52 protein-coding genes, 5 tRNA genes and 1 pseudogene (2 of these 58 only partly in view) are annotated in these 55,292 nt (G+C 72.6%); 37 read left to right on the forward strand and 21 right to left on the reverse strand.

Annotated elements, in window-relative coordinates; all coding sequences use genetic code 11:
- From ACH4VO_RS15685 to ACH4VO_RS15710, 6 genes are all read left to right on the forward strand, one after another.
- Positions 1-207, forward strand: partial view of a TetR/AcrR family transcriptional regulator gene (locus ACH4VO_RS15685; RefSeq protein WP_360986718.1) — the final stretch only. Its footprint begins 474 nt before the window's first position; the window shows 207 of its 681 coding nt (coding positions 475-681); the start codon falls outside the window, past its left edge; the stop codon is at positions 205-207.
- A gap of 121 nt (positions 208-328) precedes the next feature.
- A complete protein-coding gene (locus ACH4VO_RS15690) occupies positions 329-1,483 on the forward strand; it encodes an ATP-binding protein (RefSeq protein ID WP_360986171.1) in 1,155 nt (384 codons plus the stop codon).
- A 167-nt stretch (positions 1,484-1,650) separates the two neighbouring features.
- Positions 1,651-2,778, forward strand: a complete 1,128-nt coding sequence (gene pheS, locus ACH4VO_RS15695; RefSeq protein ID WP_360986169.1) for a phenylalanine--tRNA ligase subunit alpha — start codon at positions 1,651-1,653, stop codon at positions 2,776-2,778.
- Positions 2,778-5,291, forward strand: a complete 2,514-nt coding sequence (gene pheT, locus ACH4VO_RS15700; protein WP_360986166.1) for a phenylalanine--tRNA ligase subunit beta — start codon at positions 2,778-2,780, stop codon at positions 5,289-5,291. The genes pheS and pheT overlap by 1 nt, the downstream gene beginning before the upstream one ends.
- Before the next feature lie 361 nt (positions 5,292-5,652).
- Positions 5,653-6,993, forward strand: a complete 1,341-nt coding sequence (locus ACH4VO_RS15705; protein WP_360986163.1) for a transcriptional regulator — start codon at positions 5,653-5,655, stop codon at positions 6,991-6,993.
- Positions 6,994-7,081: 88 nt separating this feature from the next.
- On the forward strand, positions 7,082-7,612 hold the full coding sequence (locus ACH4VO_RS15710) for an NUDIX domain-containing protein (RefSeq protein ID WP_360986160.1): 531 nt from the start codon (positions 7,082-7,084) through the stop codon (positions 7,610-7,612).
- Positions 7,613-7,671: 59 nt separating this feature from the next.
- Here the strand turns inward: ACH4VO_RS15710 and ACH4VO_RS15715 are convergent, their stop codons facing one another.
- Positions 7,672-8,532 (reverse strand): 3-hydroxybutyryl-CoA dehydrogenase, encoded by an 861-nt coding sequence (locus ACH4VO_RS15715; RefSeq protein ID WP_360986157.1) that lies wholly within the window; start codon positions 8,530-8,532, stop codon positions 7,672-7,674.
- Positions 8,533-8,743: 211 nt separating this feature from the next.
- On the opposite strand from ACH4VO_RS15715, the gene ACH4VO_RS15720 reads away from it, so the two are divergent.
- The gene (locus tag ACH4VO_RS15720) at positions 8,744-10,021 is read left to right on the forward strand and encodes a family 10 glycosylhydrolase (RefSeq protein ID WP_360986154.1); all 1,278 of its coding nucleotides are present in this window, start codon (positions 8,744-8,746) and stop codon (positions 10,019-10,021) included.
- Positions 10,022-10,067: 46 nt separating this feature from the next.
- Here ACH4VO_RS15720 and ACH4VO_RS15725 read toward each other — a convergent pair whose 3' ends face one another.
- Positions 10,068-10,271 carry a DUF1918 domain-containing protein gene (locus ACH4VO_RS15725; protein ID WP_360986151.1) on the reverse strand — a complete coding sequence of 68 codons (204 nt, stop codon included), beginning with the start codon at positions 10,269-10,271 and terminating at the stop codon, positions 10,068-10,070.
- A gap of 44 nt (positions 10,272-10,315) precedes the next feature.
- Entirely contained in the window at positions 10,316-11,284 is a 969-nt protein-coding gene (locus tag ACH4VO_RS15730; protein ID WP_360986148.1) for a DMT family transporter, read from the reverse strand.
- Here ACH4VO_RS15730 and ACH4VO_RS15735 point away from each other — a divergent pair.
- On the forward strand, positions 11,211-12,731 hold the full coding sequence (locus ACH4VO_RS15735; protein WP_398440951.1) for a PLP-dependent aminotransferase family protein: 1,521 nt from the start codon (positions 11,211-11,213) through the stop codon (positions 12,729-12,731). The two genes, ACH4VO_RS15730 and ACH4VO_RS15735, sit on opposite strands and share 74 nt — an antisense overlap.
- Positions 12,732-12,741: 10 nt before the next feature.
- Positions 12,742-13,179: a GNAT family N-acetyltransferase gene (locus tag ACH4VO_RS15740; protein WP_360986142.1), complete on the forward strand. Its 438-nt coding sequence runs from the start codon at positions 12,742-12,744 to the stop codon at positions 13,177-13,179.
- Between the two features lie 126 nt (positions 13,180-13,305).
- Here the strand turns inward: ACH4VO_RS15740 and ACH4VO_RS15745 are convergent, their stop codons facing one another.
- Entirely contained in the window at positions 13,306-14,076 is a 771-nt protein-coding gene (locus ACH4VO_RS15745) for a LysR family substrate-binding domain-containing protein (protein WP_360986139.1), read from the reverse strand.
- Between the two features lie 58 nt (positions 14,077-14,134).
- On the opposite strand from ACH4VO_RS15745, the gene ACH4VO_RS15750 reads away from it, so the two are divergent.
- A complete protein-coding gene (locus tag ACH4VO_RS15750) occupies positions 14,135-14,536 on the forward strand; it encodes a DUF5997 family protein (protein WP_360986136.1) in 402 nt (133 codons plus the stop codon).
- Positions 14,537-14,777: 241 nt separating this feature from the next.
- On the opposite strand, the gene ACH4VO_RS15755 is transcribed toward ACH4VO_RS15750, so the two are convergent.
- From ACH4VO_RS15755 to ACH4VO_RS15765, 3 genes are all read right to left on the reverse strand, one after another.
- Positions 14,778-15,836: a hypothetical protein gene (locus ACH4VO_RS15755; protein WP_360986133.1), complete on the reverse strand. Its 1,059-nt coding sequence runs from the start codon at positions 15,834-15,836 to the stop codon at positions 14,778-14,780.
- Between the two features lie 292 nt (positions 15,837-16,128).
- Positions 16,129-16,311: a hypothetical protein gene (locus ACH4VO_RS15760; protein ID WP_360986130.1), complete on the reverse strand. Its 183-nt coding sequence runs from the start codon at positions 16,309-16,311 to the stop codon at positions 16,129-16,131.
- Complete coding sequence (locus tag ACH4VO_RS15765; protein ID WP_360986127.1) at positions 16,308-17,003, reverse strand: TetR/AcrR family transcriptional regulator; 696 nt, start codon at positions 17,001-17,003, stop codon at positions 16,308-16,310. The genes ACH4VO_RS15760 and ACH4VO_RS15765 overlap by 4 nt, the downstream gene beginning before the upstream one ends.
- Before the next feature lie 60 nt (positions 17,004-17,063).
- Here ACH4VO_RS15765 and ACH4VO_RS15770 point away from each other — a divergent pair, with 60 nt between their 5' ends.
- Positions 17,064-18,038, forward strand: a complete 975-nt coding sequence (locus tag ACH4VO_RS15770) for a hypothetical protein (protein WP_360986124.1) — start codon at positions 17,064-17,066, stop codon at positions 18,036-18,038.
- Positions 18,039-18,212: 174 nt separating this feature from the next.
- Here ACH4VO_RS15770 and ACH4VO_RS15775 read toward each other — a convergent pair whose 3' ends face one another.
- A complete protein-coding gene (locus tag ACH4VO_RS15775) occupies positions 18,213-18,845 on the reverse strand; it encodes an SRPBCC family protein (protein WP_360986121.1) in 633 nt (210 codons plus the stop codon).
- A gap of 233 nt (positions 18,846-19,078) precedes the next feature.
- On the reverse strand, positions 19,079-19,639 hold the full coding sequence (locus ACH4VO_RS15780; protein WP_360986118.1) for a cysteine hydrolase family protein: 561 nt from the start codon (positions 19,637-19,639) through the stop codon (positions 19,079-19,081).
- A 279-nt stretch (positions 19,640-19,918) separates the two neighbouring features.
- Here ACH4VO_RS15780 and argC point away from each other — a divergent pair, with 279 nt between their 5' ends.
- The 5 genes from argC to ACH4VO_RS15805 are packed head-to-tail and all read left to right on the forward strand — an operon-like array spanning position 19,919 to position 24,761.
- Positions 19,919-20,947, forward strand: coding sequence for an N-acetyl-gamma-glutamyl-phosphate reductase (gene argC / locus ACH4VO_RS15785; protein WP_360986115.1), 1,029 nt, complete (start codon positions 19,919-19,921; stop codon positions 20,945-20,947).
- Entirely contained in the window at positions 20,944-22,098 is a 1,155-nt protein-coding gene (argJ, locus tag ACH4VO_RS15790; protein ID WP_360986112.1) for a bifunctional glutamate N-acetyltransferase/amino-acid acetyltransferase ArgJ, read from the forward strand. The genes argC and argJ overlap by 4 nt, the downstream gene beginning before the upstream one ends.
- A complete protein-coding gene (gene argB, locus ACH4VO_RS15795; protein WP_360986109.1) occupies positions 22,095-23,021 on the forward strand; it encodes an acetylglutamate kinase in 927 nt (308 codons plus the stop codon). The genes argJ and argB overlap by 4 nt, the downstream gene beginning before the upstream one ends.
- Entirely contained in the window at positions 23,018-24,214 is a 1,197-nt protein-coding gene (locus tag ACH4VO_RS15800; protein ID WP_360986106.1) for an acetylornithine transaminase, read from the forward strand. Before argB ends, ACH4VO_RS15800 begins: the two co-directional genes overlap by 4 nt.
- Before the next feature lie 10 nt (positions 24,215-24,224).
- Positions 24,225-24,761 (forward strand): arginine repressor, encoded by a 537-nt coding sequence (locus tag ACH4VO_RS15805; RefSeq protein WP_360986103.1) that lies wholly within the window; start codon positions 24,225-24,227, stop codon positions 24,759-24,761.
- A 179-nt stretch (positions 24,762-24,940) separates the two neighbouring features.
- On the opposite strand, the gene ACH4VO_RS15810 is transcribed toward ACH4VO_RS15805, so the two are convergent.
- Positions 24,941-25,642 (reverse strand): L,D-transpeptidase family protein, encoded by a 702-nt coding sequence (locus ACH4VO_RS15810; RefSeq protein WP_360986100.1) that lies wholly within the window; start codon positions 25,640-25,642, stop codon positions 24,941-24,943.
- 64 nt (positions 25,643-25,706) lie between these two features.
- Positions 25,707-26,309, reverse strand: a complete 603-nt coding sequence (locus tag ACH4VO_RS15815; RefSeq protein ID WP_360986097.1) for a pyridoxamine 5'-phosphate oxidase family protein — start codon at positions 26,307-26,309, stop codon at positions 25,707-25,709.
- A 246-nt stretch (positions 26,310-26,555) separates the two neighbouring features.
- Here ACH4VO_RS15815 and argH point away from each other — a divergent pair, with 246 nt between their 5' ends.
- Both argH and ACH4VO_RS15825 read left to right on the forward strand, forming a co-directional pair.
- Positions 26,556-27,989, forward strand: a complete 1,434-nt coding sequence (gene argH / locus ACH4VO_RS15820) for an argininosuccinate lyase (RefSeq protein ID WP_360986094.1) — start codon at positions 26,556-26,558, stop codon at positions 27,987-27,989.
- A 63-nt stretch (positions 27,990-28,052) separates the two neighbouring features.
- A complete protein-coding gene (locus ACH4VO_RS15825) occupies positions 28,053-29,024 on the forward strand; it encodes an aldo/keto reductase (RefSeq protein ID WP_360986091.1) in 972 nt (323 codons plus the stop codon).
- Positions 29,025-29,030: 6 nt separating this feature from the next.
- Here the strand turns inward: ACH4VO_RS15825 and ACH4VO_RS15830 are convergent, their stop codons facing one another.
- A complete protein-coding gene (locus ACH4VO_RS15830) occupies positions 29,031-29,531 on the reverse strand; it encodes a hypothetical protein (RefSeq protein WP_360986088.1) in 501 nt (166 codons plus the stop codon).
- Between the two features lie 83 nt (positions 29,532-29,614).
- Here ACH4VO_RS15830 and ACH4VO_RS15835 point away from each other — a divergent pair, with 83 nt between their 5' ends.
- Both ACH4VO_RS15835 and ACH4VO_RS15840 read left to right on the forward strand, forming a co-directional pair.
- The gene (locus ACH4VO_RS15835; RefSeq protein WP_360986085.1) at positions 29,615-30,166 is read left to right on the forward strand and encodes a helix-turn-helix domain-containing protein; all 552 of its coding nucleotides are present in this window, start codon (positions 29,615-29,617) and stop codon (positions 30,164-30,166) included.
- Positions 30,163-31,710: an MFS transporter gene (locus ACH4VO_RS15840; RefSeq protein WP_360986082.1), complete on the forward strand. Its 1,548-nt coding sequence runs from the start codon at positions 30,163-30,165 to the stop codon at positions 31,708-31,710. The genes ACH4VO_RS15835 and ACH4VO_RS15840 overlap by 4 nt, the downstream gene beginning before the upstream one ends.
- Positions 31,711-31,801: 91 nt before the next feature.
- Here ACH4VO_RS15840 and ACH4VO_RS15845 read toward each other — a convergent pair whose 3' ends face one another.
- On the reverse strand, positions 31,802-32,473 hold the full coding sequence (locus ACH4VO_RS15845; RefSeq protein WP_307127972.1) for a 1-acyl-sn-glycerol-3-phosphate acyltransferase: 672 nt from the start codon (positions 32,471-32,473) through the stop codon (positions 31,802-31,804).
- Between the two features lie 234 nt (positions 32,474-32,707).
- Here ACH4VO_RS15845 and ACH4VO_RS15850 point away from each other — a divergent pair, with 234 nt between their 5' ends.
- The 3 genes from ACH4VO_RS15850 to ACH4VO_RS15860 all read left to right on the forward strand — a co-directional run bounded on the left by ACH4VO_RS15850 (position 32,708) and on the right by ACH4VO_RS15860 (position 35,233).
- Complete coding sequence (locus tag ACH4VO_RS15850; RefSeq protein WP_360986078.1) at positions 32,708-33,868, forward strand: glycerophosphodiester phosphodiesterase; 1,161 nt, start codon at positions 32,708-32,710, stop codon at positions 33,866-33,868.
- Positions 33,869-34,134: 266 nt separating this feature from the next.
- A complete protein-coding gene (locus ACH4VO_RS15855; protein WP_360986075.1) occupies positions 34,135-34,692 on the forward strand; it encodes a sigma-70 family RNA polymerase sigma factor in 558 nt (185 codons plus the stop codon).
- A gap of 37 nt (positions 34,693-34,729) precedes the next feature.
- Positions 34,730-35,233, forward strand: coding sequence for a GNAT family N-acetyltransferase (locus ACH4VO_RS15860; protein ID WP_360986072.1), 504 nt, complete (start codon positions 34,730-34,732; stop codon positions 35,231-35,233).
- A gap of 64 nt (positions 35,234-35,297) precedes the next feature.
- On the opposite strand, the gene ACH4VO_RS15865 is transcribed toward ACH4VO_RS15860, so the two are convergent.
- Together ACH4VO_RS15865 and ACH4VO_RS15870 are read right to left on the reverse strand one after the other, a co-directional pair.
- A complete protein-coding gene (locus tag ACH4VO_RS15865; protein WP_360986069.1) occupies positions 35,298-35,744 on the reverse strand; it encodes a hypothetical protein in 447 nt (148 codons plus the stop codon).
- A 2-nt stretch (positions 35,745-35,746) separates the two neighbouring features.
- Positions 35,747-36,106 carry a hypothetical protein gene (locus tag ACH4VO_RS15870; protein WP_360986066.1) on the reverse strand — a complete coding sequence of 120 codons (360 nt, stop codon included), beginning with the start codon at positions 36,104-36,106 and terminating at the stop codon, positions 35,747-35,749.
- Between the two features lie 562 nt (positions 36,107-36,668).
- Here ACH4VO_RS15870 and ACH4VO_RS15875 point away from each other — a divergent pair.
- The 8 genes and pseudogenes from ACH4VO_RS15875 (at position 36,669) to ACH4VO_RS15910 (ending at position 47,791) form a co-directional block, all read left to right on the forward strand.
- Complete coding sequence (locus ACH4VO_RS15875; RefSeq protein ID WP_360986063.1) at positions 36,669-37,739, forward strand: ATP-binding cassette domain-containing protein; 1,071 nt, start codon at positions 36,669-36,671, stop codon at positions 37,737-37,739.
- Positions 37,736-38,407, forward strand: a complete 672-nt coding sequence (locus tag ACH4VO_RS15880; protein WP_360986060.1) for a methionine ABC transporter permease — start codon at positions 37,736-37,738, stop codon at positions 38,405-38,407. The genes ACH4VO_RS15875 and ACH4VO_RS15880 overlap by 4 nt, the downstream gene beginning before the upstream one ends.
- A gap of 70 nt (positions 38,408-38,477) precedes the next feature.
- Positions 38,478-39,344 (forward strand): MetQ/NlpA family ABC transporter substrate-binding protein, encoded by an 867-nt coding sequence (locus ACH4VO_RS15885; RefSeq protein ID WP_360986057.1) that lies wholly within the window; start codon positions 38,478-38,480, stop codon positions 39,342-39,344.
- A 101-nt stretch (positions 39,345-39,445) separates the two neighbouring features.
- A pseudogene (locus ACH4VO_RS15890) lies at positions 39,446-40,130 on the forward strand (GNAT family N-acetyltransferase).
- Positions 40,131-40,251: 121 nt separating this feature from the next.
- Entirely contained in the window at positions 40,252-41,490 is a 1,239-nt protein-coding gene (cbiE, locus tag ACH4VO_RS15895; RefSeq protein ID WP_360986051.1) for a precorrin-6y C5,15-methyltransferase (decarboxylating) subunit CbiE, read from the forward strand.
- 331 nt (positions 41,491-41,821) lie between these two features.
- Positions 41,822-45,397 carry a nicotinate-nucleotide--dimethylbenzimidazole phosphoribosyltransferase gene (cobT, locus tag ACH4VO_RS15900; RefSeq protein ID WP_360986048.1) on the forward strand — a complete coding sequence of 1,192 codons (3,576 nt, stop codon included), beginning with the start codon at positions 41,822-41,824 and terminating at the stop codon, positions 45,395-45,397.
- Between the two features lie 238 nt (positions 45,398-45,635).
- Positions 45,636-46,889, forward strand: a complete 1,254-nt coding sequence (gene cobA / locus ACH4VO_RS15905) for a uroporphyrinogen-III C-methyltransferase (protein WP_360986045.1) — start codon at positions 45,636-45,638, stop codon at positions 46,887-46,889.
- 83 nt (positions 46,890-46,972) lie between these two features.
- On the forward strand, positions 46,973-47,791 hold the full coding sequence (locus tag ACH4VO_RS15910; protein WP_360986043.1) for an RNA methyltransferase: 819 nt from the start codon (positions 46,973-46,975) through the stop codon (positions 47,789-47,791).
- 83 nt (positions 47,792-47,874) lie between these two features.
- Here the strand turns inward: ACH4VO_RS15910 and ACH4VO_RS15915 are convergent, their stop codons facing one another.
- Positions 47,875-49,191, reverse strand: coding sequence for a serine/threonine-protein kinase (locus ACH4VO_RS15915; RefSeq protein ID WP_360986040.1), 1,317 nt, complete (start codon positions 49,189-49,191; stop codon positions 47,875-47,877).
- Positions 49,192-49,404: 213 nt separating this feature from the next.
- Between ACH4VO_RS15915 and ACH4VO_RS15920 the strand changes: the two genes are divergently transcribed.
- The 4 genes from ACH4VO_RS15920 (at position 49,405) to ACH4VO_RS15935 (ending at position 52,076) form a co-directional block, all read left to right on the forward strand.
- Positions 49,405-49,641 carry a hypothetical protein gene (locus ACH4VO_RS15920; protein WP_360986037.1) on the forward strand — a complete coding sequence of 79 codons (237 nt, stop codon included), beginning with the start codon at positions 49,405-49,407 and terminating at the stop codon, positions 49,639-49,641.
- A gap of 646 nt (positions 49,642-50,287) precedes the next feature.
- Positions 50,288-50,494 carry a hypothetical protein gene (locus ACH4VO_RS15925; protein ID WP_360986034.1) on the forward strand — a complete coding sequence of 69 codons (207 nt, stop codon included), beginning with the start codon at positions 50,288-50,290 and terminating at the stop codon, positions 50,492-50,494.
- 209 nt (positions 50,495-50,703) lie between these two features.
- Positions 50,704-51,726 carry a phosphotransferase gene (locus ACH4VO_RS15930; RefSeq protein WP_360986031.1) on the forward strand — a complete coding sequence of 341 codons (1,023 nt, stop codon included), beginning with the start codon at positions 50,704-50,706 and terminating at the stop codon, positions 51,724-51,726.
- A gap of 65 nt (positions 51,727-51,791) precedes the next feature.
- On the forward strand, positions 51,792-52,076 hold the full coding sequence (locus tag ACH4VO_RS15935; protein ID WP_014157293.1) for a zf-TFIIB domain-containing protein: 285 nt from the start codon (positions 51,792-51,794) through the stop codon (positions 52,074-52,076).
- Positions 52,077-52,845: 769 nt separating this feature from the next.
- Here the strand turns inward: ACH4VO_RS15935 and ACH4VO_RS15940 are convergent.
- From ACH4VO_RS15940 to ACH4VO_RS15960, 5 genes are all read right to left on the reverse strand, one after another.
- Positions 52,846-52,917: transfer RNA gene (locus ACH4VO_RS15940), tRNA-Val, on the reverse strand.
- Between the two features lie 23 nt (positions 52,918-52,940).
- A tRNA-Val gene (locus ACH4VO_RS15945) sits at positions 52,941-53,012 on the reverse strand.
- 19 nt (positions 53,013-53,031) lie between these two features.
- Positions 53,032-53,103 (reverse strand) — tRNA-Val (locus tag ACH4VO_RS15950).
- A gap of 1 nt (position 53,104) precedes the next feature.
- Positions 53,105-53,178, reverse strand: a tRNA-Cys gene (locus ACH4VO_RS15955).
- Between the two features lie 37 nt (positions 53,179-53,215).
- Positions 53,216-53,288 (reverse strand) — tRNA-Gly (locus tag ACH4VO_RS15960).
- Between the two features lie 145 nt (positions 53,289-53,433).
- Here ACH4VO_RS15960 and ACH4VO_RS15965 point away from each other — a divergent pair.
- Together ACH4VO_RS15965 and ACH4VO_RS15970 are read left to right on the forward strand one after the other, a co-directional pair.
- Complete coding sequence (locus tag ACH4VO_RS15965; protein WP_360986028.1) at positions 53,434-54,486, forward strand: chorismate-binding protein; 1,053 nt, start codon at positions 53,434-53,436, stop codon at positions 54,484-54,486.
- Positions 54,483-55,292, forward strand: partial view of an aminodeoxychorismate lyase gene (locus ACH4VO_RS15970; RefSeq protein WP_360986025.1) — the 5' portion only. It continues 12 nt past the right edge of the window; 810 of the gene's 822 nt are visible here — the first part of the coding sequence; its start codon is at positions 54,483-54,485; the stop codon falls past the right edge of the window. The genes ACH4VO_RS15965 and ACH4VO_RS15970 overlap by 4 nt, the downstream gene beginning before the upstream one ends.

Consider the following 55,292-nt stretch of genomic DNA (forward strand, 5'->3'; position numbering starts at 1 on the left):
CTCGCCGTGGTCCTGTTGGCACACTGCGGTCTGGTGACCGCCCTACCCGATGATGGTGCAGCGTCCCGGCGCCTGGTGGCCTATCTGCTCCAGTCGTTCCGCACCGACCCGGCCAACAAAGCGCTACCCCCGCCGGCTGCGCTGACACTGCGCAGCCTCCCGATTGCAACTGACAGTCCCCAGGGGCAGCGGCCCTCCAGGGCCTGACCTGAAACGGTACCTGCCGCAGGGCACGTCCAGTCCGACAACTCCACTTTCGCAACAGGCCCTAGTAGGGTGACGAACTCGGGGGCCCACTGCGCCGGTTCGAGAGGTGGGGTACGGGAACATGGCTGTCAGCACGAGCACGCCGGGTCACACACACACGGCGGCCGTGCGTGCCATCACCGACGGGGACGGCGAGGAACAGGACGCCGGCGACACGGCGACGGGCATCGGCCCGGACGACCTGCCCGACGGGCTCGTCGTCGCGGACGAGAACGGCCGGGTCGTCTGCTTCAACGCCGCCGCCGCCAGGATCACCGCCACGCCCCGCGCCGCGGCCCTCGGCCGCTCCCTGGAACAGGCACTGCCCCTGGAGGACCTCAAGGGCAGGCGCTGGTGGGCCGTGACCGACCCGTACGGCGGACTCGCCACCCGCGTCGGCCAGCCCGAGCGCAATCTGCTGCTCCCCGGCGGCCGCGAGGTCCTCGTCTCCGCACGGTACGTACGCGACACCCCGACCGGGCCGGTCCGCCGGCTCGTCGTCTCCCTGCGGGGCACCGAGGCCCGCCGCCGTACCGAACGCAGCCATGCCGAGCTGATCGCCACCGTCGCCCACGAGCTGCGCTCCCCGCTGACCTCCGTCAAGGGGTTCACCGCGACGCTGCTGGCCAAGTGGGAGAGGTTCACCGACGACCAGAAGCGGCTCATGCTGGAGACCGTCGACGCCGACGCCAACCGGGTCAACCGGCTGATCGCCGAACTGCTCGACATCTCCCGCATCGACTCCGGGCGGCTGGAGCTGCGGCGCCAGCCCGTGGACGTCTCCGCCGCGGTCGAGCGCCACATCCAGGCACTGACCGCCGTCGGCCAGGCCCCCGACCGCTTCCTCGTCCGCACCCGGCAGCCCCTGCCCGAGCTCTGGGCCGACCCGGACAAGGTCGACCAGGTCCTGGGCAACCTGCTGGAAAACGCGGTGCGCCACGGCGAGGGAACCGTCACGATCGAGATCGCCCCCGCGCCCGCACCGGGCACGAGCGACGAGAGTGGAACGGCGGTCACCGTGAGCGACGAAGGTCCCGGCATCCCGGAGGAGTCGATGGGCCGCGTCTTCACCCGCTTCTGGCGGGGGAGCAAGCGTGGCGGGACCGGCCTGGGTCTGTACATCGTCAAGGGCATCGTCGAGGCGCACGGTGGCACGATCACCGTGGACAGGGGGCCCGGCGGCGGCGCCGAATTCCGGTTCGTCCTGCCCGTGAGCCTGCCTGCCTACATGAAATAAGGGGTTTCGCGCAGCGAATCGGACGGGGCGGCGGCGGGCGACGGGAGGGCCTGAGCCGCCCACGGGCTTCTTCGCCTCCCGGCGGCCGTAGACTCGACTTTTGGCACCTTTGCGTCCTCAGTCGTCGAACCAGGGTCGCCACCAGCCAACCGGAAGCACGGGAAGAGATGTCGGCACCGAACAAGTCGTACGACCCAGTCGAGGTCGAGGCACTGAAACCGGAAGAGATCGAGCGCATGCGGGACGAGGCGTTCGCCGCCTTCGCCGCCGCCGGCGACCTCGACGCGCTCGCCCAGGCGAAGACCGCGCACACCGGTGGTACCTCGCCCCTGTCGCTCGCCAACCGGGAGATCGGCGCCCTGCCGCCGCAGGCCAAGGCCGAGGCGGGCAAGCGCGTGGGCCAGGCCCGCGGCGCCGTCTCCAAGGCACTGGCGGCCCGCCAGGCCGAGCTGGAGGCCGAGCGTGACGCCCGGGTGCTGGTCGAGGAGGCGGTGGACGTCACCCTGCCCTACGACCGCACCCCGGCCGGGGCGCGCCACCCCCTGACGACCATCATGGAGCGCGTCGCCGACGTCTTCGTCGCCATGGGCTACGAGATCGCGGAAGGCCCCGAGGCCGAGGCGGAGTGGTTCAACTTCGACGCCCTGAACTTCGTGCCCGACCACCCGGCGCGGCAGATGCAGGACACCTTCTTCGTCCAGGGTGCCGACGGCGCCAAGGGCGACGAGTCCGGTGTCGTGCTGCGCACGCACACCTCGCCGGTCCAGGCCCGCTCGCTGCTCGGCCGCAAGCCCCCCGTCTACGTGGTCTGCCCCGGCCGGGTCTACCGCACCGACGAGCTGGACGCGACGCACACCCCGGTCTTCCACCAGATCGAGCTGCTCGCCGTCGACGAGGGCCTTACCATGGCGGACCTGAAGGGCACCCTCGACCACATGGTCCAGGCGCTCTTCGGCCCGGACATGAAGACCCGGCTGCGGCCGAACTTCTTCCCCTTCACCGAGCCGTCCGCCGAGATGGACATGGTCTGCTATGTCTGCCGCGGCGCGTCCGTCGGCAACCCCGACCGGCCCTGCCGCACCTGCGGCAGCGAGGGCTGGATCGAGCTCGGTGGCTGCGGCATGGTCAACCCCAAGGTGCTCGTCGCCTGCGGTGTGGACCCCGAGAAGTACAGCGGATTCGCCTTCGGGTTCGGCATCGAGCGGATGCTGATGTTCCGCCACAACGTCGAGGACATGCGAGACATGGTCGAGGGTGACGTCCGGTTCACCCGGCCGTTCGGGATGGAGATCTGATGCGCGTCCCGCTTTCCTGGCTGCGGGAATACGTCGACCTGCCGGCGACGGAGACCGGCCGTGACGTACAGGCCAAGCTCGTCTCCGTCGGCCTGGAGGTCGAGACCGTCGAGCAGACCGGCGCCGGCCTCAAGGGCCCGCTGGTCGTCGGACAGGTGCTGACCATCGAGGAGCTGGAGGGCTTCAAGAAGCCCATCCGCTTCTGCACCGTCGACGTCGGCACGGCCAACGGCACCGGCGCGCCGCAGGAGATCGTCTGCGGCGCCCGCAACTTCTCCGTGGGCGACAAGGTCGTCGTGGTCCTCCCGGGCGCCGTGCTGCCCGGCGACTTCGCGATCGCCGCGCGCAAGACGTACGGCAAGACCTCGCACGGCATGATCTGCTCCACCGACGAACTCGGCATGGGCGACGACGGTACGCACGGCATCATCGTGCTGCCGCCCGAGTACGAGCCCGGCACCGACGCGATCGAGCTCCTCGAGCTCGTCGACGAGGTCCTCGACATCGCCGTCACGCCGGACCGCGGCTACTGCCTCTCGATGCGCGGCGTCGCCCGCGAGGCCGCCATCGCCTACGGGCTGCCGCTGCGCGACCCGGCACTCCTGGACGTACCCGCGCCGAACGCGTTCGGCTACCCGGTGCAGGTGTCCGACCCGATCGGATGCAGCCGGTTCACGGCGCGTACCGTCACCGGACTGCACCCCGAGGCCCGCTCCCCGATCTGGATGCAGCGCCGCCTGCAGAAGGCCGGGATGCGCCCGATCTCGCTCGCGGTGGACATCACCAACTACGTGATGCTGGAGCTCGGCCAGCCGCTGCACGCCTACGACCGCGCCCGGGTCGAGGGGCCGATCGGCGTACGCCGTGCCCAGCAGGGCGAGAAGCTCACCACGCTCGACGGTGTCGTACGCGTCCTGGACGCCGCGGACCTCGTCATCACCGACGACCGCGGGCCGATCGGTCTCGCGGGCGTCATGGGCGGGGCCAACACGGAGATCGCCGACGTGCAGGCCGAGGAGTCCGGCACCACCGACGTCGTCGTCGAGGCGGCGCACTTCGACGCGATCTCGATCGCCCGGACCGCACGCCGTCACAAGCTGTCCTCCGAGGCGTCCAAGCGCTTCGAGCGCGGCGTCGACCCGCAGGCCGCCGCCGCTGCCGCGCAGCGCACCGTCGACCTGCTGGTGCTCCTCGCGGGCGGCACCGCGGAGGCCGGCGTCACCGAGATCAGCGCCCCCTCCGCACCGCGCACCATCGCGATGCCCGCGGCCCACCCCGACCGGGTGGCCGGCGTCGAGTACGGCCGCGAGACCGTCGTACGCCGCCTCCAGGAGGTCGGCTGCGACGTCTACGGGCAGGACGAGCTGATCGTCACCGTGCCGTCCTGGCGCCCCGACCTGGCCGAGCCGAACGACCTGGCCGAAGAGGTCATCAGGCTGGAGGGGTACGAGAACCTCCCGTCCACCCTGCCGACGCCGCCCTCCGGCCGCGGGCTCACCGACCGGCAGCGGCTGCACCGCCGCATCGGCCGCGCCCTCGCCGGAGCCGGTTACGTCGAGGCGCTCAGCTACCCCTTCATCGGGGAGGCCGTCCTCGACCAGCTCGGCCTGGAGGCGGGCGACGCCCGCCGCCGTACGGTCACCCTCGTCAACCCGCTCTCCGACGAGGAGCCCTCACTGCGCACCACGCTGCTGCCGGGCCTGCTCGGCACGCTGCGGCGCAACGACGGCCGGGGCAGCCACGACCTCGCGCTCTTCGAGACCGGGCTGGTCTTCCGGCCGACCGGCCACGAGACGAAGGCCGTACGGCTGCCCGTCGACCGGCGTCCCACCGACGAGGAGATCGCCGGTCTGGACGCGGCACTGCCGCGCCAGCCGCGCCGGGCCGCAGTCGTTCTCGCGGGCGCCCGCGAGCAGGCCGGCTGGTGGGGCAAGGGCCGCCCCGCCGACTGGGCCGACTCCGTCGAGGCGGCGCGCACGATCGCCCGTGAGGCGGGCGTCGAGCTGACCGTCCGCGCCGACCGGCACGCCCCCTGGCACCCGGGCCGCTGCGCGGCGCTCTACGTCACGGTCGACGGCGAGGAGACCCTCTTCGGGCACGCGGGAGAACTACACCCGCGCGTCATCAAGGAGCTCCACCTGCCCGACCGGACCTGCGCCATGGAGGTCGAGCTCGACGTCCTGGAGCAGGCCGTCGACGGAGCCCTCCAGGCGCCGCGGATCTCCACCTTCCCGGTGGCGACCCAGGACGTCGCCCTCGTCGTGGGCTCGGAGGTACCCGCCGAAGCGGTGGAGAAGGCGCTGCGCGAAGGCGCCGGAGACCTGCTCGAATCGCTGCGGCTGTTCGACGTCTTCACCGGTGACCAGATCGGCGAGGACAAGAAGTCCCTGGCGTACGCGCTGCGGTTCCGCGCGGCCGACCGCACGCTGACCGTCGAGGAGGCCACCGCCGCCCGCGACGCCGCGGTCGCGCTGGCCGCCGAGCGCACCGGCGCCGCACTGCGCGGCGCGTAGCCCGACGGCGGGAGCCGATGAGGAGGGGCGTATCCGGTCACCGGATACGCCCCTTCCGTCTCGCCGGACGACCCCGGGGACCGCACGCGCGCCCTCCTGTCCTCGGCAGTGGGTCGTGCGATCCGGCGCCGTCCGTCCTGCCACGGAGTGTCGGGCAGGTCGGCAGGACGGACGGCGCGGGAGCGGGTCGTCGGCTGTACGAGGGGGAGCCGACGACCCGGCCGCCTCTTGCGAGGCACTTATTCAAGCCACCGGCGCCCCGCCGCGGCAGAGCGCACAGCGGTACGGATCGGGCATTGCGTTCACACCCCGTGTGAATCGTGCTCCACTAGGCTCATCGCGACACGCACATGGGGGGGCGATGGAGCCCAACGTCCTGCTCGAATCCCTGATCGACGAGGCGGGTGTGTCCCGTGCGGGGCTCGCCGGCCACGTCAACCAGGCAGGCCGTGCCCGCGGTCTGCGCCTGCGGTACGAACACACCGCGGTCTCCCGCTGGCTCAAGGGCCAGCGCCCGCGCGGACAGGTGCCGGACCTGATCTGCGAGGTCCTCGGCGGCAGACTGCGCAGGGCCGTCACGCTCGACGACATCGGCATGGGGACCTCCGGGACACGCACGACCGCGCACGGCTCCACGCTCTCCGGTTTCGTCGAGCACGCCACCGCGATGTGGCGCTCCGACGAACAGCGGCGCCCGCACCTGACCACCGCCGCCGCGGTCATGGGCACGCCCGCGGTGATGCCCGTGTGGGAGTGGGAGAACCCTCCCGAGGACGCCGACGTGTCGCGCCCCGGCCCGTCCCGGGTGAGTCCGGCGGACATCGTGATGCTCCGTGCGGCCCGGTCCCACTACGAACAGATGTACCGGAAGGCGGGGGGCATGGCGGCCAGATCCCGCATCGTCGGCTTCCTCAACGCGGAGACGGCGCCGCTGCTGCGCGGCGGGTACAGCGACGCGACGGGCCGCCGGCTGCACCGCGCGGCCGGCGGCCTGGTGGCCGTCGCCGGAATCTGCGCCTACGACTCCGACGCGCACGGACTCGCCCAGCGCTACTTCCACCAGGCGTTGCGCCTCGCCAAGGCCTGCGGCGACCGCGGTTTCGGCGCCTACGTCATCGCCCTGCTGGTCAACCAGTCGCTGTTCCTGGCCGACTACCGCAGGTCCGTGGCCTTCGCCGAGGCGGCGCTGCGGGCGGCGGGCCCGCACCTCACCCCCGCCCTGGCCGCCGACCTGTACGCCATGCAGGCCAAGGCCTACGCACAGCTCGGCGATCACCGCGGCGCCATGGAGCGCATCCGCCGGGCCGAGACCGAGGCCGGGCGGATCCGCCCAGGCCGTGAACCGGACGAGACCGGGTACGTCCAGCCGGGCCTCGTCGACGTGCAGGTCGCCGAGGCCCTGCTCGGCCTGGGGGACCTCGCCGGGGCCCGGGAGCACGCCGCGGCGGCCGTACGCTCCCCGGCGCACGACCGGGGCAGGGTGCACCGGCTGGCCATCCTCAGCCGTCTGGAACTGCTGCAAGGGGAAGCGGACAGGGCGGCCCGCACGGCCTCCGAAATGGCCGAACGCGCCCGCGGTATGGAGTCCCGGCGGCTCCGGGACCGGCTGCGTTCGGTGCGCGAACTCCTGGCCGCGAGCGGCTGCGCCGACGCGGAAGCGGCGGCGGGCGTCATCGACGGGGCGCTGCGCGTGCCTCTGTGAGCCTTCTCCGCACCGCCTCCGCGGCGTTCCCCCGCGGGGCGGCCCCTGCTCCGATATTGCCATCGACCAGTCGGAAGGTGGCAGAACTGTGCAGTGGGCGAACGTGAACGAACAGGCTGTGTACGAGAATCGCTGGTTCCGGGTCAATCTGGCGGATGTCGTCCTCCCCGACGGCCGTCATCTCGACCACTTCGTCATCCGGCTCCGTCCGGTGGCGGCGGCCACGGTCGTCAACGAGGCCGACGAGGTGCTGCTGCTGTGGCGGCACCGGTTCATCACGGACAGCTGGGGATGGGAACTGGCGGCGGGCGTGGTCGAGGACGGTGAGGACATCGCCGCCGCGGCCGCCCGGGAGATGGAGGAGGAGACCGGCTGGCGCCCCGGCGTGCTGAGTCCCCTGATGACCGCCGAGCCGGCCAACGGCCTCACCGACGCCCGCCACCACCTCTTCTGGGCACGGGAGGCGACATACACCGGCCCTCCGGTGGATGACTTCGAGTCCTCGCGCCGCGCTTGGGTACCGCTCAAGCTGGTGCCCGACATGATCGCGCGGGGGAAGATACCTGCGGCCGCCATGGCCGCGGGCCTGCTGATGCTCCATCACCTGCGCTTGGGCTGAGCGACGTACGGACGACGGGGGCCGGCCGGGAGCTCCCCGGCCGGCCCCCGTCACGGGATTCAGGCGTACGGGTAGAACCCCGACCCCGTCTTCCGCCCGAGCCGGCCCGCGTCCACCATCCGCTGGAGGAGCGGGGGAGCGGCGTACAAGGGCTCCTTGTACTCCGCGTACATCGAGTCGGCGACCGAGGCCACGGTGTCCAGGCCGATCAGGTCGGCGAGCTTCAGCGGGCCCATCGGGTGGGCGCAGCCCATCTCCATACCATTGTCGATGTCCTCGCGGCTCGCGATGCCCGACTCGAACATCCGGATCGCGGAGAGCAGGTACGGGATCAGCAGGGCGTTGACCACGAAGCCGGAGCGGTCCTGGGCCCGGATCGCGTGCTTGCCGAGCACGTCCTCCACCACGGCCTCGGCGCGCTTGATCGTCGTGTCCGACGTGGTCAGCGCGGGGATCAGCTCGACGAGCTTCTGCACCGGCGCCGGGTTGAAGAAGTGGATACCGATGACCTGGTCGGGCCGGGAGGTCGCCACCGCCAGCTTCACCAGCGGGATGGAGGAGGTGTTCGAGGCGAGGATGGCGTCCGGCCGGGTCACCACCTGGTCGAGCACCTGGAAGATCTCGGTCTTCACCTGCTCGTTCTCCACGACGGCCTCGATGACGAGGTCGCGGTCGGCGAACTCGCCGAGGTCGGTCGTGAAGCTGAGGCGGGCGAGCGTCTCGTCGCGCTCCTCCTCGGTGATCTTGCCGCGTTCGGCGGCCTTCGAGAGGGAGTTGTGCAGGCGGGTACGCCCTATCTCCAGCGCCTCGCCGGTGGTCTCGGCCACCATGACCTCGAGGCCGCTGCGGGCGCACACCTCCGCGATGCCTGCGCCCATTTGGCCACAGCCCACCACTCCGACGCGTGCAATGTCGGCCATAGAGTCCGTCACCTCGTGCCTTTCGCTGATCTCCGTGCGGCAGTATCCGTCTGATTCCGGGGCCCGCCTCGACCCCACGACGTTACTCCGCGATCCGGCCCCCGTGATCCGCGGGTCGCGGGGCGGTGGTGGGCATGATCTGCGTCACGCGGAACGGCTGGAACGGTCGGAACGGCCGGATGCGGACACAGAGAGACGAAAGGCGCGATCGATGCGGCGTTGTGGCCGAAGGTCTTTTGTGATGAGCGCGGCGGGGCTGCTGGCCGCGATGGTGACGGCGGGCGACGCCGTCGCCGTCCCCCGGCCGGGCGCCGCCCTGCCCCTCCCGGGTCCGGGAGCGGTGCCGGGGCGGCGGGCGGCGCGGGCCGAGCTACGGGGCGTATGGATCTCCACCGTGGCCAACGTGGACTGGCCCTCGCGGACCGGCCTGACGGCCGCTGCCCAGCAGGCGGAACTGACCGCCCACCTGGACCGTGCGGTCGACCTGCGGCTGAACGCCGTCGTCCTCCAGGTCCGGCCGACCGCGGACGCGCTCTGGCCCTCGCCGTACGAACCCTGGTCGCAGTACCTCACGGGCGTCCAGGGCAAGGACCCGGGCTGGGACCCGCTGGGCACGGCGGTGCGCGAGGCGCACGCCCGCGGGCTGGAGCTGCACGCCTGGTTCAACCCGTACCGGGTGGCGAACCACACCGATCCCTCGCGGCTGGTCGCCTCGCACCCCGCCCGGCTGCACCCGGAGTGGGCGGTGCCCTACGGCGGGAAGCTCTACTACAACCCGGGGCTCCCCGAGGTCAGGGCGTTCGTCCAGGACGCGATGCTCGACGCGGTGAGCCGCTACCCGGTGGACGCGGTCCACTGGGACGACTACTTCTACCCCTACCCGGTCGCCGGCCAGGACTTCGACGACGACGACACTTACGCACTCCACGGTGCCGGCTTCGCGGACAAGGCGTCCTGGCGCCGCGACAACATCGACCGCCTGGTGCGTGAGACGGCCGAACGGATCAAGAACACCAGGAGCGGTGTCCGCTTCGGCATCAGCCCCTCCGGCGTATGGCGCAACAAGGCGACCGACGCGCTGGGCTCCGACACCAGCGCGGGGGTGCAGACCTACGACGACGTGTACGCCGACACCCGCAGGTGGGTCAAGGAGGGGTGGATCGACTACATCTGTCCCCAGCTCTACTGGCACATCGGCCTCGCGTCGGCGGATTACGCCAAGCTCGTGCCGTGGTGGGCCGAGACCGTCCGCGGCACCGGTGTCGACCTGTACATCGGTGAGGCGCTCTACAAGGCCGGCGACCCCGCCCAGCCGGCCGCCTGGCAGGACCCGGGCGAACTCTCCCGCCATCTCGGCCTGGACGCGGACCACCCGGAGGTGGGCGGCCATGTCTTCTTCTCGGCGAAGCAGGCGAAGAGCGACCCCATCGGCGCCATGGCCCGCGTGGTGGCCGACCATTACCAGGCGCGGGTCCGCACCACGCGGTGAGCGGACGGGTGCGCCGCGGACCCCGGGCCCATGGCGCACCCGCGTGCTACGTGTCCCGCTTCTCGGGGGTGGGGTGCTGGACGACGCTGTCGGGGCCGGGGAACCTGATCGACTCGTGCCCGTCCTCGTAGCGCAGACGGTACGGCGGGGTGCCCCCGTCGCCCAGCACTTCGATGATTTCTGCGACCTGGTCGTGCTGACCCACGGTCCTGCCGTGCATCAGCAACCTGTCGCCCGTGTGTGCCTCCATCGGGAGTGACCTCCTCACGGGTGGCGGTCCGTATATCGACAAGTCTATGGCCGCGGGGCGTCGCCGCCTCCCGGGCGGCCCGCCCCGCGGCTCCCCGCCCGCTGGGTGGCGGCGATGCAGAGCAGGACGGCCACGGCCGCCACCGGGGCTGCCGCGGACACCTCCTCACCGAGCGCGAGGAAGGACCAGACCAAGGTGAGCAGCGGCTGTGCCAGCTGCAGCTGGCTGGCGCGCGGGACGCCGATCTCCGCCATGCCCCGGTACCAGACGAACAGGCCCAGGAAGGTCGATCCGGCAGCCACCCAGACCAGTCCGGCGACTCCGCGCGGGGTGATGTGCACCGGTTCGAAGGGCAGGGCCACCGCGGCCCCGGCCACCGCGAGTGGCAGGCAGAGGACGAGGGCCCAGCCGATCACCTGCCAGCCCGGCATCACCCGGGCCAGCCTGCCGCCCTCGGTGTAGCCGGCCGCGCAGACCAGCAGCGCACCGAACAGGTACAGGTCGCCGCCGGTGAGCGCCCCGCCGCTCTGCTGGACCGTGAACGCGATGACCACGGCGGCCCCGGCCAGGGCCGCCACCCAGAACGCGCGCGGCGGGCGGGAGCCGGTGCGCAGGGCCGCCAGGAGCGCGGTCGTCAGCGGCAGCAGGCCCACCACCACGGCGGCGTGCGAACTGGTCGAGGTCCGCAGCGCCAGCGTGGTCAGCAGCGGGAACCCCACCACCACACCGCCCGCCACCACGGCGAGGCCGCCCCAGTGGCGGCGGGCGGGCAGCGGCACCCGGCCCGCCAGCAGGGCGCAGCCCGCGATCAGGGCGGCGAGCAGGCTGCGCAGGGCGACCAGGGACCAGGGGCCGAAGCTCTCCAGGCCCCACACGGTGGACGGGAAGGTCAAGGAGAAGGCGACGACGCCGAGCCCGGCGAGCAGTACGCCGCCACCGGTGCGCCCCGGTGTCTGCGAGTCGTCCTCGACCGCTATCGCCGTGTGTGCAGTAGCGCTATCCTGTGCTGTCATGCATGAGCGTAGCAGCGCCTCCGAACTGGTTGCTTCCCTCAAGAGTGAGCTGAACCGCTACTCACCCGGTGGAAAGCTGCCGTCCAGCCGCGCCCTCGTCCAGCGCTTCGGCGTCAGCCCCGTGACCGTCTCCCGGGCCATCGCGCAGCTCGCCGCCGAAGGGCTGGTCGTCACCCGGCCCGGCGCCGGGGCCTTCCGGGCCGAGGCGCGCACCACCCTCCCCGACCCCGGGGACACCTCCTGGCAGGAGGTGTCCCTCAGCAGCGACGCCGGCCCCGAGGCCGTGCCGCGCACCGTCGACGCCTCGGGGGTCCTCGTCACGCTGGCCGCACCCCCGTCGGGCGTCATCGAGTTCAACGGCGGCTATCTCCACCCCGGCCTCCAGCCCGAGCGGGCCCTGGCCTCCGCCCTCGCCCGGGCGGGCCGCCGGCCGGGCGCGTGGGGCAGGCCGCCCACCTGCGGTCTGGCCGAGCTGCGGGCCTGGTTCGCCCGGGAGATCGGCGGCTCCCTCACCGGCTCCGACGTCCTGGTCACGGCGGGCGGGCAGAGCGCCCTGGCCACGGCACTGCGCGCGCTCGCGCCGCCCGGCGCCCCCGTCCTCGTCGAATCACCCACCTACCCGGGCATGCTGGCCGCCGCCCGCGCCACCGGCCTGCGACCCGTACCCGTACCGATGGACGCGGACGGGGTCCGCCCCGACCTGCTGGAAGCCGCCTTCCGCGCCACCGGGGCCAAGGTCTTCGTCTGTCAGCCGCTCTTCCAGAACCCGACAGGTGTGATCCTCGCCGACGAGCGGCGCGCACGCGTCGTGCGGGCCGCCCGGCAGGCAGGCGCCTTCGTCGTCGAGGACGACTTCGCCCGCCACCTCGTCCACGACGACGCCGGACCCCTGCCCGAGCCGCTGGCCGCACACGACCCGGACGGCGTCGTGATCCATGTGCGCTCCCTCACCAAGATCACCTCACCCAGTCTCCGTGTCGGCGCGCTGGCCGCCCGCGGGCCCGTCCGCGAACGACTGCGCGCCATCCAGGTCGTGGACAGCTTCTTCGTGCCGCGGCCGCTCCAGGAGGCCGCACTCGAACTCGTCGGCTCCCCGGCCTGGGAGCGCCATCTGCGGGCCGTGGCCGCCGAACTCGGCACGCGGCGCACTGCGATGACCGCCGCCGTACGCACCCGGCTGCCCGAACTCACCCTGGCGCACGTGCCGTCCGGCGGCGGCAGCGTCTGGCTCCGGCTCCCCGGGCCGGGGGCCGAGGAGCCGGCCCTGGTCTCCGCCGCTCTGCGGGCCGGCGTCGCCGTCGCACCCGGCAGCCCGTACCACTGTGCCGAACCCCCCGCAGGACACGTGCGGTTGAGCTTCGCGGCCGTCTCGGGGCCCGCCGAGATCGCCGAGGGCGTACGCAGGCTGCGGGCCGCCTGGGACGAGCTGCCGGCGGCCGGACGGTAGCCTCCCGCCCATGACCGACACCCGCACTCCGGAACAGCGTCACGAGATCTCCCTCGACCCGGCCCGCCTGGACGCGGCCCGTATCCACCACTGGCTCTCCACGGACTCCTACTGGGCGTCCGGCCGCACCCGCGAGCACCAGGACCGGGCGATCGCCGGTTCCCTCAACTTCGGCGCGTACGACCTCACGACGGGCGAACAGACCGCCTACGCCCGGGTGGTGACCGATCACGCGACCTTCGCCTGGCTCTGCGACGTGTACGTCGACCGCGCCGCCCGTGGCCACGGCCTGGGCACCCGGCTCGTCATCGCCGTACGCGACCACCTGGAGGCCCTGGGCGTGCGCAGGCTCCTGCTCGCGACCAAGGACGCCCACGGGGTCTACGCGGGCATAGGGTTCGCCCCGCTCGCCGAACCGGACCTGTGGATGGCCCTCGAGGCCCGCTGAGGCCGGGGCAGTCGTACACGCCGCCCGGCCGCCCTCTCGACCGGGGCGGCATCCGGCTCCACGGTCGCGCCCCGGCTCCCGGAGGCGTACCCGGCTGCCCGCGTCCGGCCCCGTGCGCCCCGTCCGCTACGGCCGGCGGCGGGGCTTGCCGCGCTGCGCGGCGCCCTTGGGGTTCTTCGCACCGGCCGAGCCGCCCCGGGTGGCCTTGCCCGCCGCCGGTTTGCGCGGGGCCCCGCTCTTCCTGTCGGCGGCCTTGGCCTTGCCCTTGGGCTGCGGGGGCGTCGGCGGACGGCCCCGGGTGCTGTTGACGGTGCGGCCGCGGACGATCCCGATGAACTCCTCCACCAGATCGGTCGTCCGCTCCTCCGGCCACGACAGCGCGATCCTCGACTCGGGGACGCCGGTCAGGGGCCGGTAGGTGAGGTCCTTGCGGTGGTGCAGCCGGGCCAGCGACTGCGGTACGACGAGCAGTCCCACCCCCGCCGCGACCAGCTCGACGGCGTCCGCCGTCGTGGCGGGCCGTTCGAAGGCGGGCAGGCCGGGCGGGTGCTCCCAGTCGAGGGTGTCGTCGAGGGGGTGCAGCACGACCTCCTCGGCGAGGTCCTCGGCCGACATCTCCTCGACGGCCGTCGCGACGTGGTCCTTGGGGATCACGACCACGGTCGTCTCGGTGTAGAGCGGGATGGCGCTGAGATCCGTCCGGTCGACGGGCAGCCGCACGAAACCGGCGTCGGCGGCGCCGTCGCGCAGCAGGCCGGCCGCCTCCGCGGCGGGCACGCCGACGAGGGTCAGAGGGGTTCCGGGCAGTCGCTCGTGCCAGATCCGCACCCACTTGGTCGGGGTCACGCCCGGGACGTAGGCGAGCCGGAACGAAGGGGGTACTTCCGAGCCTGTCACCCCGCCAGGTTACCGGCCGTGGTCGGAGGCGTCGTACTTGGTCGATACCCTGGACTTCATGACGTCGCACCAGACCACCCAGACGATGAAGCCCGCCACCGCGGCGAAGAAGCTGGGTGTGTACCTCGAAGCCACCCCCGCCGAGTTCCAGGAAGGCGTCGTCTCGCGCGCCGAGCTGAACGCGCTGCAGTCCGACCCGCCCGAGTGGCTGCAGGAACTGCGCCGCAACGGCCCCCACCCCCGGCCCGTCGTCGCCTCGAAGCTGGGCGTCTCCATTGCCGGGCTCGCACGCGGCGGGGTCACGGAGCCGCTCACGACCGAGCAGATCGACGAACTGAAGAAGGAAAGCCCGGAGTGGCTCCAGAAGGAGCGCGCCACCCAGGCCGAGGTCCGCAAGGAGGCCGTGCGGATCAAGGAGCGCGACGCGGCCCGTGCCCAGGAGTCCGAGGACCGCTCCTGACCGGCTCCCCAGGGGGCGGTGAGCGATTCCGGGCGTCCCGTACGGGCACGTGCGGGACGGCCCTTCTCCCGGAGGTGTACGCCCTGAGCGGGACGCACCGGGCGGTGGCCGCGGCTGACCGAACAGGAGCCTACGACCTCTGCCGAGAGGCTCCCTCTCGGCAGGGGCCAGGTCTCCCGTGCGACCCCTCACTGTGAGCGCGGCGCCCGTCCGCTCCGGCTCGTCGGCACCAGCGAGGGCGCTAACTTTTCTCCACGCCCGCATCCGGCGTCTTCCCCTGCTGACCCTGTTCGGCGCGCCGGACGCACATCCGGGTGAGAGCGAAGACCTCGTCGGCGTGAGCGGCGGGGTCGGCGGTGTCGGTCACCGCCAATTGGCACGTGATGGTCCCGATCCGGGCCGCAGCGACCATCCCCGCCACGTGGCCTGAGGGGGTGCGGTCGATGAAGGCCATGCGGTCGTCACCGATCTTCGGCATGGTCAGGGACTCACTGTGCTGATCGATCTCCCATCCCGCGAGGATGTCGTAGCGGTTGAACTTCTTCGAGGCCGAGGCCGTGCTCTCGAAGAAGTCCATCGCCAAGGTGACGCCGAAGCCGGGCCCTATGAGCTCTGTTCCGGCGTAGAGCGGCGGGTCGCCCGGCTGAAGAGGCTCGCCTTCCACGGAGATGTCGGGTTCGCCGGCCGTCGACCAGCCGGCAGGCAGGGCGGACCGGTCGGGCATGACCGCCTGGGCGACATCCCTGCTCGTGACCGGCTGCGGTTCGGGCCCCTTCCCTGCGTCCTGGCCGGTGGTCGGATGGGTGGGGCGCGTGGCCGGTGAGTCGTCGGTGGTGATCACCTGGACTGTGCCGTACGTACCCAGGACGAGTAACACGGCCAGCACGATGACGGCGAAGACAAGAGCGAGGTACGCGCCAGGTGACTTCGAGATCGTCAGCGGACCGATGTTGATGGTCCCCTTCACGGTGCTGCCGCTGACGCTGACCGTCTGCACGGTCATATCCCTGCCCGCGTGGAGCGTGCGCTGCGTCGCAGCGGCTTCCAGCCGCGCCGCATAGACCGGATCGTCGGCGAGAGCCCTCGTCAGGACCGTCCGCACCTGGTCCTCCGCTTCGGGCGATCCCTGCTCCTGATCGAGCTGCGCCAGAGCCGCGCGTCCTTCTCGAGATCCGCCGAGCCGGTCCCTGACCAGCCGGGACACCTCCTCACCGGCTGCCGCTCCCGCACCGGTGCCTGCGCCGGTTGCCAGACCGCTGATCATCTGCATGACCATCGATGCCAGGTCAGCCGCTTCCATGCGTCCCCTCCGCCCCTATGCCAGCCGTGGTCGGTACGGGTCATACCCTCCCTCTGCGGCTTGACCACCACCGAGCACTGTTTCCCGTCACGTGGCAGCTCACGGGGACGATGTGCGGCGGATGCAGGATGCCGGACGCCCGGCAAGCCCCGCCCGTCGCGGTAGTCGGCCGAACAGGTCCTTCAAGGGCCCGGGCGGTGTGGGCGCTCGACCGGCGGCCGGAACCGATGCCCAGTCGCCCGAGGGCGCACGCAGACGGGTGCTGTGTGGGCGGAGCCACGGCTGGGCGGGTTCACCGGCCGCGTGTTCGGCCGGTGGGTCCTCGGATGCTGTCGATGACAGAAATGCAGTTGGCGCTGCCGTGTCCGTCCTTCATCGCCTGCCGGTAGGGGGCCGGCACGGCCGACGGGAGCGCGAGGCCGAGGACGACTGCCGTACTGGTCTCGACGATGTGGCGGGACATCGCACCCGTCATGGTGACCGTACCGAGGCCGCCGGAGTGTTGGCCGGTGTCGAGCGCGGCGCCGGGCCGTCGTCGGTGTGGAGTCCGCAGCAGAGCAGGTTGAATGCCTGGGCCGCCGCTGCCACGACGCTGTCGCGGGTGTCCGCGGGTGGTTCGCCGGACAGGATGCGTCGTCGCAGTTCGCGCAGGGCGGCCCGGTGGGTGCCGGCGATGGCGCCTGCGAGGAGCGCGGGCATCGGGTGGTCGGCCTGGCTCGGACCGGTGGCGGTGTTCGGCGGGTGGTCGGCCAGGGCGGTCCCCAGTGCCGCCTCGGCGCGTTCACTGATCTCGCGTTCGCGTGCGCGCAGTGCGGAACTGTCGTGGATGACCTCCCAGAACCGGGGCGCATCGGAGTGGAGCCCCAGTGCCGGGTCGTCGTGCCGCAGGGCGTGCAGCAGGTCGTCGCGGATGGCCTCCACCGGACAGGTGCCGGGAGCGCGGTCGCTCACCAGGGTGGCGAGATGGCCCTCCACTTCTGCCTGGCGATCGAAGAAGAGGTCTTCCTTGGTGGAGAAGTAGTTGAAGACGGTGTTGGTGGAGACGCCTGCGTGCCGCGCCACCTCGGCGACCGTGACCTGGTCGAAGCCGCGCTCCAGGAAGAGGGGCAGAGCGGCGTCGGCGATCGCCGTGCGGGTCTGATGCTTCTTGATCTCACGAAGGCCCATGCTCGGATGATAGTGTCACCATAAATTTGTAGTGACACCAAGTTTTCGGACGGGGCACGTATGGCTTTGCACTTCGGTATCTATCCCGGCGGGATCCTGGGCGACGACCAGGGAATCGTCCACCCGGTCCGCCCTGACCTGCCGGACCGCATCACCGAGGCCCTCGACGCTCTCCAGGGCGACACGGCCACCCTGTGGGTGCGCGCCTACCGGTCGTTCGCCGCCACCGGCACACCGCCGGAACCGCCCACGCCCACCGATCCCGCGACGTATCTCCAGCGGGGCCGCAAGCTGGACCTCGTACTGCAGTTCCGTGAGCCGTCCGGCGAGTTGGAGGGGTGGCTGGAGTTCGTCCGCGAGGCCGTCCGCACCGGTGGGCCGCATCTGGAATCCGTCCAGATCTGCGAAGAGCCCAACGCCGACTTGCCCGTGGTCGACGGCAGCACTCCCAACGTTCTGAACGCGCTCGTCGAGGGGGTCGTCGCGGCCAAGCAGGAGGCCCGGGCCGTGGGGCGCAGTCTGGCGGTCGGGTTCAACGCCGTGCCGACCTTCAACCCGGCCGACACCTTCTGGTCCGAGCTCGGTGCCCTGGCAGACGACCGCTTCCGGCAGAGCCTGGACTACGTCGGCCTGGACTTCTTCCCGGACGTGTTCCGACCCATCGCCACCGACCGGTTGGCGGAAGCGGTCACCGCGGTCCTCACCGCGTTCCGGCGCACCGACCTGCGAAAGGCCGGTATTTCCAGCAGCACCGCGATCCGTGTCTGCGAGAACGGCTGGCCCACCGGTCCCGGCCGCAGCGAGCGACAGCAGGCCGCGGTCCTCGAAACCGTTGTGCGGACCGTGGCCGCCCTCGCCGACGACCTGAACATCGACGCATACTCGTTCTTTGCCCTCCGGGACGCCGACAGCGCCGCCGAGGGGCTCTTCCACCACTTCGGGCTTCTGTGCGACGACTACACCCCCAAGCCGGCCTTCGACACATACCGGCGCCTCATCGACGAACTGGGCGGTTCGCCGGCCGTGCCGCACTGACAACAGGAGATCATGTACGGCGCCTCCTCGCCGGTGCGATCGGGTAGGGCCTGCCGAACGAGCGGTACGACACACACGTCGCGGCGACGCGCACCGTCGTACCCAGCGTCCCTCCTGCCGGCGGCACGACGGTGTGCGACGCGGTCACGGACCCGGGGACGGGGGCGGGGGAGTCTACGTCTGCGTGTAGAAGCCGATCGTCGCCGCTGTGGTGGCCGCCACGACCTCCGCGTCCGCACCCGCCGCCGCGTACGCGGCACCCCACGCCTCGCCCGAGAGCGTCACGAAGTCCTTGGCCTCGGGGGAGGCCGGCCAGTCCGCCCCCGCCTCCACGTCGCTTCCGGCGCCGGAGAGGTGCCTGCTGAGCCCCAGGAGCATCAGGTCCCAGCCGACTCCGGCCGCCCCAGGGCCGAACCGCCGCCAGAACTCCTCCGGCACCTCGGCGGCATGTTCGAGTTCGAGGACCGTGCGGCCCGCGCCGTCCGGTGCGAGCCGCAGTTCCACCTCGCTGAACCGCGGGTCCGGTCCGGCCAGCCAGCTGACCCGCAGCCGTTCCGGCGCCACGCAGGCAAGGATCTCGCCCTCGGCGCTGCCCTCGATCCGATACCGCCCACCGGCCCGGAGATCGCCGTCCACCGGGAGGAACCACGTGCGCAGCCGCCCGGGAGAGGTCACCGCGTCCCAGACCTCGGCGACCTCAGCGTCGAAGACGCGCCGCGACAGCACGGTGCGGACCGGCCCGGCGGCCCCACGCCGCTCGCCGGTCTCCCGGTGGACGCGGTAGATCTCGTCCGCGATGTCACTCATCGCCGCTCACCCCTTTTGGGGCCTGTGCTCGCGTCCGCCCCGCGCGAGCTCCGTGCCGCATGGGGCCGGGTGCTGGGCCGCGCTGTGCCCGGTACGGTCCTGAGATCCGAGTCGTCACGACACCCACTGTGCCACCGGTGACGCGTACGGGTGCGGCACCGAACCGCCGGACCGAGCGGCCGGGCCGGCCCGGGCACGTGTCGTGGCCGGGCCGCGGGGCGCGACTCACGACGTCAGGACGTGCCGCCGAAGACGACGTCCGCGCTCGCGACCGCCCCAGCCGTCCGTCCCGGCGCCGTCTGGTACGTCCAGTACAGGTTCGTGTGCGCGACGACCTGGTCCGGCGGCGGCGCGCCCCATGCCGTTTTGTCGCCCGTCGTGTGGGCGTCGCTGACCAGGGTCGCGTCGTACCCCCTCGCGAACGCGCCGTGCAGGGTCGAGCGGATGCACGCGTCGGTCTCCGCGCCGACGACGACGAGCCGTCCGACGCCGAGTCCCGACAGCACGCTCTCCAGAGTGGTGTCCTCGAAGGAGTCGCCGTAGCTCTTCTCGACGAGCGGCTCGGCCTCCCCGGGAGTGAGCTCCGGGACGATCCGCCAGGCGTCGCTCCCTCGCGTGAGCTCCTCGTCGGAGTGCTGGACCCAGACGACCGGTACTCCTTCTTGCCGCGCCCGCCCGACGAGGCCGGCGATGTTCGAGACGACCGCCTCGCGCCGGTGGCCCTCTTCGACGACGCCCTTCTGCACGTCGACGACCAGGAGGGCGGTGTTCGGCCGGTTGTCCAATGTGGTCATGATCATCTCCTGCTCGTGCCGGGCCGTTCCCACGCACGGTAGCCCCGCCCACCGACAGTGGGCCGGACGCCGGACGGCGCCGCCGTCCGGGTCGCGCGGGGTCCGCGCGGGTGTGCAGGGCGGCCTCCGCCCGGCGGGCAGGTCGCGGCACTCGTCCGAGCCCGTCGAGCGCTCGCGGGCCGACCTGGCCCGCAGTCGCACCCGGATGCCCGGGCACTCCAAGTCTTTGCATAAAAGTGCGTCGCTGCGTATAGTCATGCCATCAATGAGGAGGTTTCGATGGTGGTACGAGCGGCCGTGGCCGGAGCGAGCGGATACGCGGGCGGGGAGCTGCTGCGTCTGCTGCTGACCCACCCCCTCGTCGAGATCGGCGCGCTCACCGCCCACTCCCACGCGGGCCAGACACTCGGCGCGGTTCAGCCGCACCTGAGGCCGCTCGCGGACCGGGTGCTGCTGCCGACCACGGCCGAGGTGCTCGCCGGGCACGACGTCGTCTTCCTCGCCCTGCCGCACGGCCGGTCCGCCGCCGTCGCCGCGCAGCTCGGCGACGAGGTGCTCGTCGTCGACATGGGCGCCGACTTCCGGCTGGCGGACGCCGCCGGCTGGGAGAAGTTCTACGGTTCGCCGCACGCCGGCACCTGGCCCTACGGCCTGCCCGAACTGCCCGGGGCCCGCGCGGCCCTGGAGGGCTCCAAGCGCATCGCCGTGCCCGGCTGCTACCCGACCGCCGTCTCCCTCGCGCTGTTCCCGGCGTACGCCGCCGGCCTCGCCGAACCCGACGCCGTCGTCGTCGCCGCCTCCGGTACGTCCGGCGCCGGCAAGGCGGCCAAGCCGCACCTGCTCGGCTCCGAGGTGATGGGCAACATGTCCCCGTACGGCGTCGGGGGAGTGCACCGGCACACCCCCGAGATGGTCCAGAACCTCAGCGCCGCGGCCGGTGAGCCCGTCACCGTCTCCTTCACACCGACCCTGGCGCCCATGCCCCGCGGCATCCTCGCCACCTGCAACGTGAAGGCGAGGCCCGGAGTGGACGCCGGGGCGCTGCGCGCGGTCTACGAGAAGGCGTTCGCGGACGAGCCGTTCGTCGACCTGCTGCCCGAGGGGCAGTGGCCCGCGACCGCGGCCGTGTACGGGTCCAACGCCGTCCAGGTCCAGGTCGCGTACGACGAGGCGGCCGGCCGGATCGTCGTCATCAGCGCCATCGACAACCTCGCCAAGGGCACCGCCGGAGGCGCCCTGCAGAGCATGAACATCGCCCTCGGGTTTCCCGAGGACACAGGTCTTTCCACGATCGGAGTCGCACCGTGAGTGTCACGGCAGCCAAGGGATTCACGGCGGCGGGCATCGCCGCAGGAATCAAGGAGAGCGGTAACCCGGACCTGGCCCTCGTGGTCAACGACGGGCCCCGCCGCGCCGCCGCGGGCGTCTTCACCTCCAACCGCGTCAAGGCCGCACCCGTCCTGTGGACGGAGCAGGTGCTCAAGGGCGGCGAGGTCACCGCCGTGGTCCTCAACTCCGGTGGCGCCAACGCCTGTACGGGCCCCCAGGGCTTCCAGGACACCCACGCCACGGCCGAGAAGGCCGCCGAGGTCCTCACCGGCCACAGCGCCGGCGAGATCGCGGTCGCCTCCACCGGGCTGATCGGCGTGCTCCTGCCCATGGACAAGCTGCTGCCCGGCATCGAGAAGGCCGCCGCGGCCCTGAGCGAGCACGGCGGCGAGAAGGCCGCCCTCGCGATCAAGACCACCGACACGGTTCACAAGACGGCCGTGGTTGACGGTGGGGGATGGACCGTCGGCGGCATGGCCAAGGGCGCCGGCATGCTCGCCCCCGGCCTCGCCACGATGCTGGTCGTCCTCACCACCGACGCCGACGTGGACGCGCCCGCCCTCGACACCGCGCTGCGCGCCGCCACCCGCACCACCTTCGACCGGGTCGACTCCGACGGCTGCATGTCGACCAACGACACCGTGCTGCTGCTCGCCTCCGGGGCCAGCGGGATCACCCCCGGCGAGGCCGAGTTCGGCCGGGCCGTGCAGAGCGTCTGCGCCGACCTGGCCCGGCAGCTGATCGGTGACGCCGAGGGGGCCTCCAAGGACATCCGGATCGAGGTCGTCAACGCCGCGACCGAGGACGACGCCGTCGAGGTCGGCCGGAGCATCGCGCGCAACAACCTCCTCAAGTGCGCCATCCACGGCGAGGACCCCAACTGGGGGCGCGTGCTCTCCGCGATCGGCACCACGAAGGCCGCCTTCGAACCGGACCGGCTCAACGTCGCCATCAACGACGTCTGGGTGTGCAGGAACGGCAGCGTCGGCGAGGACCGCGACCTGGTCGACATGCGCTACCGCGAGGTCAGGATCACCGCCGACCTCGCCGCGGGGACGGAGTCGGCCGTCATCTGGGCCAACGACCTCACCGCCGAGTACGTCCACGAGAACAGCGCGTACAGCTCATGAGCGCCGCGAGGAAGCACACTGCGCTGCCCAAGGCCCAGATCCTCATCGAGGCGCTGCCCTGGCTGACCCGGCACAACGGCAGGACCGTCGTCATCAAGTTCGGCGGCAACGCCATGATCGACGAGGAGCTGAAGGCCGCCTTCGCCCAGGACGTCGTCTTCCTGCGGCACGCCGGCCTCAAGCCGGTCGTGGTGCACGGCGGAGGCCCGCAGATCAGCGCCCAGCTCGACAAGCAGGGCCTCGTCAGCGAGTTCAAGGCGGGGCTGCGCGTCACCACGCCGGAGGCGATGGACGTCGTCCGCATGGTGCTGGCGGGCCAGGTGCAGCGGGAACTCGTCGGCCTGCTCAACCAGCACGGCCCGCTCGCCGTCGGTATGACCGGCGAGGACGCCCACACCATCACCGCGACCCAGCACCGCCCGGTGATCGACGGCGAGTCCGTCGACATCGGGCGGGTCGGGGAGATCACCTCCATCGACACCGGAGCCATCCAGGCGCTGCTGGACGACGGCCGGATCCCGGTCGTCTCCTCCATCGCCCGCTCCGCGGAGGACAACCACGTCTACAACGTGAACGCCGACACCGCGGCCGCCGCCCTCGCCGCCGCGCTGAACGCCGAGACGCTGATGGTCCTCACCGATGTCGAGGGCCTCTACGAGGACTGGCCGAACAGCGACGACGTGATCAGCCGCCTCACCGCCACCGAGCTGGAGAAGCTGCTGCCCGACCTCTCCAGCGGCATGGTGCCCAAGATGCAGGGATGCCTCCACGCCGTACGCAACGGGGTCGAGACCGCCCGCGTCATCGACGGCCGGGTCCAGCACTCGATCCTGCTGGAGATCTTCACCGACGAGGGGATCGGCACCATGGTGGTGCCCGACCCGGCACCCGCCGCAGAGGACGACGCCGAGGGGGAGTCATGAGCAACGAGGAGCTCACCCGGCGCTGGCAGGGCGCGCTGATGGACAACTACGGCACCCCGCAGCTGCCCCTGGTGCGCGGCGCGGGCGCCCGCGTGTGGGACGCGGAGGGCACCGAGTACCTCGACTTCGTCGGCGGTATCGCGGTCAACGCGCTCGGCCACGCCCACCCCGCCGTGGTCGAGGCCGTCGCCACGCAGATCGCCTCCCTCGGCCATGTCTCCAACCTCTTCACCGCCGAGCCGCCCGTCGCGCTCGCCGAACGGCTCCTCCAGCTCTTCGGCCGGAAGGGCAGGGTCTACTTCTGCAACTCCGGCGCCGAGGCCAACGAAGCCGCGTTCAAGATCGGCCGGCTGACCGGGCGTATGCACATGGTCGCCACGGACGGCGGTTTCCACGGCCGCACCATGGGAGCCCTCGCCCTGACGGGCCAGCCCGCGAAGCGGGAGCCGTTCCTGCCGCTGCCCGGCGACGTCACGCACGTGCCGTACGGCGACGCCGAGGCCCTGCGGGCCGCGGTCACGACCGACACCGCCCTCCTGGTCATCGAGCCCGTGCAGGGCGAGAACGGCGTCGTCGTCCCGCCGAAGGGCTACCTGGAGGCAGCCCGGGAGATCACCCGGGCCACCGGCACCCTCCTCGTCCTGGACGAGGTCCAGACCGGGATCGGGCGCTGCGGCCACTGGTTCGAGCACCAGGCCCACCAAGGGGTCGAGCCGGACGTCGTCACGCTGGCCAAGGGCCTCGGCGGCGGACTGCCCATCGGCGCCACCGTCGCGTTCGGCGCGGCGGCCGACCTGCTGAAGCCGGGGCGGCACGGTACGACGTTCGGCGGCAACCCCGTCGCCTGCGCCGCCGGGCTCGCCGTCCTGGACACCCTCGCCGCCGACGGCGCCCTGGACCGGGTGAAGCGGCTCGGCGAGAAGATCAGGAACGGCGTCGAGGGCCTCGGGCACCCGCTGGTCTCCCACGTCCGCGGCTCCGGACTGCTGCTGGGTATCGTGCTCACCGGGCCCCTCGCACCACAGGTGCAGCAGGCGGCTCAGGGAGCCGGACTCCTGGTGAACGCGCCCGCCCCCGATGTCGTACGGCTCATGCCGCCGCTGATCATCGGTGACTCGGAGGCGGACGCGTTCCTGCGGATTCTTCCGGGAGCCCTCGACGCGGCTTACGGGGACGGACGAACCGGAGAATGAGGCCACGACGATGACCGAGGCGCACGAGACCGACCACGGCGGGCCGTCGGTGCCGCAGACCCGCACGGCGCGCCACCGCAGGATCGTGGACATCCTGAACCGGCAGCCGGTGCGGTCGCAGAGCCAGCTCGCCAGGCTCCTCGCCGACGACGGGCTGAGCGTCACCCAGGCGACCCTCTCCCGCGACCTGGACGAACTGGGCGCGGTGAAGATCCGCAACACCGGCGGCGAGCTGATCTACGCGGTGCCCAGCGAGGGCGGCTTCCGCACCCCGCAGGCGCCGCTCGGCGGCTCGGCCAAGGAGGAGCGGATGCGCCGGCTCTCCGCGGAGCTGCTGATCTCCGCGGAGGCCTCGGCCAACCTCGTGGTGCTGCGCACCCCGCCGGGCGCCGCGCAGTTCCTCGCCTCGGCCATCGACCAGGCCGAACTCCAGGCGATCCTCGGCACGATCGCGGGCGACGACACGCTGATGCTCATCAGCCGCGACCCGGCCGGCGGGCAGGCGCTGGCCGACCATCTGCTGCGGCTGGCGCAGAACGACGCCTGAGAGCCTGTCGGGTGACCTCTGCTCGAGCGGCCACGCCCCGGCACGCACGCTTCCCGCGTTGCCGAAACGCCCACGTAGCTCCGCTACGAGGGAATTCCGGCGCCTTGAACCGCACGCACCGGACCGCGTCCGCTATTCGACTCAGGTCGCCCGACAGGCTCTGAGCCGCCCGGCGCCGGTCAGTACCGGGTGATCGCGGTCGGGCCCGACCGGGTCCCGACCGCGATGTGCGGCCGGCGGGCCGGGTCGGCCCAGGCCAGGATCCGCTCCATGGCGGCCCCGGGCACCGACACGCAGCCGGCCGTCGCCCCCCGGCCGTCGACGTGGAGGAAGATCCCGGCGCCCCGGCCGCGTACCGGCCGCCGGTAGTTGAAGCCGATCACGAGGGCGCGGGCGTACTGCGTCCCGTACGAGGCGAGGTGTTCGGACTCCTCGGCCCGGCAGTCGTCCGGCCGCGGTTCCACCCAGCGGTTGTACGCGCGCGAGGCGTTGTCCTGGCACCACCACGACAGGTCTCCGACCCGGCGGTACGGATAGCGGGTACCCGGCCGGGCGGGCTCGGTGCCGAAGGCGAACGGCAGGTCGTACAGGCCGGTGGGGGTGGTGTTCGTGCCCTGCGTGCGGGTGTCCCCCTCGGCCAGGCCGTTCGCGCCGAAGCGTGCGGGGGCCGAACCGGCCGCCACCCACCCGCCCCGACGGCGGTCCCACCAGGTGAGCGTGCCGGTGGTGGAGCCCGTGGCGGGTGCCTCGGCGGTGATCAGCTGCGTTCCGCCGCCCGTGTCGGCCAGCCGGGCGGGCAGGGGTGGCGGGCCGGCGGGCCGCGCCGCCAGGGAACCGGCCAGCGCCAGCAGGACGACCGCGGTCACCAGGTGTCTGCGCATGCTCCGGACCGTACGGCGGGCGGCGGCGGAAGACCCCCGCGTCTGCTCCGGACGGCCCAGTGCTTCATCCGGCGGCCGGTGGGGCGGGCATCGCGGGCAGCGGCAGGGGCAGACCCGGCAGCCCGTCGATGCTGGTCGCGATGTGGTCCTTCTTCCGGAAGTAGGCGCCCAGGCTGTCGTCGTCCTCGCGCCGGAAGCGGTCCGCGTGCAGGGTGCGCTCCTCGTCGTAGGTCATGAACGGCACCGCGTACCCACAGGTGTCCCGGACCAGTTCGGCCGTCACCAGGATCACCGCACGAAGCCCGTGCGCGGCCGGGTCGGCCGTCGGGAAGTGGGCGAGCAGCCCGGGGAACCGGGGGTCGTCACGGAAGACGGGCTCACCGCGCCCGTGCACCCGGACGATGTTCGGCGGGCCCTGGAAGGCGCACCACATCAGCGTGATGCGCCCGTTCTCGCGGAGGTGCGCGACGGTCTCGGCGTTACTGCCGGCGAAGTCGAGGTAGGCCACGGTCCGTTCGTCGAGGACGGCGAACGAACCCCTGATCCCCTTCGGGGAGAGATTGACGGTGCCGTCGCCGTCCAGGGGCGCCGTCGCGGTGAAGAACAGGGGCTGCTCCTCGATGAAGGCCCTGAGCCGTCCGTCGATGCGTTCGTATGTCTTTCCCATGGGCGCATTGTCCCCTGGCCGGCCGGTCGCGGCCGGGCGTTCGGCACTCCTGGACCGGTTCTCGCGCGTGGGCGCGCTGGGGGTGTGCGCCGGGCGCCGCTCGCACGAGCCTCCTGTTTCCGGCCGACCTCTGCGCGGCCCCGGCCGGCAGCTTTGACAAAACATACGGTGCGCCGCATAGTTATGCTATTCGTGATCGCGCCGTGAGGCGGACGCACATCCCTTGCACCCCCGAGGAGCACCGCAGTGAGCAACGGCACCGGTAAGAGCGACGTACGCCTCTGGGGTGGCCGCTTCGCCGACGGCCCGGCCGAGGCCCTGGCCAAGCTGTCCGCCTCCGTCCACTTCGACTGGCGGCTCGCCCCCTACGACATCGCGGGCTCCCGTGCCCACGCCCGTGCGCTGCGCGCGGCGGGTCTGCTCACCGGGGACGAGCTGACCCGCATGATCGCCGGACTGGACGCGCTCGAGGCCGATGTCGCCGACGGCTCGTTCACCGGCACCGTCGAGGACGAGGACGTCCACACCGCCCTGGAGCGCGGCCTGCTGGACCGCCTCGGCCCGGACCTCGGCGGCAAACTGCGGGCCGGCCGCTCCCGCAACGACCAGATCGCCACGCTCTTCCGGATGTACCTGCGCGACCACGCCCGGACCATCGGCGGGCTGATCGCCGAACTCCAGGACGCGCTGGTCGGCCTCGCCGAGGCGCACCCGGACGTGGCCATGCCCGGCCGCACCCACCTCCAGCACGCCCAGCCCGTCCTCTTCGCCCACCACGTCCTGGCGCACGCCCAGGCACTGGGCCGGGACGCCGAGCGGCTGCGCCAGTGGGACGAGCGGACGGCGGTCTCCCCGTACGGCTCCGGCGCGCTGGCCGGATCGTCCCTCGGGCTCGACCCCGAGGCGGTCGCGGCCGAGCTCGGCTTCGAGAACGGCTCCGCCGCCAACTCCATCGACGGCACCGCCTCCCGCGACTTCGCCGCCGAGTTCGCGTTCGTCACCGCGATGATCGGCGTCAACCTCTCGCGGATCGCCGAGGAGGTCATCATCTGGAACACGAAGGAGTTCTCCTTCGTCACCCTCCACGACGCCTTCTCCACCGGGTCGTCGATCATGCCGCAGAAGAAGAACCCGGACATCGCCGAGCTGGCGCGCGGCAAGTCCGGCCGCCTCATCGGCAACCTGACCGGCCTGATGGCGACGCTGAAGGCACTTCCGCTCGCGTACAACCGTGACCTGCAGGAGGACAAGGAGCCGGTCTTCGACTCCTGCGACCAGCTCGAGGTCCTGCTGCCCGCCTTCACCGGAATGATGGCCACGCTCACCGTCAACCGGGAGCGCATGGAGGAGCTGGCCCCGGCGGGCTTCTCGCTCGCCACGGACATCGCCGAGTGGCTGGTCAAGCAGGGCGTCCCGTTCCGTGTCGCGCACGAGGTCGCCGGCGAGTGCGTACAGGTGTGCGAGCAGCAGGGGATCGAGCTCGACGAACTGACGGACGAGCAGTTCACGAAGATCTCCGAGCACCTCACCCCGGAGGTCCGTACGGTCCTCGACGTGCGGGGCGCCCTCGCCTCGCGTGACGGCCGCGGCGGCACGGCTCCCTCGGCCGTCGCCGTCCAGCTCGCCGAGGTGAAGGCCGGCCTGGCGGCACAGCACGCCTGGGCTACCGCGCGCGGGTGACCGGGAGGCATCGCGGGCCGCCTTTTCGGGAAGGCGTCGGAAACCGACCCAGAGGAGCCCGCGATGCCCTTCGCCCGCCTGAACCGAGCGACCACCCCGACCGCCCACATCGGGCTGGGCCTGGCAGCCGTCGGCAGGCCCGGCTACATCAACCTTCACCGTGACCGGGACCTGCCCGCCGACCGCAGCGTGGACGTGCTGCGGGCCCGCACCCACGAACTGCTGGAAGCGGCCTACGCGCAGGGGGTGCGCTACTTCGACGCGGCCCGCTCCTACGGCCGTTCGGAGGAATTCCTCGCCGACTGGCTGACCGCCCGGCCGGACGTGACGGACGTCGTGATCGGCAGCAAGTGGGGATACGCCTACACGGCCGACTGGCGTGTCGACGCCGAGGCGCACGAGGTGAAGGACCACAGCCTCGCCATGTTCGAGCGCCAGCGCGCCGAGACCGCCGCGCTGCTCGGCGACCGGCTCGACCTCTACCAGATCCACTCGGTGACGGCCGACAGTCCCGCGCTGGGCGACAAGGAGCTGCACGCCCGGCTGGCCGCGCTGGCCGCCGAGGGCACCACCGTCGGCGTCTCCACGAGCGGCCCCGGCCAGGCGGACGCCATCCGGGCCGCCCTCGCCGTGACGGTGGACGGTGAGCCCCTCTTCCGTACCGTGCAGGCCACCTACAACGTCCTGGAGACCTCCGCCGGACCGGCCCTCGCCGAGGCGCACCAGGCGGGGGTCACCGTCATCGTCAAGGAGGCCATGGCCAACGGCCGGCTCGCCGGCGCGGAGGCCCCGGCCGTCGTACGGGAGATCGGCGCCGAGGCCGGACTGGACGCGGACGCCGTCGCCCTGGCGTTCGTGCTCCACCAGCCCTGGGCGGGCGTCGTCCTGTCAGGAGCGGCCACGGTCACCCAGCTCGCCGGTAATCTGCACGCCCCCGTCCTCGACCTCGACGAGGGCCGGCTGGACCGTCTGGACGCCCTGGTCGAGGAGCCGGAGGCGTACTGGCGCCACCGTTCCTCGCTGCCCTGGAGCTGATCCGCCTCACACCCAGCCGGCGAGCACGTCGAAGTCCGGCCGCACCAGCCCCACCCGGGGATCGATCCGCCGCAGCAGGGCACGCCCCGGGTGGTGCGCGGCGACCCACGCCCTGTCCGGGCCGGTGATCTCGTCGTCGACCCAGGCGAACGGCCGCCCGGCCGCGTACGCGACGACGTGCCGCGTCTTCCATGACGTTCCGTCCGCGCTGACGGCGGCTATCTCGGGCCAGTCGATGTACGGCAGCGGTGGCAGACCGAGGTGCGGGCCGATCCACTTGTTCGCCTCGGCCTTCCAGGTGGTCGCCCAGACGAGTTCGTACCGGTCGGTCAGCGTCAGCAGTTCGTCGCCGTGCTCCGGATTCAGCAGGACCGGCAGCGGCGGCCCCGCCGTCCACCCCGTCGGCCGCACGAGGTGCCGCCGGTACCCCTGGGGTGTCCTGCGGCAGGGCAGCGCCGCGTACGGGTTGAGCGGGCCGTCGACGTCGAGCAGCAGCAGCGGCTTCATGGCGTCATGGTGCCCCGGGGCGGCACGTGAGGCGACGCCATGGCGATGAGACACGCATGTCTCATCTGGGTTAATCTCGTCTCATGACTCTCGACCGCGAGCAGGTGCTGCGCAGCGCAGCCGCCCTGCTGTCCCGCAGATCCACCGCGACCATGGACGAGGTCGCCAAGGCCGCGGGCATCGGCCGCGCCACCCTGCACCGGCACTTCGCCGGCCGGGACGCCCTGGTCAGGGCGTTGGAGGACCTCGGTATCCGGGAGTTCGAAGCCGCGCTGGACGCCGCCGCCCTCGACGAGGGCAGCGCCGAGGAGGGGCTGCGGCGGCTCGTCGCCGCCGTCGAGCCCGGCGCCGGACTGCTGGCCTTCCTCGTCACCGAGAACCAGCTCTTCGAGGGCGACCAGGTCAACGAGGGGTGGAACCGGCTCGACGCCCGCGTCTCCGCCTTCTTCCGGCGCGGCCAGGAACGCGGCGAGTTCCGCATCGACCTCACCCCCGCCTGGCTGACCGAGGCGCTGTACGGCCTGATCGGGACGGGGGCGTGGGCCGTCCAGGCCGGGCGGGTCGCCGCGCAGGACTTCCCGTACATGATCGTCGAGTTGCTGCTCGGCGGAGCACGCCGGAGCGTGGAGAAGTGACGAGCACCCCCCAGCACCCGAAGACACCGGACGGCCTCCACCATCCCGGGCGGTGGATCGCCCTGGCGGTCCTCGTCCTCGCCGTGCTCCTGGTGGCCGTCGACGCCACCGTCCTCGGTCTGGCGACCCCCTTCCTCAGCGAGGACCTCGAGCCGACCGGCACCCAGCTGCTCTGGATCGGCGACGTCTACTCCTTCGTGATCGCCGGACTCCTCGTCTCGATGGGCAGCCTCGGTGACCGCATCGGCCGAAAGAAGCTGCTGCTGACCGGGGCGACCGCCTTCGGCGCGGTCTCGGTGCTCAACGCGTACGCGAGCACGCCGGAGATGATGATCCTGGCCCGCGCGCTGCTCGGCGTGGCGGGCGCCACCCTGATGCCGTCCACGCTCGCCCTGATCCGCAACCTCTTCCACGACCCCCGCGAGCGCAGCCTCGCCGTCGGCATCTGGGGCGCGATGGCCGCGGCGGGCGCCGCCGTCGGGCCGGTCGTCGGCGGCCTGCTGCTGGAGCACTTCTGGTGGGGCTCGGTCTTCCTGATCAACCTGCCGGTGATGGCGGTGCTCGTCGCCGTCGGCATCAAGATGATCCCCGAATCGAAGAACCCGGCACCCGGCCCCTGGGACCTGCCCAGCGTGGGGCTCTCCCTCGTCGGCATGTTCGGCATCGTCTACGCCGTCAAGGAGGCCGCCGCACACGGCATCGGCTGGGAGGTCGCCGTCTCGGCCGTCTGCGGTGCGGCGGCCCTCGTCTGGTTCGTACGCCGTCAGCTCAAGCTGCCCGCCCCGCTCCTGGACATGCGGCTCTTCCACCACCGGGGCTTCTCCGGCGCCGTGCTCGCCGATCTGCTGACCATCCTGGGGCTGTCCGGGCTCGTCTTCTTCCTCTCCCAGTTCCTCCAGCTGGTCCAGGGACGCGGACCGCTGGAGGCCGGTCTCGCCGAGCTCCCGGCGGCCGTCGGCGCGGTGACCGCGGGCCTCTCGGCGGGGACGGTCGCGCGCCGCTACTCGGTGCGCTCGGTCGTCTCCGGCGGTCTCGCGGCGATCGGTGCGGCGCTCGCCGTGGTCACCGTGATCCACAAGGAGACCGGCTACCCGCTGATCGGGACGCTGCTCCTCGTCGTGGGGGTCGGCGCGGGATTCGCCTTCACCGTCACCTCGGACGTGATCCTCTCCAGCGTCCCCAAGGAACAGGCCGGGTCCGCCTCCGCCGTCTCCGAGACGGCGTACGAACTCGGGGCCGCCCTCGGGATCGCCCTGCTCGGCTCCATCGTCACGGGCGTCTACCGGGGCTTCGGCACCCCCGAGGGCGTCTCGGCGGCCGTCGAGAAGGCGGCCCACGAATCGCTCGGCGGCGCCGTCGAGGCGGCCCAGCGCCTCCCCGCTCCCCAGGGCGGCGAACTGGTCCTCGCGGCCCAGGAGGCGTTCGTCAACGGACTTCGGGTGTCGGCGGCCGTCGGCGCCGTGGTGCTCCTGGCCACCGCCACGGCCGCGTGGCACCTGCTGCGGGGGCAGAAGCTGGAGGAGGGCATCATCCCCGACGAGTGACAGGGCGTCCCCCGCCCCGTGCCCGGGCCGCGGTACGAGGAAGGGCCCGTACCCGCCTCGCACGGCGGATACGGGCCCCTCCTCGCACCGTTCAGGCGGCCTTGGCCTTCGTGGCGTAGATGTCGACGTACTCCTGGCCGGACAGCCGCATCACCTCGGCCATCACCGAGTCCGTCACCGCCCGCAGTACGTAGCGGTCGCGGTCCATGCCCTCGTAGCGCGAGAACTCCATCGGCTCACCGAAGCGGACCGTGACCTTGCCGGGGCGGGGCAGCCCCGCGCCGCCCGGCTGCAGCTTGTCCGTGCCGATCATCGCGAACGGCACGACCGGTGCGCCCGTCATCAGCGTCAGCCGCGCGATGCCCGTACGGCCCCGGTAGAGCCGGCCGTCGGGGGAGCGGGTGCCCTCCGGGTAGATCGCGAAGGCGTTGCCCTCGTCCAGCACCCGGCGGCCCGTCATCAGCGCCGCGACACCGCCGCGGCCGCCGTCCCGGTCCACCGGGATCATTCCGCAGCCCGTGAAGAACCACGCCATCAGACGGCCCTTGAGTCCCTTGCCGGTGACGTACTCGTCCTTGCCGATGTAGAACACCGGACGGTCGCAGCAGATCGGCATGATCATCGAGTCGATGAAGGTCAGATGGTTGCCCGCGAGAATCACCGGCCCCGTCCCCGGGATGTTCTCGGCGCCTTCCACCTGCGGGCGGAACATCAGACGCAGGATCGGTCCGAGCACTGCCTTGATGACCGTGAGTCGGGACAACGCATCCTCCGGTGTCGTGGCCGGGCCGGCCGGGTCGGGTTTCGTAAGGGTATGTGCAGGTGAGGACGATACTCGCGGGTACTGCCCGATCGCACATCGGGTTCACGGAGCGGATACCCGGTGTTGACGCGCGTTTCCGCCATGTTCGCCCAGGGGCTGCCCCACCGACGGCACGGCTGCCTACGATCGGGCCTCGCTCGACACGATGCCAGACATCCCACCCGAGGAGCATTCATGACAGAGCGCGCGCGGACGAGTCCCGGCCGACGGAGCCTTCTGGGGGCCGCAGTCCTCGGCACGGCGGCCCTCGGACTGCCCGCCACGGCCGGCGCCGCCGAGCGGGGCGCGGACGGACGGTCCGGCGGTCACGGTTCGTACCGGGACCTGCCCGTGCCGACCGTCATCGGCCACCGGGGAGCCAGCGGCTACCGCCCCGAACACACCCTCGGCTCGTACCGGCTGGCCCTGGACATGGGCGCGCACATCGTCGAGCAGGACCTGGTGCCGACCAAGGACGGCCACCTCGTCTGCCGCCACGAGAACGACATCACCGGTACCACGGACGTCGCGGCGCACCCCGAGTTCGCGAGCCGCAGGACCACGAAGAAGATCGACGGTGTGTCGCTCACCGGCTGGTTCACCGAGGACTTCACCCTCGCCGAACTGAAGACGCTCCGGGCGAAGGAACGCATCCCCGGCACCCGCCAGGAGAACACGCTCTACGACGGACGCTGGGAGATCCCCACCTTCGAGGAGGTCCTGCGCTGGGCCGACGAGGAGGGCCGCAGGCGCGGCAGGCCCGTCTGGCTGTACGTCGAGACCAAGCACCCCTCCTACTTCCGCGGCATCGGGCTCGCACTGGAGGAGCCGCTCGCCCGGCTGCTGCGCCGCCACAACCGGCACCGGGCGCACTCCCCGCTGATCCTTCAGTCCTTCGAACCCAGCTCGATACAGCGCCTGGCCGGGCTCGTCGCCACCCCGCGTGTCGTCCTGCTGTCCGGAGCGGGGGAGCGGCCCTGGGACTTCGTCGAGGCCGGTGACCCGCGCACCGTCGCCGACCTGGTGACGCCCGCCGGGCTGACGTGGATCGCGTCCTTCGCCCAGGGCATCGGCCCGACGCTCGACCTGGTCATCCCCCGGGACGGGTCCGGCCGGCTGACCACGCCCACCACCCTGGTGCACGACGCGCACGCGCGGGGCCTGATCCTGCACCCGTACACCATGCGCAACGAGAACACCTTCCTGCCGGTGGACTTCCGGCGCGGTACGGACCCCACCGCGTACGGCGACGCGTTCGGCGCCCTGCGCACCTACTTCGGGACGGGCATCGACGGCATCTTCGCCGACAACCCGGACACCGCCCTGCTCGCGGCGTCGGACTTCGCCGAGGGCTGAGCCTGTCTGACCGTGCGCGTCGTCGCCCGGAGGGCGGCCTCGCGGCGTCAGGTGCGTGCTCCCGGCGTGCCGGGCGTCGAGCCTCGTACTGGATGTACTCGGCTCGGCGCCCGGTGCGGCGAGAGTGCGTGCACGGTGTCGCGAGGCAGACGGGAATTGTCGGACAGGCGCCAGGCCCACGCGTCAGCCGCCCGGCCCCCGTGCCCCGGTCGGGTGGAGCTCCCCGCGCACGGCAACCGGCCCCGTACGGGGAGCGTTGACCGGGCATGACGCTTCCCGAACGTGCTTCCCAGCCCCCGGACACCTCCCGCCGGGCCACCGTCCACGCCCTGCGCCCCCTGGTGCGCGCGGAGGCGGAGGCCGAGGCCGCGGCCGCCGGGATCGAGGCCGCCGACCTCGAACAGACCGTCTGGGTGCGCTTCCTGGAGCGCCCGGCCGGCCGGGGGACGCCCCAGGACCCCGCCCGCTGGGTCCGCGCCGCCGTCCGGGCGGCGGCGCGTGAGGCCCGCCGCAGCTCCCGTCACGAGCACGCCTACCCCGCCGGTGACGCCCCGGGCGACTGGAGCGGCTGCCCCGAGCGGATCACCCTGGGCGCCGACGAACGCCGGGCGCTGCGCGCCGCGGTGGGACGGCTGCCCGGCAGATGCCCCCGGCTGTTGGAGGCGATGCTCGCCCCCCACGACCCGACCTACCGGCAAATCGCAGGGGAGTTGGGTATGTCACAGGGGAGTTTGGGACCGATGCGTTCCCGATGCCTTGGATGTCTGCGCAGAATGCTCGCGGCGGAGGTTGTAGCTCCTGACCCGAGGGGAATGGAGCGGTAGACAACCGGCGGAGCGGGTGAGCGGGAGGCATGCACACATGGGCATGAGCGTGACCATCTCGGCGGCGACAGCGCAGGACGCCGAGCAGATCTTCAGGCTCCAGTACCTCTGTTTCCAGAGCGAGGCGGAGCTCTACGGCAACTACCGGATCGACCCGCTCGTCCAGAGCTTCGACTCGGTCCGCGACGAAGTCGCCACCGATCTGGTCTATGTGGCCCGGCTCGGCGACGAAGTCGTCGGCTCGGTACGCGGCTTCACCGACAAGGACGGCACCGGCAGGATCGGCAAGCTCTGCGTCCATCCCCGCCTCCGGGGCCACGGACTCGGTACCCGTCTGCTGCGCGCCGCGGAGTCCGGTCTGACGGACGGCCGTTCGGCCACCCGCTTCCGGCTGCACACGGGGGAGCGCAGCGAGGGCAATCTGCGGCTCTACCGCAAGGCCGGATACGCCCGGGTGGGCAACACCACCGGCGAGGACGGCGTCCGGCTGGTCCTGCTCGAGAAGGACGCCACCGCACCGGCGTACATCGCCAGCGCCTGAACGCCCGCCGGGTGGCCCGCCGCCGGAGGGTGGCCTCCCGACGGCGGGCGAAGGGCCGGGGGACTCAGGCGGTCCGCGCGCGGCGGAGCCACATCATCCCGGTGACCGGCAGGATCACCGGGATGAACAGGTAGCCCATGCCGAAGTCCGACCAGACGGTGGCGTCCTGGAACGCGGACGGCTCCGCCAGCGTCCACGTCCCGACGACCAGCACCCCCGCGAGCTCGGCGGCGCAGCACACCAGTGCCGCCCTGCGCGCCTTCTCGCCGCCCCGCACCAGCGAGTACGTGATGAAGCCGTACACGACGGCGGCGACGGCCGAGAGCACGTACGCCAGGGGCGCGCGGCCGAAGTCCAGGATCATCTGGACGACCGCGCGGGAGGCGGCCGCCACGGTGAACACCCCGTAGAACCAGACCAGTACGCGCCCCGGCCCCGTGCCGAGTTCGAACTGCTGCTTCGGCCGGGTCCGAGGGCCCGCGGCCGTCCCGGTGCGGTCGGTGTCGGTCACGGTCAGCTTCCCCAGATGTCGTAGAGCCGCACTTCGAGGACGGCCAGCACCACCGCGCCCGCCGCCACGGTCACCGACCCCCAGCGGGTCCGCTCCGTCAGTGACAGGAAGCCCGCCGCGGGCACGGCCGCGAAGGAGCCGATCAGATAGGCGATGAAGATCGTCATGCCCTGGTCCGGCCGCTCGCCCCGGGCGAGTTGCACGATCCCCACCACGAGCTGGGCCAGTGCCAGCACGGAGACGACCGCCATCCCGATGAAGTGCCAGTCCTTGGTGGGCTGGTCCCGGTAGGCGGCCAGTCCGCACCAGGCGGCGAGGGCGAGCGCGGTCACGGCGACCGCGACCGTCAGGGCGTCAAGCATGACCCGAGGGTATTACGTACCGCGGGTACCGCCGCGTGCGCCCCTGGCGGAGGGCCGGACGGCGGGCGCACGGGGGATCGTGGCCTTGGCCACAGCCGCCCTGAGCGGGGCACCGGGGAGCACCGGGCGGGCGGAGCGCTCCGTTTCGTATCACCGCAGGTCACACGGGTGAGGTGGCTGCCCGTGGCGCGGCGGCCCGGAAGTCCACGGCTGTCCGCTATACGGACAGCGGGGCGTGGCGGAACGTTACGTCTGTTTTACTTGGCCCATGACCACGACGAGCTACCGCAGCCCTGCGACCGAGGCGATCACCGCGCCCGGTGCTCGTTGTATGTGTCGAATGCGCGCCCTCTGAGGGCCCCCGCCGATCCTCGCGCCCCGAAGCGAGATTGAGCCACGTGCCGTCCGCACACCGGCGGAACGAGCGCGCCCCGGCATGCCGCGCCCGGCCGCCCGGCCGTGCCGAGCCTCCCACCGGCCGACCCCTGAGAACAGTCTCAGCAGACGAATGCCCCGTGCCCGGCGGACACCGCGCCGCGCACTCGACAGTGACGGAAACCCTGTGATCACCACTTCGGGCCTCACGAAGGTCTACCAGTCACGCGGCCGCGAGGTCACCGCCCTGGACGGCGTGGACCTGCACGTCCGCGAGGGAGAGGTCTTCGGCGTCATCGGACAGAGCGGCGCCGGCAAGTCCTCCCTCATCCGCTGCGTCAACCTGCTGGAACGCCCCACCTCCGGCACCGTGACGGTGGCCGGCCAGGACCTCACCGCCCTCGCCGGCCGCGGCCGGCGCGCCGGCAGGGAGCTCCGGCAGGCGCGCAGCCGCATCGGCATGGTCTTCCAGCACTTCAACCTGCTCGACTCGCGGACCGTCCGCGGCAACGTCGAACTGCCCCTGGAGATCCTCGGCGTCTCCGGACAGGCCCGCACCCGCAAGGCCCTCGAACTGCTGGACCTCGTGGGCCTGGCCGACAAGGCGAAGGCCTACCCCGGGCAGCTCTCCGGCGGTCAGAAGCAGCGCGTCGGCATCGCCCGCGCCCTGGCCGGCGACCCCAAGGTGCTCCTCTCCGACGAGGCGACCTCCGCCCTCGACCCCGAGACCACCCGCTCCGTCCTGCAGCTCCTGCGCGACCTCAACCAGGAACTCGGCCTGACCGTCCTGCTCATCACGCACGAGATGGACGTCGTCAAGACCGTCTGCGACTCTGCCGCCCTCATGAAGCAGGGACGCGTCGTCGAGTCGGGCACGGTCGGCACACTTCTGGCCACCCCCGGCTCCGAACTGGCCCACGAGCTGTTCCCCGTCGGCGGCACGGCCTCCGGACCCGACCGCACCGTCGTCGACGTCACCTTCCACGGCGAGGCGGCCGCCCGCCCGGTGATCTCCCAGCTCTCCCGCACGTACAACATCGACATCTCGATCCTGGGTGCCGCGATGGACACCGTCGGCGGCAGGCAGATCGGCCGGATGCGCATCGAGCTGCCCGGCCGCTTCGAGGAGAACGTCGTGCCCATCGGCTTCCTGCGCGAGCAGGGCCTGCAGGCCGAGATCGTCGACGGCGAGCCCGCCGGCGCCACCGGCATCCCCACCCCGGCATCCGCACCGCTCACCAAGGAGGTGGCGAAGTGACCTGGTCCGAAATGCAGCCACTGCTCACGCAGGGAACCGTCGACACCCTCTACATGGTGCTCTGGTCCACCCTCGTCACCGTCGCCGGCGGGCTGCCGCTCGGCATTCTGCTCGTCCTCACCGACAAGGGAGGACTGCTGCAGAACACCGTGGTGAACAAGGTCGTCGGCGTGATCGTGAACATCGGCCGCTCGTTGCCGTTCATCATCCTGCTGATCGCCCTGATCCCCTTCACCACCTGGGTCGTCGGCACCTTCATCGGCCCGTCCGCCATGATCGTTCCGCTCGCCGTCGGCGCCATCCCCTTCTTCGCGCGGCTCGTCGAGACGGCGGTGCGCGAGGTCGACCACGGCCTGGTCGAGGCGGTCCAGTCGATGGGCGGATCCATCCCCACGATCGTCCGCAAGGTCCTCCTGCCCCAGGCCCTGCCCTCGCTCGTCTCCGGTGTCACCACCACCGTCATCGTGCTCATCGGCTACTCGGCGATGGCCGGTGCGGTCGGCGGCGAAGGGCTCGGCTCCAAGGCCGTGACGTACGGATTCCAGCGCTTCGACAACCAGTTCATGCTCGTCACCGTCGCGCTCCTGATCCTCATCGTGACCGTGATCCAGCTGATCGGCGACGGAGCCGTACGCCTGCTGGCCCGCCGGGGCCGCACCACCTCCTGAACCCACCCCCCCAGAAGCCCGAACTCCTTGTCCGGGCGCGTCACCTTCACCATCGAAAGAGGCACTCTTCGTGCGTAGGAACATCAAGATCACCGCTGCGGCCGCAGCGACCGCCGCCCTCGCCCTGGGCCTCAGCGCCTGCGGTACGGACTCCGACCCCGCCGCCAAGAGCGGGACCGGCGCGGACGCCGACACCTCCAAGGCCCTCGTCGTCGCCGCGTCCCCGACGCCCCACGCCGACATCCTCGAGTACGTCAAGAAGAACCTGGCGCAGAAGGCCGGTCTCAAGCTGGAGATCAAGGAGTTCACGGACTACGTCCTGCCGAACACCGCCACCGAGAACGGCCAGGTCGACGCCAACTTCTTCCAGCACAAGCCCTACCTCGACGACTTCAACAAGAAGAACGGCACCCACATCGTGCCGGTGGTCAACGTGCACCTGGAGCCGCTCGGCCTCTACTCCAAGAAGGCCAAGAACATCAAGGACATCAAGGCCGGGCAGACCGTCGCCGTGCCCAACGACACCACCAACGAGGGCCGCGCGCTCCAGCTCCTCGCCCAGAACGGCCTGATCACCCTCAAGGCGGGCGTCGGCACCAGTGCCAAGCTCAGCGACATCACGGACAAGAAGGGCCTGGAGCTCAAGGAGCTGGAGGCCGCGACCGTGCCCCGCGCCCTGAACGACGTCGACGCCGCAGTCGTCAACGGCAACTACGCCATCGAGGCCGGCCTGAAGCCGGGCAAGGACTCGCTGGCGCTGGAGAGCGCCGACAACAACCCGTACGCCAACTTCCTCGCCGTCAAGGAGGGGAACGAGAAGGACGCCCGCGTCCAGAAGCTCGCGAAACTCCTCAACTCGGACGAGGTCAAGAAGTTCATCGAGGACACCTACCAGGGCTCGGTCATCCCGGCCTTCGGGCCCCCCGCCGCATCCTGACACCTCACGGCACCCCGCCGGCCGAGCCCCGCCACCCGCACACGGTGCGCGGGGCTCCGCCGTCCCCGACCCGGCCATGCGCGGGACGGCCCCGATGCTGCATGCTGTGCCTTTACACGGTCTTCAGGCATGGAGCTGCGCATGACTACCACCTTCCCGTCCATCTCCATCAGCACGGACAGGTTGGTGCTGCGCCCCTTCGACATGGCCGACGTCCCCGCGTACATCGAGATGATGAACGACGACCTCGTCACCGCCTGGGTCGACGCACCGCACCCCTACACCCAGGTCGACGCCGAACGGTGGGTCCGCCGGATCGCCCCCGCCGAGCGCACCCAGGGCCACGGCATCGTCTTCGCCGTCACCGAGTTCCTCACCCAGCGCCTCGTCGGATCCGTCCGGCTCCTGAACACCGACTGGCGCACCCTGGCGGCGGAGGTCCGCTACATCACGGCACCCTGGGCGCGCGGCGAGGGGTACGCCACCGAGTCCGTGCTGGCCCTCGCCGAGTGGCTCTTCCGCGACCAGGCCTTCGAACGCATCGAACTGCGCACCCCCGCGGACAACACCGCTTCCCAGCAGGTCGCCCAGAAGCTGGGCTGCATCAGTGAGGGAGTCCTGCGCAACGCCCGGATAGCGCGGACCCGGACCGAGAACGGCACCGACGGCGGCTGGACCGACATCAGGACCGACCTCATCGTCTGGGGACTGCTGCCCGAGGACCTGGAGGGCGTCGCCGAGCAGCTCGCCGACGCGGGCGGTTACACCTACGACGACTGGCGCTGACCCGCACCCCGCTCTCCGGGCAGCCGCCGGTCGGACACGGGTACGGACCGGATACGCTCACCTTGCTCCGCCACGACCGCGCAGAGCTCCCGCCCGAGAAGACCTCTGGAGACACACGACGATGGCCGACCGGGTCACGGTGATCGGCTGGGACGGCTCGCCTCTGACCAGAGCGGCAACGGCCGCGCTCTCGGCCGCCACACTCGTCGCCGGAGCCGCCCACCACCTCGCACTCCCCGAAGTCCCGGAGCGCGCCGAACGCATCCGCCTCGGCAGCGTCGACCTGGCCGCACGCAGGATCGCCGGCCACCGCGGCAGCCCCGTGGTCCTCGCCGACGGCGACCCCGGCTTCTTCGGTGTCGTACGGACCCTGCGCGCACCCGAACACGGCCTCGAGGTCGAGGTGGTCCCCGCCGTCTCCTCCGTCGCCACCGCCTTCGCCCGCGCCGGCATGCCGTGGGACGACGCCCAGACAGTCGTCGCCCACCCGCGCACGCTGCGCCGCGCGGTCAACGTCTGCCGGGCCCACCACAAGGTCGCCGTGCTCACCTCCCCGGGGGCCGGACCCGCCGAACTCGCCCTGCTCCTCGACGGTGTTCACCGCACCTTCGTGATCTGCGAGGAACTGGGCACCGAGCGCGAACGCGTCACCGTACTCACCTCCGACAAGGTCGCCGACCACACCTGGCGCGACCCCAACGTCGTCATCGTCATCGGCAGCGGCCCCGAGACGTCCGGCGGAGCCTGGATCGGCGGACGCCGGCCCGACTGCGCCCGGGGCGTGCGCGGTTGGGCGCTGCCCGAGGCCGCCTTCGGCGCACCCGGCGCGCCCCGCGGCTCCGAGGAGCACGGCGAGGGCGAGTCGCCGGGTCTGCGCGCCGCCCAGTTGGCCCGCCTCGGCCCCCGCACCGGCGACCTGCTCTGGGACATCGGGTCGGGCGGCGGCGCCCTCGCGGTCGAGGCGGCCCGCTTCGGCGCCGCCGTACTGGCTGTCGACAGCGACCCGGACGCCTGCGCGCGTACGGCGGCGGCGGCCCGGGCCTTCCAGGTGCCCGTCCAGGTGGTCCGGGGCCAGGCACCGCACGTACTGGAGCGCCTGCCGGAACCGGACGTCGTGCGCATCGGCGGCGGGGGTGTCCCCGTCGTCACCGCGGTCGCGGACCGGCGGCCGGAACGCGTGGTCACCCACGCGTCGAACCGGGACGAGGCCGAGGCCCTCGGCGCGGCGCTCGCGGAGAACGGTTACACCGTCGAGTGCTCGCTGCTCCAGTCCGTCGAACTCGACACCTCCGCCTGGACCGAGCGCGAACGTTCCGTCGTCTTCCTGCTCTCCGCAGTGCGTTCCGACCTCGCCCCCTGAGGTGTCCCGGCCGGGCGCGAGGTAGGCTGACCGATTGTTGTACCGCACCCGGCCGTTCGACGGTTCGTTCGTCAATGTCCGGAAAAGGGGACCCTTTTGGTCCGCGATGTGGTACGGCATCACCGGGGGACGCGCAACGTGGCGCAGTCCACAGCGAGCCGTGGCGGATCTGTCTGTCGCGGCGGCGAACGGCCGCGAGAATGTATACCGCCGCGCGCGTTTCGTGCCGCGCGGCGAGCCCGCTCGTTCTAGTCGACGAGCACCGGCGTGCCATGGTTCGGGCATCCCGGCGAAGGGCCGAAGGAGCACTGACGATGGGCGAGGGGTACGCATGACTGACACCGGCCAGATCCCGGGCGAGGGGCTGCCGGAGAACGCAGGCATGGTGGAGCAGCCGGGCGTCCCCGCCCCGGACGCGCACACCTTCCTCGAACCCTCCGAGCAGACGCCCGAGGACGACGACCTCCTCCTGATGCCGGCACCCCAGGGCGCGTGGAGCGACGCGCCGGCGGGCCAGCCCGAGCCGCAGCCGCGGGCCCACGCGCGGCCCCCGGCGGACCGGACCGCGGGCGGCGCCCACGGTTCGGGCACCACCGACGTCGGCGCGGTGCACATCCCGGCTCCCGCGCAGACGCCCGCCCAGGTGCCCGTTGCCGCCCACGCGGCTCCGGGGGCCCGGCGCCGCCAGCACCGGGGCCCCGCCTCTCCCGAGGCACCCTCCTACGGCGGCACGCCGAGCGGCGGAGTGGTGCGTTCCCTCGCGGACCGCGGCCCCGCCGGCGCACCGCAGAGCCCCACGCCCGTACGGCACGCGGGACCGCCGACGACAGGGCCCGAGCACTTCGGCCTCCCGGCCGACGACGCTTCCCAGCTGCCCGGCCCCCAGCTCGGGGAGATCCCGCCGCAGGGCGGGACGCCGTGGGGTGCCCAGCCGCCGGAGGCGGCCGCCCAGGCCGGACCGGCTGCCCCGGCCGGGCCCGAGGCCGGAGCACAGCCGGAGCCGGCCGTCCCGGCCGAGTCCGGGTTCATGGCGCCCGCCGAGCCGGCGGTCCACGCCGAGCCCGAGGTCGTGGCCGAGCCCGCGGTGGCTGCCCAGCCGGCCGTCCAGCCTGAGCCCGCGTTCGTGGCCGAGTCCGTGACGTCCGGCGAGTCGGCCGTCCCGGCCCAGCCCGAGGCCGTCGCGTCCGCCGAACCGGTGGCCGTCGCCCAGCCGGTGGCTGCCGCCGAACCGGCTCCCGCCGCCGAACCTGCCCCCGCTGCCGAGGCTGTGCCCGCTCCCGCCCCCACTCCCGCGCCGGCCGCGCCCGCAGAAACGGTCGTCCCTGAGCCGGTGGCCCCGGTGGCCCCGGTGGAGCCCGAGGCGGTCGATGAGTCCGCGGCGGAGCCGGTCGCGCCCGCAGTGGCGGGGGTCCCGGCCGCCCTCCCGGCCGAGATGCCCACGGAGGCAGCCGTCGCGACCGGGGACGAAGGCCCCCTCGCGCCCGTGGAGGTTCCCGTCCCGACGGCGGAGAACCTCGCCCCGACCACCGTGCCCCTCCCGCCGTCGGCACCCGCCGAGCCCGTGCTGCCGGAGGCCGGGGCTGCACCGGTGCAGGCCCAGCCCGTGGCCGACGCCGCACCGGAGTCTGCCGATCTCCCGGCCCCTCAGGCGGACGCGGTCGCCGAGGCAGCGCCGGTAGCCGAATCAGTGCCGGTCGCCGAGGACACCCCGCAGGCCCCGGTCGCCGTGGAGCCCTCCGCCGCTCCGGAGCCGGAGCCGGAGGCGCCCGTGGGGCAGGAGCCCGCCGCCCCCGTCGCGGCCCCCGAGCCCGAGCCCGAGCCCGCGGTGGATCCCGAGCCGACGTCGCCCGCCGCGCCGGAGCCCGTGGCCGAGGCCGCCCCCGTGGTCCCGGCCGAGCCCGTCGCGGAGCCCGAGCCCGTACCCGTACCGCAGGCGGATCTCCCGGCGCCCGCGGAGCCCGGGGCGGGAACCGGCCCCGAGACCGTCGAGACGCCGGAGGCCGAGGTGCGGGGGGCCGCGTCCCAGGAAGCCGGAGCCCCGCAGTCCGTGCCGTCCGAGGCCGGGGCACCGGCAACCGTGGCGCTCGCCCTGGAAGCCTCGGAGGCCGGTACCCCGGAACCCCAGGCCCCCGAGGCCGAGGACTCCCACGGCACGGCCGACGAGGCGCCCGCCACCGCGCCCGCCCCCGGATACGACGACGTCGAGCGCGAGGCCGTCCTGCGGGTCATGCGCGAGCGTCGCGACATCCGCAACGGCTTCCGCAGCGACCCCATCCCGCACGAGGTCCTGCTGCGCGTCCTCGAGGCCGCGCACACCGCACCGAGCGTCGGCCACTCGCAGCCGTGGGACTTCGTCGTCATCCGGTCCGCGGAGACGCGCCGGTCGATGCACGAACTCGCCCAGCGCCAGCGTGACGCCTACGCCAAGTCGCTTCCCAAGGCCCGGGCCAAGCAGTTCAAGGAACTGAAGATCGAGGCCATCCTCGACACCCCGGTCAACATCGTCGTCACCGCCGACCCCACCCGCGGCGGCCGCCACACCCTCGGCCGGCACACCCAGCCCCAGATGGCCCCGTACTCCTCCGCGCTCGCCGTCGAGAACCTCTGGCTCGCCGCCCGCGCCGAGGGCCTCGGCGTCGGCTGGGTCAGCTTCTTCGACGAGCGCGAGATGGTCCGCGCCCTGGGCCTGCCCGAGCACCTGGAGGTCGTCGCCTACCTGTGTGTCGGTTACGTCGACGAGTTCCCCGCGGAGCCCGAGCTGATGCAGGCGGGCTGGTCCAAGCGCCGCCCGCTGTCCTGGGTCGTCCACGAGGAGACGTACGGCCGGCGCGCCCTGCCCGGCGAGGAGCCGCACGACCTGCTCCAGGAGACCATCGCCACCATCCGCCCGCTGGACGCCAAGGCGCTGGGCGAGGCCTGGGAGCGCCAGAAGCGGATGACGAAGCCCGCCGGCGCGCTCGGCATGCTGGAGATCATCTCGGCGCAGCTGTCCGGACTCTCCCGGAAGTGCCCGCCGCCGATCCCGGAGCCGGCGGCGGTCGCGATCTTCGCCGGTGACCACGGGGTGCACGCCCAGGGTGTCACCGCGTGGCCGCAGGAGGTCACCGCGCAGATGGTCGCCAACTTCCTCGGCGGCGGCGCGGTCTGCAACGCCTTCGCCGCCCAGGTCGGTGCCGAGGTCTGCGTGGTCGACGTGGGCGTCGCCGCCGAACTGCCCGCCACACCCGGCCTGCTGCCGCGCAAGGTCCGGCCGGGAACGGCCGACTTCACCACCGGTCCCGCGCTCACCCGCGACGAGGTCCTCGCCGCGATCGAGGTCGGCATCGAGACCGCCCGCGATCTGGTCGCCGCGGGCAACAAGGGCCTGCTCACCGGCGAGATGGGTATCGCCAACACCACGGCGTCGGCGGCGCTGATCTGCGTGTACACCGGCATGGACCCGGCGGAGGTGACCGGTCGCGGCACCGGCATCAACGACGAGATGCACGCCCGCAAGGTCGACGTCGTCCGCCGGGGCCTGGAACTGCACCAGCCCGACCCCGCCGACCCGATCGGGGTACTGGCCGCGGTCGGCGGACTGGAGCACGCCGCGATGGCTGGCTTCCTGCTCGGCGGCGCCTCGCTGCGTACGCCCGTGATCCTGGACGGGGTGAGCGCCGGAGCCGCGGCCCTGGTCGCCCGGGCGATCGCCCCCGAGGCTCTGGCCGCCTGCATCGCGGGCCACCGCAGCGCGGAACCCGGCCACGTGGCCGCGCTCAACAAGCTGGGCCTGCGGCCGCTGGTCGACCTCGACCTCCGCCTCGGTGAGGGCACCGGTGCCCTGCTCGCACTCCCCATCGTGCAGAGCGCGGCGCGGGCGATGCACGAGGTGGCGACGTTCGACTCGGCGGGAGTCACGGAGAAGTAGCCGGGGCGGAAGGCTCCGGGCGGGCGGGTACGACGTCCGGAGCACCCTTCCCCGTCCCGGGGGGGCCGCGGGTCCCTGGCCCCACGGCCGGACGGGCCCCCGGCACCACCCCGTATCGTGGTCCCACCCGTACCGCCCCGGTGCCGTCCCCGCCGGCCCGGGCCAGCGCAGTCCCCGCCGCTCCACCGCCGCAGCGGCCCGCAGCACACCGCACCCTGCACGAGGAGCCCGCACGACCATGGCCGAGTACGACGAGCACCCCGCCTACCCCGTCGGACTGCGCCTCAACGGGCGCCGCGTCGTCGTCATCGGCGGCGGCCAGGTAGCGCAGCGCAGGCTGCCCGCCCTGATCGCCGCAGGAGCGGACATCACCCTGGTCTCCCCCTCCGCGACCGCGTCCGTCGAGGCGATGGCCGACACCGGGGAGATCCGCTGGGAGCGCCGCAGGTACGAGGACGGGGACCTCGCCGACACCTGGTACGCGCTCATCGCCTCCTCGGACCCCGTGGCCAACGACGCCGCGTCCGCCGAGGCGGAGCGCACCCGCACCTGGTGCGTCCGCAGTGACGACGCGGAGGCGGCGACCGCCTGGACCCCGGCCACCGGTCGCAGCGAGGGCATCACGGTGGCCGTCCTCAGCACCACCTCCGAGGGCCGCGACCCCCGGCACTCCGCCGCCGTCCGCGACGCCATCGTGGAGGGCCTGCGCGACGGAACCCTCGCCGCCCCGCACCACCGCACCCGCGCCCCGGGGGTGTCCCTGGTGGGCGGCGGCCCCGGCGACCCCGACCTGATCACCGTCCGCGGCCGCCGGCTCCTCGCGGAGGCCGACGTGGTCATCGCCGACCGGCTCGGCCCCCGCGACCTGCTCGACGAACTCCCGCCGCACGTCGAGGTGATCGACGCCGCGAAGATCCCGTACGGCCGCTACATGGCCCAGGAGGCGATCAACCAGGCGCTGATCGACCACGCGAAGGCCGGCAAGTCCGTCGTGCGCCTCAAGGGCGGCGACCCCTTCGTCTTCGGGCGCGGCATGGAGGAGGCCCAGGCGCTGGCCGCCGAGGGCATCGCCTGCACGGTCGTCCCCGGGATCTCCAGCTCCATCTCCGTGCCGGGCGCGGCCGGGATCCCCGTCACCCACCGCGGTGTCGCCCACGAGTTCACCGTGGTCAGCGGACATGTGGGCCCCGACGACCCGCGTTCGCTGGTCGACTGGGCGGCCCTCGCACAGCTGCGCGGCACGCTCGTCCTGCTGATGGCCGTCGACAAGATAGGCGCCATCGCCCGCGCGCTCGTCGCCCACGGGAAGTCCCCGCGGACGCCCGTGGCACTGATCCAGGAAGGCACCACGGCCGCGCAGCGCAGGGTGGACGCGACGCTCGAGACCGTGGGGGAGCGGGTGGCCGCCGAGGAGGTGCGCCCCCCGGCCGTCATCGTCATCGGCGACGTCGTCGCCGTCGGCACGGACGTGACCGGGCCCTCCACCCACTGAGCGGCACACCCGCCCTACGCGTCCGGGGGCCCGGCTCCGGCCCGGCCCCCGGCACCCACACCCGACAAGGCAGCATCACCCCCGTGGCTGAACTCATCACCGTCACCGATCCCGACGACCCGCGCCTGAGCGACTACACCGGTCTGACCGACGTCGAACTGCGGCGCCGGCGGGAACCCGCCGAGGGCCTCTTCATCGCCGAAGGCGAGAAGGTCATCCGACGCGCCGTCGACGCCGGGTACGCGATGCGGTCCATGCTGCTGTCCGCCAAGTGGTTCGACGTCATGCGCGACGTGATCGACGCGACGCCGGCACCCGTCTACGCGGTCGCACCCGAACTCGCCGAGCGCGTCACCGGCTACCACGTGCACCGCGGCGCCCTCGCCTCCATGCAGCGCGCGCCCCTGCCGGCCGTCAGCGCGCTCCTGGGCCCGGAGTCGGGGGACGTCCGCCGGGTGGCGGTCTTCGAGGACATCGTCGACCACGCCAACCTCGGAGCCGCCTTCCGCAACGCGGCCGCACTCGGCGTCGACGCGGTCCTGCTCACCCCACGCTGCGCCGATCCGCTCTACCGCCGGGCGGTCAAGGTCTCGATGGGGTCCGTCTTCCACGTGCCGTGGACCCGGCTGGAGTCGTGGCCCGGAGATCTCGGCCTGCTGCGGGCGGCGGGCTTCACGACCGCCGCGCTCTGCCTGAGCGAGCGGTCGATCACCCTGGACGAACTCGTGGCCCACGGATACGAGAAGCTGGCCCTGGTCTTCGGTACGGAGGGCGACGGGCTCACGCCCCAGGCACTCGGCGCCGCCGACCGCCATGTGCGTATCCCGATGGACGCCGGCGTGGACTCCCTGAACGTCGCCGCGGCCTCCGCCGTCGCCTTCTACGCGACGCGGGTCAGGTAGTCCCAGGCCCACCCGTGTCCCGCCCGGCCGGTCCGGCGGGACCGCTTCGGACGTGCGCAGGCCCTTGACCGTGGGGGCGGGTGTCAGCGCCCGTCGCTTCCGTGGGGATGCCCCACGGCCCGGTCCTGCGTCTGCGACGGCGTACCGCCCAGCCCGCGCGCCGGGCCCTGGCAGCCCTGGGCCGCCGCGATGCCCAGTGCCACCAGCAGCGTCACCACGACGAAGACGACGAGCCGCTGACGCAGCAGCCGCGGATTGGCCGGCCGGCGCTTGCCGTTCTTCCCCGCCGAGGTCGTCCGCACCCCGGAGCGGGTGCCGGGACGGCCGTTCGTACCGTGCGTCCCGTGCGGGCGCTGACCGAAGGGCGTACCGCCCCGGGAGGCCTGAGGGCGCGAGCCGCCGGTCCGGGCCGGCGCCGGGCGCCCCGGCGAGGGCCGCCGGACCGGGGAACGCGTCTCCGGTCCCGGCCCCGGCGCGCGTCGGGTGTGCTGCTCGGTGTACGAGCCCGGCAGCCGGCCGGTCGGGCGGTCCAGCTCCCTCTCGTCACGGGGCACCGGCGGCCGACGCTCGTGCAGCCCCTGCGCCTCACGGGCGGCGATCTCCTTGAGGCGCATGGAGAGCTGCAGGGTGCTGGGCCGCTCCTCGGGGTCCTTCGCCAGACAAGCCCGCACCAAGGGGGCCAGCGCGTCGTGCACGTCGAGAAGATGCGGTTCCTCGTGCACCACGCGGTAGAGCATCACCTCGGAACTGCCGTGCCCGAAGGGTGAGTCGGCCATCGCCGCGTACGCCAGCGTGGCGCCCAGCGAGAACACGTCCGTGGCCGGGGTCACCGCCGCCCCGCGCACCTGCTCCGGCGCCAGGAACCCCGGCGAGCCAACTGCGGTGCCGACATGGGTGAGCGTGCTGGCCCCGGTCGCCCAGGCGATGCCGAAGTCGATGATCCGCGGGCCCTTGGGGGAGAGGAGGATGTTCGACGGCTTCAGGTCGCGGTGGACGACCCCGGCCTCGTGCACCGCCACCAGCCCCTCCGACAGCGCCGCCCCGATCGACGCGACCTCGGCGGCCGACAGCGGCCCCTCCTCGGCGACCTTGTCGTGGAGCGAGGGCCCGGGCACGTACTGCGTCGCGAACCACGGACGGTCCGCCTCCAGGTCGGCGGCCACCAGACGCGCCGTGCAGCCGCCGCGGATCCGCCGGGCGGCGGACACCTCGCGCGCGAAACGCGAACGGAACTCCTGGTCCTCCGCCAGGTCCGGCCGGATCACCTTCAGCGCCACCCGCTGGCCCCGCCGGTCGGAACCCAGGTAGACGACGCCCATGCCACCCGCGCCGAGCCGCCGGTGGAGCCTGAACGAGCCGACGACACGCGGGTCCTCGCGCCGGAGCCGCATCATCGCCATCGTCTGCCCATCCCCGCTGCCTGGTCCGCCGTCCGCCTGACGAGGCACAGCTTACGTACCCGTGGCGCGGCGCGCTCAGAGGCCGCGCCCTCGCCGTCCCATCGATTGTCAGTGCCCGGTGGGAGAATTGAAGGGTGGTCAGGGAGCCGCGGATCCAGGTTCTCCGGCCCGTGCGAGATCTCAAAGGAGCGTCGCAGAAGGGGGATTGGATCAGTGAAGGGCGATCGTGTGGAAATAGTCGTGGACGCCGGGGACACGACACGCACGTACGAGGTGGTGGCCTCCCGGGCAGGCCGCCGGGTGGAGACAGCGGTCCGCAGAGGGGTGGTCGAAGTGAGTGAAGTCACCAGAAGTGGATCAGTTGTCCGTACCGCCCGCTTCATGGCGACCAGGGTGCTCGCCCTGGTCGAGCAGCCGGTTCCCCGGGAGGACGCCTCCGAGCGCCCCTAAGGGCTTGCAGATCATCAGCACGTCGTCCTGATCTTGTTGCTGGGCTCGCCGGTCTGGGCGAGGGCCCTGGCCTGGAGGGCGTGTCCCGGGGGTCCCGTCTGCGCGTCCCGCCTGCCCGGCGACGCCCGTCACACACGCGAACCGCGTGGTCGGGATCCCCCCGGTACATCCGGTGCCGGGGCGGCACTCCGCCGTGCGATCGCACGCGCCGGACGCCGGGCCTGCCCCGGGGAGTGGTCTCGAGAGTCCCGTCCGCCCGACGGCGGCATCCGGCGCGTGCACGCGCCACGTGGTCCGGGTCGCCCCGATACGTCGCGTCTTCGTTCGACCCTCCGCCGTACGATCGCAGGCATCGCCCGCTGCTGGGCCCACCTCCGGGCCCCCGGCGCTCCCTGCGGAACACGTCTTCGGGCGCATGACGCCCCCCGGGAGGACGCCGCTTCCGCAGCACGCCCTGCCGCCCCATCTCCACCCAGGGGAGTACACGAGGGGCGGCCGGCTCATCCTCCGGGAGGCCCGGCAATCGGTACGCGGGCATGACGCCGCACGGCTTGCCTCTCCCTAGTGTTGAGATCAAGCGGCGGGCGAGGAACTCGTCCCCCGAGGGCACACGCCCGCCGCTCCGGCACAGGTCAGGAGAGGAACCATGGCGGACACGGCAGCGCGGACCATGATCCGCACGCAGGGACGCAAGGCGAACGCCTCGTTCGGTGTCCGGCCGTCCGGCCGTCGCCACCCGTTGGTGGCGACCGCGATGGTCCTTCCTCTGGCGGCCCTGCTCGTCGTCGTCTTCGGCGGCTGGGAGGCAGTGGTCACACAGGCGTCGTCCGTGGGCGTGATGCTGGGGCGCTGAGCGGCGCCCCGGGTCCGGAAGAGCGGTCCGGACCGGACATCCGGCCAACAGCCCCGTGGGGACGGGGGTGCGGCGGACGGCAGCGTTTGTCCGGCCAGCTGGGGAGCTGGCCGGACATCGCGCTGTCCGGGGCCGCCGCGGAGCGCCGCGTAGGCTCGGCGCCGGACCGGCCGCAGGGCCGGCCGGGACCGCCCCAGGGAGCCGCTCCGATGACCACCACCCCTGTCGTACGGGCGCTGGGCGACCTCGCGCACGACCGTGCCCACGCCCCTACCGCCGCGTGCGGGTGCGCGGCGCCGCGGGTGCTCGCGGACCGCCCCGACGGCACGGTGGTGCGCAGCGGTCCCGTGGTCGCCAAGGCCCACGCCCCCGGTACGGGCACCGCCGCCCTGGCGGCCCGGCTCTCCCTGGCCGCCTCCCCACACCTGGCGGGCATCCTGCTCCCCCCGCTCGACGGCGCAACCCCCTCCGTACCGGTCCCGCCGGTGCGCAGCCCGGCCCGCCCCGGACCGCCGGACCCGGCGGTCGGCCTCCCGGTCGTGGACGGCCGTCCCGTGAGCCTCTGGCCGTTCGGTGAACCCGTCGACCCCTCGGCCCCCGACGCCGCCCCCTGGGAAGAAGCGGCCACCCTCCTGGCCGCGTTGCACCGCACCCGGCCGCCCTGTCCGCTGCCGCCGATGCGCGGCCCGGCCAAGGCAGCCCTGGCCGTCACCCGGATGTGCGCGGTCCGGCCCGGAGAGCCGGACACCGCGGCCGTGCTCGCCGCCTGGCGCGGACTGCCCGCCTGGGCGCGCGACGAGGGTCCCGCGCCCGCCGGCCGGGCCGGTTTCCTCTGCCACGGAGACGTGCACCTCGGCCAGCTCGTCCGGTACCCCGCACCGCACGGGTCCTGGCTGTTGATAGACATCGACGACAGCGGACTCGGCGACCCCGCCTGGGACCTGGCCCGCCCCGCCGCCTGGTACGCGGCCGGCCTGCTGCCCCCCGAGGGCTGGCTGCGCTTCCTGGACGCCTACCGGGCTCAAGGAGGCCCCGCCGTGCGGCCGGAGGGTGACCCCTGGCCCGAACTCGACGTTCCGGCACGCGCCCTGACGGTGCAGACGGCGGCGCTCGCGCTGGCCAGGTCCGCGGCGCAACGGCGCGGACCTGACGAGGTCGAGCAGCTGATGATCGACGCCTGCGCCCGAATCGCCTCCCTCCCGCCCCGGTTGGCGGCCGGACACGCGTCGTAGGGTGAACCGACCGCCGCCGGGCATCCATTCCGGTGACGAAGCGACGACGGCGAGGAGCCGACCCGATGATCCAGTGCCCCAAGTGCCACGCCCAGATGCACACGTACAACCGCAACGGCGTCCAGATCGAGCAGTGCAGCGGCTGTCGCGGGATATTCCTCGACTACGGCGAGCTGGAGTCCCTGACCCGCCTGGAGTCGCAGTGGGCGCAGCAGGCCCCGCCCGCGCCGCCCGCCCCGCAGGCCTACCCCGCCGCGCCCGCTCCCGCCTGGGGCGCACCGCACCAGGGCGGGCACTACGGCGGCCACCACCGCCAGAAGAGCTTCGGCCGGATGCTCTTCTCCTCCTGACCCCGGCCACCGCGCCACGGGCCGGGCGCCTGACGCACCGGCCCGTGACGTACGGTCGACGCGCTGCCTCCATGATCCCGCGCCTCTGATCATGCCCATGGCCGACGCGGGGAGTGCACGGCCATGGGCCGGGCGGGTCCGTCGCGAACCCCGACCGGCATGACGAGAAGCCCTCGTGCCCGAGGGGGAGGAGTCACGAGCTTCCTCGACAGCTACCGAACAGGCGCGCCCCGGGCCGGAGCAGCCGGCTCGTGCCACCCGCCGCGCTCGCCGTGCACCCCACCACCGGCCGGACCTGCGGCTGGAGCGTGTTCACCTCCCCGCCCGCATCCGCACCGGCCTCTCGGGTACCGCCGGGGCCCTGCCCTTCCCTCCGAGCACCGTCATGCTGGGCCTCTCTGCCGCCTCGGGCGGCACCCCGGCCGAACGCGACGGACCCTGACGGAAGAAGGTCGTCTTCCCCGCCTGCTTCTCGTCCGGCTTCCTCGCCGCCCGCCGCCCGCTGCCGGAGCGGCCACCGCCGGTGGTGGCTCGTCGTTCTCGGCTCGGGTGCCGTCCACGGACGGCTGCTGACCGTGTGGTCCCCGGCAGGCGTGCTCGGCCAGCTGATCGTCTAACCGGCTCGCGGATCCGGGGGAGCGGACCGGATACAGCGGTCCCCGCTTCCACGGACCTTGTCCGCGGGGCCGGCCACCCAGCTCCTCATCGACTGATCCCCCCACGCACGGCAAAACCCCCGGTCGTGGAGACGACCGGGGGTTTCGTGCGGTGCGCGATACTGGGATTGAACCAGTGACCTCTTCCGTGTCAGGGAAGCGCTCTCCCGCTGAGCTAATCGCGCAGGGCGAACCTGTGTGTACTGCGTGCGCGATACTGGGATTGAACCAGTGACCTCTTCCGTGTCAGGGAAGCGCTCTCCCGCTGAGCTAATCGCGCGGGGGTCCGTGCGGACCGGTGGACGATACTGGGATTGAACCAGTGACCCCTTCCGTGTCAGGGAAGTGCTCTCCCGCTGAGCTAATCGTCCTTGGAGGTGGAGACGGGATTTGAACCCGTGTAGACGGCTTTGCAGGCCGTTGCCTCGCCTCTCGGCCACTCCACCAGGGGTGGGAGTTCGGGAAGATCCCCCACCTTCTGCGAGCGGACGACCAGGTTCGAACTGGCGACCTCAACCTTGGCAAGGTTGCGCTCTACCAACTGAGCTACGTCCGCTTGTCTTTCCCGGCCCGCTTGCGCGTCCCGGCGACGTGTTGAACTCTAGCGGATTCCCGGTCCAGTACAAAAACGCGTTTGCGCAGCGTGCTGCGCTGCCTCCGCCCCGCCGCAGGTCAGCCCGGACCGTCCTACACTCGTCGGCGTGCACGCCCTCGCCCCCATGGCCCGCTTCGGCGGCCTCGTCGCCTCCGGCCTGCAGGACGTGACCAGCGATCCTGCGGCTCTCGAATCGTCCGGTTTCTGGGCCGTATGTGCCGACTTCGAAGGCCGTCTGACCTGCGCCCGCTTCGCCACCGTACGCGCGGAGCAGGTGCCCTTCCCCGTGCCCGGGGCCTGGCGCGGACCCGCGCCGCGTGACTGGACCTCGTCACTGGACGAGGACGCCTACCTGGCCGGCGTGCGACGGATCCGTGAACACATCGCGGCGGGCGAGGTCTACCAGGCGAACCTCTGCCGGGTGCTGTCCGCGCCCCTGCCCGACCCCGCCGCCGACGTCGACGCCCTCACCGCGCTGCTCGCCCGGGGCAACCCGGCGCCCTACGCGGGGACGATCCGGCTCCCCTCCCACGGGGTGGAGATCGCCACCGCCTCCCCGGAACTCTTCCTGAGGCGCGACGGCCGGACCGTGGAGTCGGGTCCCATCAAGGGCACCGGGCGCACCGAGGACGACCTGCTGGAGAAGGACCACGCGGAGAACGTCATGATCGTGGACCTGGTCCGCAACGATCTGGGCCGGGTCTGCGCGACCGGCAGCGTGGGCGTGCCCGAACTCTGCGTGGTCGAGAAACACCCCGGCCTCGTCCACCTCGTCTCCACCGTGCGCGGGCGGCTCACCGACGGCGCCGGCTGGCCCGAGCTGCTCACCGCGGCGTTCCCGCCCGGATCCGTCACCGGTGCACCCAAGTCCAGTGCGCTGGGGATCATCGAGGCCCTGGAGACGTCACCTCGGGGCCCGTACTGCGGCGCGGTCGGCTGGGTGGACGCCGACCGCGCCACCGCCGGGCTCGCCGTGGGGATACGGACTTTCTGGATCGACCGCACCGGCCAGGCGCCCCTGCTGCGCTTCGGTACGGGAGCGGGGATCACCTGGGGTTCCGACCCGCGGCGCGAGTGGGCGGAGACCGAGCTGAAGGCGTCGCGGCTGCTCGCTGTAGCGTCGGGCGTCCACGACGAGACAGGAGGGACCGCGGCATGAGGATCTGGGTCAACGGGGGACTGCGGGACGCCGATGACGCACGGGTGTCGGTCCTGGACCACGGGCTGACCGTGGGGGACGGCATCTTCGAGACGGTCAAGGTCGCCGCGGGGCGTCCCTTCGCGCTCACCCGGCACCTCGACCGGCTGACCCGCTCGGCCAGGGGGCTCGGCCTGCCCGACCCCGACCTCGACGAGGTGCGCGGCGCCTGCGCGGCGGTGATCGACGCCAACCCGACGGCGCTCGGCCGGCTCCGGATCACGTACACCGGCGGTCTGTCCCCGCTCGGCTCCGACCGCGGTGACGACGGGCCCAGCCTGGTGGTCGCCCTGGGCGAGGCCGGCCGGCGCCCCGACAGCACGGCGGTGATCACCGTGCCCTGGACGCGCAACGAACGCGGTGCGCTCGCCGGGCTCAAGACCACCTCGTACGCCGAGAACGTGGTCGCGCTGGCGCGCGCCCACGAGCGGGGCGCGTCCGAAGCGCTGTTCCCCAACACGGTCGGCAGGCTCTGCGAGGGCACCGGCTCCAACGTCTTCGTCGTCCTGGACGGCCGGATCCACACGCCGCCCGTCACCTCCGGCTGCCTCGCGGGAATCACGCGGGCCCTGGCCGTGGAGTGGACGGGCGCCCAGGAGACCGACCTCCCGATGGACGTCCTGGAACACGCCGAGGAGATCTTCCTGACCTCGACCCTCCGCGACATCCAGGCCGTTCACCGGGTCGACGGACGGGACCTGCCGGGTGCCCCCGGGCCGGTGACGGCGAAGGCCGTGCGGCTCTTCGACGAGCGCGCGGGCGACGAC

This window comes from Streptomyces sp. NPDC020780, from assembly GCF_044334475.1.
GTDB lineage: Bacteria > Actinomycetota > Actinomycetes > Streptomycetales > Streptomycetaceae > Streptomyces.

Bases quoted from the DNA above. Each gene is read 5' to 3' on its own strand.
- ACH4VO_RS15690 (WP_360986171.1), top strand. From the start codon at position 329: ATGGCTGTCAGCACGAGCACGCCGGGTCACACACACACGGCGGCCGTG.
- pheS (WP_360986169.1), top strand. From the start codon at position 1,651: ATGTCGGCACCGAACAAGTCGTACGACCCAGTCGAGGTCGAGGCACTG.
- pheT (WP_360986166.1), top strand. From the start codon at position 2,778: ATGCGCGTCCCGCTTTCCTGGCTGCGGGAATACGTCGACCTGCCGGCG.
- ACH4VO_RS15705 (WP_360986163.1), top strand. From the start codon at position 5,653: ATGGAGCCCAACGTCCTGCTCGAATCCCTGATCGACGAGGCGGGTGTG.
- ACH4VO_RS15715 (WP_360986157.1), bottom strand. From the start codon at position 8,532: ATGGCCGACATTGCACGCGTCGGAGTGGTGGGCTGTGGCCAAATGGGC.
- ACH4VO_RS15720 (WP_360986154.1), top strand. From the start codon at position 8,744: ATGCGGCGTTGTGGCCGAAGGTCTTTTGTGATGAGCGCGGCGGGGCTG.
- ACH4VO_RS15725 (WP_360986151.1), bottom strand. From the start codon at position 10,271: ATGGAGGCACACACGGGCGACAGGTTGCTGATGCACGGCAGGACCGTG.
- ACH4VO_RS15730 (WP_360986148.1), bottom strand. From the start codon at position 11,284: ATGACAGCACAGGATAGCGCTACTGCACACACGGCGATAGCGGTCGAG.
- ACH4VO_RS15740 (WP_360986142.1), top strand. From the start codon at position 12,742: ATGACCGACACCCGCACTCCGGAACAGCGTCACGAGATCTCCCTCGAC.
- ACH4VO_RS15750 (WP_360986136.1), top strand. From the start codon at position 14,135: ATGACGTCGCACCAGACCACCCAGACGATGAAGCCCGCCACCGCGGCG.
- ACH4VO_RS15755 (WP_360986133.1), bottom strand. From the start codon at position 15,836: ATGGAAGCGGCTGACCTGGCATCGATGGTCATGCAGATGATCAGCGGT.
- ACH4VO_RS15760 (WP_360986130.1), bottom strand. From the start codon at position 16,311: ATGACGGGTGCGATGTCCCGCCACATCGTCGAGACCAGTACGGCAGTC.
- ACH4VO_RS15765 (WP_360986127.1), bottom strand. From the start codon at position 17,003: ATGGGCCTTCGTGAGATCAAGAAGCATCAGACCCGCACGGCGATCGCC.
- ACH4VO_RS15770 (WP_360986124.1), top strand. From the start codon at position 17,064: ATGGCTTTGCACTTCGGTATCTATCCCGGCGGGATCCTGGGCGACGAC.
- ACH4VO_RS15775 (WP_360986121.1), bottom strand. From the start codon at position 18,845: ATGAGTGACATCGCGGACGAGATCTACCGCGTCCACCGGGAGACCGGC.
- ACH4VO_RS15780 (WP_360986118.1), bottom strand. From the start codon at position 19,639: ATGACCACATTGGACAACCGGCCGAACACCGCCCTCCTGGTCGTCGAC.
- argC (WP_360986115.1), top strand. From the start codon at position 19,919: ATGGTGGTACGAGCGGCCGTGGCCGGAGCGAGCGGATACGCGGGCGGG.
- argB (WP_360986109.1), top strand. From the start codon at position 22,095: ATGAGCGCCGCGAGGAAGCACACTGCGCTGCCCAAGGCCCAGATCCTC.
- ACH4VO_RS15800 (WP_360986106.1), top strand. From the start codon at position 23,018: ATGAGCAACGAGGAGCTCACCCGGCGCTGGCAGGGCGCGCTGATGGAC.
- ACH4VO_RS15805 (WP_360986103.1), top strand. From the start codon at position 24,225: ATGACCGAGGCGCACGAGACCGACCACGGCGGGCCGTCGGTGCCGCAG.
- ACH4VO_RS15810 (WP_360986100.1), bottom strand. From the start codon at position 25,642: ATGCGCAGACACCTGGTGACCGCGGTCGTCCTGCTGGCGCTGGCCGGT.
- ACH4VO_RS15815 (WP_360986097.1), bottom strand. From the start codon at position 26,309: ATGGGAAAGACATACGAACGCATCGACGGACGGCTCAGGGCCTTCATC.
- ACH4VO_RS15825 (WP_360986091.1), top strand. From the start codon at position 28,053: ATGCCCTTCGCCCGCCTGAACCGAGCGACCACCCCGACCGCCCACATC.
- ACH4VO_RS15830 (WP_360986088.1), bottom strand. From the start codon at position 29,531: ATGAAGCCGCTGCTGCTGCTCGACGTCGACGGCCCGCTCAACCCGTAC.
- ACH4VO_RS15835 (WP_360986085.1), top strand. From the start codon at position 29,615: ATGACTCTCGACCGCGAGCAGGTGCTGCGCAGCGCAGCCGCCCTGCTG.
- ACH4VO_RS15850 (WP_360986078.1), top strand. From the start codon at position 32,708: ATGACAGAGCGCGCGCGGACGAGTCCCGGCCGACGGAGCCTTCTGGGG.
- ACH4VO_RS15855 (WP_360986075.1), top strand. From the start codon at position 34,135: ATGACGCTTCCCGAACGTGCTTCCCAGCCCCCGGACACCTCCCGCCGG.
- ACH4VO_RS15860 (WP_360986072.1), top strand. From the start codon at position 34,730: ATGGGCATGAGCGTGACCATCTCGGCGGCGACAGCGCAGGACGCCGAG.
- ACH4VO_RS15870 (WP_360986066.1), bottom strand. From the start codon at position 36,106: ATGCTTGACGCCCTGACGGTCGCGGTCGCCGTGACCGCGCTCGCCCTC.
- cbiE (WP_360986051.1), top strand. From the start codon at position 40,252: ATGGCCGACCGGGTCACGGTGATCGGCTGGGACGGCTCGCCTCTGACC.
- cobT (WP_360986048.1), top strand. From the start codon at position 41,822: ATGACTGACACCGGCCAGATCCCGGGCGAGGGGCTGCCGGAGAACGCA.
- cobA (WP_360986045.1), top strand. From the start codon at position 45,636: ATGGCCGAGTACGACGAGCACCCCGCCTACCCCGTCGGACTGCGCCTC.
- ACH4VO_RS15915 (WP_360986040.1), bottom strand. From the start codon at position 49,191: ATGGCGATGATGCGGCTCCGGCGCGAGGACCCGCGTGTCGTCGGCTCG.
- ACH4VO_RS15925 (WP_360986034.1), top strand. From the start codon at position 50,288: ATGGCGGACACGGCAGCGCGGACCATGATCCGCACGCAGGGACGCAAG.
- ACH4VO_RS15930 (WP_360986031.1), top strand. From the start codon at position 50,704: ATGACCACCACCCCTGTCGTACGGGCGCTGGGCGACCTCGCGCACGAC.
- ACH4VO_RS15935 (WP_014157293.1), top strand. From the start codon at position 51,792: ATGATCCAGTGCCCCAAGTGCCACGCCCAGATGCACACGTACAACCGC.